This is a genomic window from Dissulfurirhabdus thermomarina, assembly GCF_012979235.1.
Classification (GTDB): Bacteria; Desulfobacterota; Dissulfuribacteria; order Dissulfuribacterales; family Dissulfurirhabdaceae; genus Dissulfurirhabdus; species Dissulfurirhabdus thermomarina.
Genome location: NZ_JAATWC010000007.1, coordinates 1 through 55,734, shown reverse-complemented (window position 1 = coordinate 55,734; position 55,734 = coordinate 1). Strand labels below are relative to the sequence as shown.

The 55,734-nt window shown below is 70.7% G+C and carries 51 protein-coding genes and 2 tRNA genes (1 of these 53 only partly in view); 17 read left to right on the top strand and 36 right to left on the bottom strand.

What is annotated here, in order from left to right; all coding sequences use genetic code 11:
* The 6 genes from dsrP to HCU62_RS08590 form a co-directional block, all read right to left on the bottom strand.
* Window positions 1-912, bottom strand: the 5' portion of a protein-coding gene (gene dsrP / locus HCU62_RS08615; RefSeq protein WP_163299252.1) for a sulfate reduction electron transfer complex DsrMKJOP subunit DsrP. Its footprint begins 249 nt before the window's first position; 912 of the gene's 1,161 nt are visible here — the first part of the coding sequence; it begins with the start codon at window positions 910-912; its stop codon lies beyond the left edge, outside the window.
* 9 nt (window positions 913-921) lie between these two features.
* The gene (gene dsrO, locus HCU62_RS08610; protein WP_163299253.1) at window positions 922-1,707 is read right to left on the bottom strand and encodes a sulfate reduction electron transfer complex DsrMKJOP subunit DsrO; all 786 of its coding nucleotides are present in this window, start codon (window positions 1,705-1,707) and stop codon (window positions 922-924) included.
* A complete protein-coding gene (dsrJ, locus tag HCU62_RS08605; RefSeq protein WP_163299254.1) occupies window positions 1,707-2,084 on the bottom strand; it encodes a sulfate reduction electron transfer complex DsrMKJOP subunit DsrJ in 378 nt (125 codons plus the stop codon). The genes dsrO and dsrJ overlap by 1 nt, the downstream gene beginning before the upstream one ends.
* Window positions 2,077-3,693, bottom strand: a complete 1,617-nt coding sequence (gene dsrK, locus HCU62_RS08600) for a sulfate reduction electron transfer complex DsrMKJOP subunit DsrK (protein WP_163299255.1) — start codon at window positions 3,691-3,693, stop codon at window positions 2,077-2,079. Before dsrK ends, dsrJ begins: the two co-directional genes overlap by 8 nt.
* Window positions 3,694-3,696: 3 nt before the next feature.
* A complete protein-coding gene (gene dsrM / locus HCU62_RS08595; RefSeq protein WP_163299256.1) occupies window positions 3,697-4,683 on the bottom strand; it encodes a sulfate reduction electron transfer complex DsrMKJOP subunit DsrM in 987 nt (328 codons plus the stop codon).
* Window positions 4,684-4,750: 67 nt separating this feature from the next.
* Complete coding sequence (locus HCU62_RS08590; RefSeq protein WP_309474829.1) at window positions 4,751-5,287, bottom strand: RsbRD N-terminal domain-containing protein; 537 nt, start codon at window positions 5,285-5,287, stop codon at window positions 4,751-4,753.
* Between the two features lie 214 nt (window positions 5,288-5,501).
* Between HCU62_RS08590 and HCU62_RS08585 the strand changes: the two genes are divergently transcribed.
* From HCU62_RS08585 to HCU62_RS08570, 4 genes are read left to right on the top strand one after another with little or no spacing between them, the layout of a single operon-like run.
* The gene (locus tag HCU62_RS08585) at window positions 5,502-6,122 is read left to right on the top strand and encodes a VOC family protein (protein WP_163299258.1); all 621 of its coding nucleotides are present in this window, start codon (window positions 5,502-5,504) and stop codon (window positions 6,120-6,122) included.
* A gap of 57 nt (window positions 6,123-6,179) precedes the next feature.
* Window positions 6,180-6,806, top strand: coding sequence for a tetratricopeptide repeat protein (locus HCU62_RS08580; protein ID WP_163299259.1), 627 nt, complete (start codon window positions 6,180-6,182; stop codon window positions 6,804-6,806).
* A gap of 26 nt (window positions 6,807-6,832) precedes the next feature.
* A complete protein-coding gene (locus tag HCU62_RS08575; RefSeq protein ID WP_169755569.1) occupies window positions 6,833-8,545 on the top strand; it encodes a DVU0298 family protein in 1,713 nt (570 codons plus the stop codon).
* Window positions 8,542-9,207 carry a YkgJ family cysteine cluster protein gene (locus HCU62_RS08570; protein WP_169755568.1) on the top strand — a complete coding sequence of 222 codons (666 nt, stop codon included), beginning with the start codon at window positions 8,542-8,544 and terminating at the stop codon, window positions 9,205-9,207. Before HCU62_RS08575 ends, HCU62_RS08570 begins: the two co-directional genes overlap by 4 nt.
* A 103-nt stretch (window positions 9,208-9,310) precedes the next feature.
* Here HCU62_RS08570 and HCU62_RS08565 read toward each other — a convergent pair whose 3' ends face one another.
* The 4 genes from HCU62_RS08565 to HCU62_RS08550 all read right to left on the bottom strand — a co-directional run bounded on the left by HCU62_RS08565 (window position 9,311) and on the right by HCU62_RS08550 (window position 12,815).
* Window positions 9,311-9,559 carry a dissimilatory sulfite reductase D family protein gene (locus tag HCU62_RS08565; protein WP_163297929.1) on the bottom strand — a complete coding sequence of 83 codons (249 nt, stop codon included), beginning with the start codon at window positions 9,557-9,559 and terminating at the stop codon, window positions 9,311-9,313.
* A 15-nt stretch (window positions 9,560-9,574) separates the two neighbouring features.
* Window positions 9,575-10,699: a dissimilatory-type sulfite reductase subunit beta gene (gene dsrB, locus HCU62_RS08560; RefSeq protein WP_246325408.1), complete on the bottom strand. Its 1,125-nt coding sequence runs from the start codon at window positions 10,697-10,699 to the stop codon at window positions 9,575-9,577.
* A gap of 123 nt (window positions 10,700-10,822) precedes the next feature.
* Entirely contained in the window at window positions 10,823-12,109 is a 1,287-nt protein-coding gene (dsrA, locus tag HCU62_RS08555; protein WP_163297931.1) for a dissimilatory-type sulfite reductase subunit alpha, read from the bottom strand.
* Between the two features lie 517 nt (window positions 12,110-12,626).
* Complete coding sequence (locus HCU62_RS08550; protein ID WP_163297932.1) at window positions 12,627-12,815, bottom strand: hypothetical protein; 189 nt, start codon at window positions 12,813-12,815, stop codon at window positions 12,627-12,629.
* 146 nt (window positions 12,816-12,961) lie between these two features.
* On the opposite strand from HCU62_RS08550, the gene HCU62_RS08545 reads away from it, so the two are divergent.
* Window positions 12,962-13,375 carry a universal stress protein gene (locus tag HCU62_RS08545; RefSeq protein WP_163297933.1) on the top strand — a complete coding sequence of 138 codons (414 nt, stop codon included), beginning with the start codon at window positions 12,962-12,964 and terminating at the stop codon, window positions 13,373-13,375.
* A gap of 47 nt (window positions 13,376-13,422) precedes the next feature.
* Here HCU62_RS08545 and HCU62_RS08540 read toward each other — a convergent pair whose 3' ends face one another.
* The 7 genes from HCU62_RS08540 to HCU62_RS08510 form a co-directional block, all read right to left on the bottom strand.
* Window positions 13,423-16,206: a chemotaxis protein CheA gene (locus HCU62_RS08540; protein ID WP_163297934.1), complete on the bottom strand. Its 2,784-nt coding sequence runs from the start codon at window positions 16,204-16,206 to the stop codon at window positions 13,423-13,425.
* Entirely contained in the window at window positions 16,203-16,808 is a 606-nt protein-coding gene (locus HCU62_RS08535) for a hypothetical protein (RefSeq protein WP_169755567.1), read from the bottom strand. Before HCU62_RS08535 ends, HCU62_RS08540 begins: the two co-directional genes overlap by 4 nt.
* Window positions 16,809-16,886: 78 nt before the next feature.
* Window positions 16,887-17,240 (bottom strand): response regulator, encoded by a 354-nt coding sequence (locus HCU62_RS08530; RefSeq protein WP_163297936.1) that lies wholly within the window; start codon window positions 17,238-17,240, stop codon window positions 16,887-16,889.
* Window positions 17,241-17,301: 61 nt separating this feature from the next.
* Entirely contained in the window at window positions 17,302-18,714 is a 1,413-nt protein-coding gene (locus HCU62_RS08525; protein ID WP_163297937.1) for a response regulator, read from the bottom strand.
* Window positions 18,711-19,802, bottom strand: a complete 1,092-nt coding sequence (locus HCU62_RS08520; RefSeq protein WP_163297938.1) for a chemotaxis protein CheB — start codon at window positions 19,800-19,802, stop codon at window positions 18,711-18,713. The genes HCU62_RS08525 and HCU62_RS08520 overlap by 4 nt, the downstream gene beginning before the upstream one ends.
* Window positions 19,803-19,811: 9 nt before the next feature.
* The gene (locus tag HCU62_RS08515; RefSeq protein WP_163297939.1) at window positions 19,812-20,915 is read right to left on the bottom strand and encodes a chemotaxis protein CheB; all 1,104 of its coding nucleotides are present in this window, start codon (window positions 20,913-20,915) and stop codon (window positions 19,812-19,814) included.
* A 14-nt stretch (window positions 20,916-20,929) separates the two neighbouring features.
* Window positions 20,930-21,781, bottom strand: coding sequence for an HDOD domain-containing protein (locus HCU62_RS08510; protein WP_163297940.1), 852 nt, complete (start codon window positions 21,779-21,781; stop codon window positions 20,930-20,932).
* Window positions 21,782-22,072: 291 nt separating this feature from the next.
* Between HCU62_RS08510 and HCU62_RS08505 the strand changes: the two genes are divergently transcribed.
* Genes HCU62_RS08505 through HCU62_RS08490 form a run of 4 tightly spaced genes read left to right on the top strand, consistent with a single transcriptional unit; the run spans window position 22,073 to window position 27,255 of the window.
* Window positions 22,073-22,471 (top strand): roadblock/LC7 domain-containing protein, encoded by a 399-nt coding sequence (locus tag HCU62_RS08505; RefSeq protein WP_163297941.1) that lies wholly within the window; start codon window positions 22,073-22,075, stop codon window positions 22,469-22,471.
* Window positions 22,472-22,475: 4 nt separating this feature from the next.
* Window positions 22,476-23,108, top strand: coding sequence for a GTP-binding protein (locus HCU62_RS08500; protein ID WP_163297942.1), 633 nt, complete (start codon window positions 22,476-22,478; stop codon window positions 23,106-23,108).
* Between the two features lie 29 nt (window positions 23,109-23,137).
* Window positions 23,138-24,871 (top strand): hypothetical protein, encoded by a 1,734-nt coding sequence (locus HCU62_RS08495; protein ID WP_163297943.1) that lies wholly within the window; start codon window positions 23,138-23,140, stop codon window positions 24,869-24,871.
* 50 nt (window positions 24,872-24,921) lie between these two features.
* A complete protein-coding gene (locus HCU62_RS08490) occupies window positions 24,922-27,255 on the top strand; it encodes a GspE/PulE family protein (RefSeq protein WP_167522301.1) in 2,334 nt (777 codons plus the stop codon).
* 96 nt (window positions 27,256-27,351) lie between these two features.
* Here the strand turns inward: HCU62_RS08490 and HCU62_RS08485 are convergent, their stop codons facing one another.
* From HCU62_RS08485 to HCU62_RS12685, 15 genes are all read right to left on the bottom strand, one after another.
* Window positions 27,352-29,775: a methyl-accepting chemotaxis protein gene (locus HCU62_RS08485; RefSeq protein ID WP_163297944.1), complete on the bottom strand. Its 2,424-nt coding sequence runs from the start codon at window positions 29,773-29,775 to the stop codon at window positions 27,352-27,354.
* A 13-nt stretch (window positions 29,776-29,788) separates the two neighbouring features.
* Window positions 29,789-30,307: a chemotaxis protein CheW gene (locus HCU62_RS08480; RefSeq protein WP_163297945.1), complete on the bottom strand. Its 519-nt coding sequence runs from the start codon at window positions 30,305-30,307 to the stop codon at window positions 29,789-29,791.
* Between the two features lie 148 nt (window positions 30,308-30,455).
* Window positions 30,456-31,016, bottom strand: a complete 561-nt coding sequence (thpR, locus tag HCU62_RS08475) for an RNA 2',3'-cyclic phosphodiesterase (protein ID WP_163297946.1) — start codon at window positions 31,014-31,016, stop codon at window positions 30,456-30,458.
* Window positions 30,961-32,238 (bottom strand): CinA family nicotinamide mononucleotide deamidase-related protein, encoded by a 1,278-nt coding sequence (locus HCU62_RS08470; protein ID WP_163297947.1) that lies wholly within the window; start codon window positions 32,236-32,238, stop codon window positions 30,961-30,963. Before HCU62_RS08470 ends, thpR begins: the two co-directional genes overlap by 56 nt.
* Window positions 32,228-32,746, bottom strand: coding sequence for a phosphatidylglycerophosphatase A family protein (locus HCU62_RS08465; protein ID WP_163297948.1), 519 nt, complete (start codon window positions 32,744-32,746; stop codon window positions 32,228-32,230). Before HCU62_RS08465 ends, HCU62_RS08470 begins: the two co-directional genes overlap by 11 nt.
* Window positions 32,724-33,938 carry a nickel pincer cofactor biosynthesis protein LarC gene (gene larC / locus HCU62_RS08460; RefSeq protein WP_169755565.1) on the bottom strand — a complete coding sequence of 405 codons (1,215 nt, stop codon included), beginning with the start codon at window positions 33,936-33,938 and terminating at the stop codon, window positions 32,724-32,726. The genes HCU62_RS08465 and larC overlap by 23 nt, the downstream gene beginning before the upstream one ends.
* A 22-nt stretch (window positions 33,939-33,960) precedes the next feature.
* On the bottom strand, window positions 33,961-34,719 hold the full coding sequence (locus HCU62_RS08455) for a VTT domain-containing protein (RefSeq protein ID WP_169755564.1): 759 nt from the start codon (window positions 34,717-34,719) through the stop codon (window positions 33,961-33,963).
* A complete protein-coding gene (gene nadB, locus HCU62_RS08450) occupies window positions 34,716-36,332 on the bottom strand; it encodes an L-aspartate oxidase (RefSeq protein ID WP_163299624.1) in 1,617 nt (538 codons plus the stop codon). Before nadB ends, HCU62_RS08455 begins: the two co-directional genes overlap by 4 nt.
* Before the next feature lie 7 nt (window positions 36,333-36,339).
* Window positions 36,340-37,305, bottom strand: a complete 966-nt coding sequence (locus tag HCU62_RS08445) for an FAD-dependent thymidylate synthase (RefSeq protein WP_163299627.1) — start codon at window positions 37,303-37,305, stop codon at window positions 36,340-36,342.
* Window positions 37,302-38,735, bottom strand: coding sequence for an aminopeptidase (locus HCU62_RS08440; RefSeq protein ID WP_163299630.1), 1,434 nt, complete (start codon window positions 38,733-38,735; stop codon window positions 37,302-37,304). Before HCU62_RS08440 ends, HCU62_RS08445 begins: the two co-directional genes overlap by 4 nt.
* 64 nt (window positions 38,736-38,799) lie before the next feature.
* A complete protein-coding gene (locus HCU62_RS08435; protein ID WP_169755563.1) occupies window positions 38,800-41,145 on the bottom strand; it encodes a tetratricopeptide repeat protein in 2,346 nt (781 codons plus the stop codon).
* Entirely contained in the window at window positions 41,142-42,017 is an 876-nt protein-coding gene (opp4C, locus tag HCU62_RS08430) for an oligopeptide ABC transporter permease (protein ID WP_169755562.1), read from the bottom strand. The genes HCU62_RS08435 and opp4C overlap by 4 nt, the downstream gene beginning before the upstream one ends.
* Entirely contained in the window at window positions 42,014-43,000 is a 987-nt protein-coding gene (locus HCU62_RS08425) for an ABC transporter permease (RefSeq protein WP_163299603.1), read from the bottom strand. The genes opp4C and HCU62_RS08425 overlap by 4 nt, the downstream gene beginning before the upstream one ends.
* 86 nt (window positions 43,001-43,086) lie before the next feature.
* Complete coding sequence (locus tag HCU62_RS08420) at window positions 43,087-44,691, bottom strand: peptide-binding protein (RefSeq protein WP_163299598.1); 1,605 nt, start codon at window positions 44,689-44,691, stop codon at window positions 43,087-43,089.
* On the bottom strand, window positions 44,688-45,557 hold the full coding sequence (locus HCU62_RS12685) for a PHP domain-containing protein (RefSeq protein WP_163299600.1): 870 nt from the start codon (window positions 45,555-45,557) through the stop codon (window positions 44,688-44,690). Before HCU62_RS12685 ends, HCU62_RS08420 begins: the two co-directional genes overlap by 4 nt.
* 233 nt (window positions 45,558-45,790) lie before the next feature.
* Here HCU62_RS12685 and HCU62_RS08410 point away from each other — a divergent pair, with 233 nt between their 5' ends.
* From HCU62_RS08410 to HCU62_RS08395, 4 genes are read left to right on the top strand one after another with little or no spacing between them, the layout of a single operon-like run.
* Window positions 45,791-47,638, top strand: coding sequence for an AAA family ATPase (locus HCU62_RS08410; protein ID WP_169755561.1), 1,848 nt, complete (start codon window positions 45,791-45,793; stop codon window positions 47,636-47,638).
* A complete protein-coding gene (locus HCU62_RS08405) occupies window positions 47,635-48,006 on the top strand; it encodes a response regulator (protein ID WP_163299094.1) in 372 nt (123 codons plus the stop codon). Before HCU62_RS08410 ends, HCU62_RS08405 begins: the two co-directional genes overlap by 4 nt.
* The gene (gene hemB / locus HCU62_RS08400; protein ID WP_163299095.1) at window positions 48,003-48,974 is read left to right on the top strand and encodes a porphobilinogen synthase; all 972 of its coding nucleotides are present in this window, start codon (window positions 48,003-48,005) and stop codon (window positions 48,972-48,974) included. Before HCU62_RS08405 ends, hemB begins: the two co-directional genes overlap by 4 nt.
* A complete protein-coding gene (locus HCU62_RS08395; protein WP_163299096.1) occupies window positions 48,967-50,232 on the top strand; it encodes an MFS transporter in 1,266 nt (421 codons plus the stop codon). Before hemB ends, HCU62_RS08395 begins: the two co-directional genes overlap by 8 nt.
* Here the strand turns inward: HCU62_RS08395 and HCU62_RS08390 are convergent.
* The 4 genes from HCU62_RS08390 to HCU62_RS08375 form a co-directional block, all read right to left on the bottom strand.
* Entirely contained in the window at window positions 50,177-51,331 is a 1,155-nt protein-coding gene (locus tag HCU62_RS08390; RefSeq protein ID WP_163299097.1) for a sensor histidine kinase, read from the bottom strand. The two genes, HCU62_RS08395 and HCU62_RS08390, sit on opposite strands and share 56 nt — an antisense overlap.
* A gap of 100 nt (window positions 51,332-51,431) precedes the next feature.
* Window positions 51,432-52,202: an ElyC/SanA/YdcF family protein gene (locus HCU62_RS08385; protein WP_163299098.1), complete on the bottom strand. Its 771-nt coding sequence runs from the start codon at window positions 52,200-52,202 to the stop codon at window positions 51,432-51,434.
* Window positions 52,203-52,380: 178 nt separating this feature from the next.
* A tRNA-Asp gene (locus tag HCU62_RS08380) sits at window positions 52,381-52,457 on the bottom strand.
* Between the two features lie 24 nt (window positions 52,458-52,481).
* Window positions 52,482-52,557: transfer RNA gene (locus tag HCU62_RS08375), tRNA-Val, on the bottom strand.
* A 179-nt stretch (window positions 52,558-52,736) separates the two neighbouring features.
* Between HCU62_RS08375 and cutA the strand changes: the two genes are divergently transcribed.
* The 4 genes from cutA (at window position 52,737) to yihA (ending at window position 55,269) form a co-directional block, all read left to right on the top strand.
* Entirely contained in the window at window positions 52,737-53,078 is a 342-nt protein-coding gene (cutA, locus tag HCU62_RS08370; protein WP_163299099.1) for a divalent-cation tolerance protein CutA, read from the top strand.
* A 331-nt stretch (window positions 53,079-53,409) separates the two neighbouring features.
* Window positions 53,410-53,808, top strand: coding sequence for a phosphoribosyl-AMP cyclohydrolase (gene hisI, locus HCU62_RS08365; protein WP_169755560.1), 399 nt, complete (start codon window positions 53,410-53,412; stop codon window positions 53,806-53,808).
* Window positions 53,805-54,677 (top strand): ATP phosphoribosyltransferase, encoded by an 873-nt coding sequence (gene hisG, locus HCU62_RS08360; RefSeq protein WP_163299100.1) that lies wholly within the window; start codon window positions 53,805-53,807, stop codon window positions 54,675-54,677. The genes hisI and hisG overlap by 4 nt, the downstream gene beginning before the upstream one ends.
* Before the next feature lies 1 nt (window position 54,678).
* Window positions 54,679-55,269, top strand: coding sequence for a ribosome biogenesis GTP-binding protein YihA/YsxC (yihA, locus tag HCU62_RS08355; RefSeq protein WP_309474823.1), 591 nt, complete (start codon window positions 54,679-54,681; stop codon window positions 55,267-55,269).
* The last annotated feature ends 465 nt before the right edge of the window (window positions 55,270-55,734 follow it).

Below are 55,734 nucleotides of genomic sequence, written 5' to 3'. Positions count from 1 at the left end.
CGGGATGAGCAGGATCAGGATCCCAGCCAAGCCCAGGATCACCGCGGTCCACATCCAGGGCACCAGCTCGCCCTTGCCGTCGAGGCCGAAGAAGAGGTAGTCGAGGGAGTGGTGATGCCCGGGGATCCCGCTGTAGTAAGCGGTGAAGAACTCCATGGCCAGGAAGAACATGTTGGTGATCATGGCGTAGACCACGATCTTCGAAAGGGTCTGGATGGCCTCCTTGCCGGGGTCGAACTTGGTGAGCCTGCGCACCAGGAGGCAGAGGAGGATCAGGAGCGAGGGCCCGGAGGCGAAGGCCGAGGCCAAGAACCGCGGGGCCATGATGGCGGTCAGCCACATGTGCCGCCCCGGAAGGCCCGCGTACAGGAAGGCCGTCACCGTGTGGATGCTGACGGCCCACGGGATGGAGAGATAGACGAAGGGCTTGATCCAGGCCGGGGGCGGCACGTCGTTGCGCTCCGCGCCGAGAGTCGTCCACCCCACCAGGATGTTGATGAAGAGGTACCCGTTCAGGACGATCATGTCCCAGAAGAGGATGGAGTTCGGCGTAGGATGCAGCAGGACGTTGAACACCCGGGCGGGCTGGCCGATGTCCACGATGATGAAGAGCAGGCACATGGTGACCGCCGCGATGGCGAGAAACTCGCCGAGGATCACCACGGGGCCGAACGTCTTGTAGTCGTGGAGATACTTCGGAATGACCAGCATGACCGCCGAGGCCGCCACCCCGACCAGGAAGGTGAACTGGGCGATGTAGACCCCCCAGGAGATGTCGCGGCTCATGCCGGTGATGCCCAGGCCGTGCTCCAACTGGTAGAGGTAACAGACGAACCCGGCGCCGATGATCACCAGCAGGAAGGCGATCCAGGTCCAGTACTTGGGACTCCCTTTCAAGGCTCGTTCAAGCATGGCTCCCTCTCACACGATGTAGAAGACCGACGGCCGGGTCCCGAGCTCGGGCTTGCGCCGGATGGTGTGGTTCTCGCGTAACGCCCTGCGGATCTCGGAGTTGGGGTCGTGGAGGTTGCCGAAGACGAGCGCCTTCTCCGGGCAGGCCTCCACGCAGGCGGGCAGCTTGTTCTGCGCCAGCCGCTCGGTGCAGAAGGTGCACTTCTCCACCACGCCCCGGGTCCGTGTGGGGTAGGCCGGGTTGACCTTGTTCATGTCGAGCCCGAGCCGCGGATCCTTCCAGTTGAAGCTCCGAGCCCCAAACGGGCAGGCGGCCATGCAGAAGCGGCAGCCGATACACCGGTGCATGTCCATCATGACGATGCCGTCGGGCCGCTTGAAGGTGGCCTTGGTGGGGCAGACCCGGACGCACGGGGGATGTTCGCAGTGGTTGCAGAGGACGATGAACGGGTGCTCCTTGGACACGTCCGGGTACTCGTGGTGCTGCCCGGGGAAGGCCGCCTCGAAGGGCTCCTTCCAGATCCACTTCACCTCGTCCTTGCGGTTGCCGTGGTCGGGGACGTTATGGGTGGTGTGGCAGGCCGTGATGCACTTCTTGCAGCCCTCTTCCTTGGCACACCGCCGCATGTCCACCACCATGCCGTAGCGGATGCCCGACGCCGCCCCCTTGGCCGGGAACTCGCCGGATGCCTCGAGAGAACCGGGAGCCAGCAGCTCGATGCTGCCCATGCCTCCAAGGCCCAGCATGGTGGACACACCAGCTATCTTGAGAAATTCTCTCCTGTTGAGGCCCATCACAGTTTCTCCTTCGGTACGAAGTGACAGTCCCAGCAGTACGGCTTGACCGTGGCGTACTGGTGACACTTGTCGCAGAACTCCGACTTCTTGGCGTGGCACTTCATGCAGGTGTTCTGGAGGCTCATGTTGTACTTCTTCCCCCTGGTGCCCACGTAGACGCGGTTGCCCTCGCGGACCACCGTGTCCCGCCACTCGTTGAGGAGCTGCATGTGGCTGGTCCGCATGAACTCCTTGGATTCCACACACTGCTTCTCCGTCTCCGGGAGCTTCGGCTTGGGCGCCGGCGCGGCCACGCCGTGGTTGTACCATATGGGGAAGCCCACGAAGGCCACGAAAACCACCAGTCCAGTCAGGATCTTGCCCGCATCATACATCGGATTCGCCCTCCGTCCCGGCGAGCGGTTCGCCGCGCAGGTTGGTCTCCCGTTTCTTTTCGCCTTCCATCACCAGGGCGTTGCCGACGAGCTCGGAGACGCCGCTGACGGTCACCTCGGGGACCCAGTAATCCATGAGGGTGGACAGCGTCGCCCGGTCGATGGCACAGACACAGGCGAGGCGGTTCACCCCGTACTTGTCGTGGACGTACCTCACCGCGTTGGCACGCGGGAGCCCGCCGCGCATCCGCATCTCCATGAACTCGTCGGTGTTGAGGCCGGTGCCCGAGCCGCAGCAGAAGGTCTGCTCCCGGATGGTGTTCTCCGGCATCTCGTGGAATTCCGGCACCACGTTCTTCAGGATGTAGCGGGGTTCTTCCAGGAGGCCCATGGCCCGGGAGGGATTGCAGGAGTCGTGGAAGGTGGCCACGATCCCGGCGTTCCGGCTCGGATCGAGGCGGAGCTTTCCGTGCTTGATGAGGTCCGCGGTGAACTCGCTGATGTGGACCATCTTCGTGGAGGCGGCGTTCTCGAAGGTGGTCCCCGTGACGGGCGAGACCGGCACCTCGAGGAAGTCCGCCGGGCCGTTCAGGGTGTCCATGTACTGGTGGATCACCCGCCACATGTGGCCGCACTCGCCGCCCAGGATCCACTTGACCCCGAGCCGCTTCGCCTCGAGGTAGATCTTGGCGTTGAGCTTCTTCATCTGCTCGTGGGAGGTGAAGAGCCCGAAGTTGCCGCCCTCCGAGTTGTAGGTGCTCCAGGTGTAGTCGAGCCCGATGTGCTCGAAGAGCAGGAGGTAGCCCATGCAGGTGTAGATGCCGGGCTCGGCGAAGACGTCGGCCGACGGCGTCACGAAGAGGACCTCGGCACCCTTCCGGTTGAAGCTCGGCGTGATGCGGATGCCCGTGTATTCCTCGATGTCGTCGCAGAGGTACTCGATGTTCTCCTTGAAGGTGTGGGGCTGGAGCCCCATGTGGTTCCCGGTGCGGGTGCAGTTGGCCACCGGGGTCATGATCCAGTTGATGTTGATGCCGAGGAGGTGGAGGAGCTCCCGGGCCATCATGGTGATCTCGGCGGTGTCGATGCCGTAGGGGCAGAACACCGAGCACCGGCGGCACTCCGTGCACTGGTAGAAGTAGTAGAACCACTCCTTGATGACGTCGGTGGTGAGCTCCCGCGCCCCCGCGAGCCGGCCGAGGAGCTTTCCGGCCTTGGTGAACTCCCGCCGGTAGATGGAACGCAAGAGCTCGGCCCGGAGCACCGGCATGTTCTTCGGGTCTCCGGAACCCAGGAAGAAGTGGCACTTGTCGGCGCAGGCCCCGCACCGCACGCAGATGTCCATGAAGACCTTGAAGGAGCGGTACTTGTCGAGCCGGTCGGCCATCCCCTCGAGGATGATCTCCTTCCAGTTCTCGGGGAGCTTCCAGTCCTCGTCCGTGGGCATCCAGTCCCGGATGTTGGGGTAGCCGAGGTACTCCAGCGCGTCCTTCGAACCCGGGTAGCACCAGGTGCCGGGCTTGAAACGGACGGGGGTGTCCATCCAGCCCGTCTTCGGCGGCCTGTGGTCGATCCTCAGAATCTCTTTCGGCGTAGGTGTCTTGGCCATGGCTTATTCCTTCTCCACCGGAATTCCGGCCTGCTTCATGAGTTCACGGAACTCGTCCTCGTAGGCCTCGTAGCTGTGGACCTTGACCGGGTAGTTCCACGGGTTGATGTGCCGCTTCATGCGGCTGTTGTTGGCGAGGTTCCGGGTGGGGCTCAGGAAGACGCCGCCCATGTGCATGAGCTTGCTGAAGGGGAAGTAGGCCACCAGCACGCTCACCAGGAACAGATGCACGAAGAAGAGGGACTGGAGCCCCTGCGGCACCGTGGGATGGAGGCTCGCCAGCCCCACCGCCAGCTCCTTGATGCCGACCACGTCCACCCGGCTGAAGTAGCGCATGAGGACGCCCGTCACAGCCACCCCCAGCAGGAGGAAGAGGGGGAAGTAGTCGTTGGCCAGGGAGATGTAGCGGACCTGCGGGATGAAGAACCGGCGAAGAAGCAGGAAGGTGAGCCCCGTCAAGATGAGGACGTCGGTGATGTAGAGCTGGGGCGCCCCGATCTGGAACATGCCGTCCAGGGCGTCGAGAAACTGGACGAAGCCCGGGACCGGCTGGGTGAGCAGCCGGAAGTGGCGGACGAAGATCACCAGGAAGGAGACGTGGAACATGAGGCCGAAGAGCCACAGCCACCGCGTCCAGCGGTAGACCAGGTTCCCGTCCTGGAGCCGCGCCTTGGTGTTCCGGAAAAGGGACCGGAACAGGAAGGCCTCGAGGAGCATCCGGACGATCACCCCGCCCGTAGTGCTCGGGTTGTCGAACTTGTTCTGCTTGATCCAGGGCAGGGACTTCTCCTGCCCGCAGGTGGTCGGGATCCGGAAGGGCACCGGGGACTTGCCCCACCGAACCACCCGCCAGATGAAGCCGCCCACGAACAGCAGGAAGGCTGCGTAGGGGATCACCACCCCGAAGAGGGTGTGCAGGCCGGCCTCTGCCCCCAGGTAGGCGACCAGTGCGAGCACCAGGACTGCCAGAAGGGAATACAATGCCGTCATTTGCCTTACCTCGCTTCGTCCAAAAGGGTAACCGCTAACTTGCCTTCACCCGCGCGGCCGCCGGGCCTCAATGCGGGCTCTCCCCTCCCTCTCGTTCCCTGAACACGGCCGAGGGGCACTTGGCCCGCCCCAGCAAGGCCGCCGTGCCGCTGCGGATCTCCTTCACCTTCAGCTCGAAGAGGCGCTCGCGGCAGGACATGTAGATGTCGAAGGCCAGGAGGGCCAGGCCGTCCAGGCGGTCTTCGAACTCGCGGAGTTCCCCCGCCAGGGCCTCGGACTCCGCCCGCGAGAGACCTTCGCGAACCACCGCCTTCAGGAGAAAGACAAACCCCGTCGCCTGCGACGGGGTGAAATCCTGGACCGCCCGGGTGCGGACGATGCGGTCGAGGGCCGTGCGGACGTCGTCGTCGCCGCGCTCGCCGAGCAGCCCGTCGTAGAGGCCTTCCAGCGACTCCACGACGATGTGGCGGACCGGGTTGGCGAAGGGATCCTTCTGGCCCTTGAGAAACCGCGCGGCCTCGTCGGGATACGTCTCCAGGACCCTGGAGACCCACTCCCTGAGCAGCCCGGCCTTCTTCTGGCTCAAGAGCTGAACGAGGCTCACCGTGTTCCCTCCCTTGCCCGCCGCCGCCCGGTCCCTGCCGGGGCCCAGGCGGCCAGCCGCGGCACGACCGGCCCAAAACCTGAATCGCCATTCACCGTGAATGATGTCTATAGACAATAACCGCCAGGCTGTCAAGGCCGCCTCCCGGGTGTCCCGTCGGCGCGGCGTGGTATAGAATGCTAAAGACGAATCCATTTTTCGATGGACACCGACCATGCCGACCCCTCCCGTCACCGTCCGCTACACCGGCATCAACCACGTGGCCATGGCCACCCGCGACATGGACGCCACGATCCGCTTCTGGCGGGATCTGTTGGGCATGCGCCTCATCGCCGGCATGGGCCGCCCCGGCCAGCGGCAGTATTTCCTGGCCGTCTCCGGCCGGGACATGGTGACCTTCTTCGAGTGGGACGGCGTGGAGCCCCTCCCCGAGAAGGACCACGGGTATCCCGTCCGGGGCCCCTTCGGCTTCGATCATGTCTCCTTCGGCGTGGAATCCGCCGAGGATCTCTGCCGGCTCAAGGCCCGAATCGACGCCGCGGGCTTCTGGGTCTCGGAGATCATCGACCACGGCTTCCTCCACTCCATCTACGCCTTCGACCCCAACGGGATCCCCATCGAGTTCTCCTGGGAGGTCCCCGAGGTGGACCTGCGCCGTGCCCCGGCCCTGAAGGACCGCAGGCCCGGGACCGTGGCCCTCGAGGGCCCCGACCCCGTTCCCGGCCATTGGCCCGAGCCGGGGAAGCCTCCACCCGACGACTGCTTCGCCTACCCCGGCGACGGCGCGGACGAGTTCGGCCCCGGCACCCCGCCGGCAGGGTCCCGCCGCGGGTGATGACGGGGCCGCCCCACCTGTGGTATTTTCCCGGAAAATTCCTGCAAGGAGATCACCATGCCACCGCGCACGGACAACCCGACCGGGGCCTCCACCCCCCTCGCCGACCTCGAGAAGGAAGCCCGGGAAAATCCCCACTCCGTCATCGCCCACCACCGGCTGGCGCTGGCCTACTGGAAGGAGGGCCGGCTCGAGGACGCCCTGGCCGCCTTCCGAAAGGGCCTCGAGATCGACCCCGCCGGCTACGAGCTGCGCATCAACCTCGGAACGGTCCTCTTCCAGCTCGGCCGCTTCGAGGAGGGGATACGGGAGAACGAGGCGGCGCTGAAGCTTCGCCCCGACTCCGCCGAGGCCCACGCCAACATCGGCTCCGCCTGCATCCAGATGCAGGAATGGGAGAAGGCCGCCGAGCACTTCGAGCGGGCCCTCGAGATCAAGCCCGAGATGGTACCGGCCCTCACGAACCTCACCACGGTCCTCGTGGAACTCGGCCGCACCGAGCAGGCGGTGGCCGTGGCGGAGAAGGCCGTCTCCCTCGCCCCCACCTTCGGCCTGGCCCACAACAACCTGGCCGTCGCCTGCTACTACGCCGGTGACACCGGCCGGGCCCGGGAGGCGGCCGAAAAGGCCCGGCAGCTCGGCTATCCCGTCCACCCGGACTTCCTCGCGAAGTTGTCCGGGTGACTCCCGCCCCGGGCAGGACCCCCGACATGGGCCGCGGCCTCGCCTCCCACGAACCCCGGTGTCCCTTCTGCGGCGGCGCCTTTGCGCCGCCCCGGGAGATGGAACCCCGGCATCTGGGCGACTTCTCCTACGGCGCCTGCGCCTGCGGCGCCGTCTACGTCTGCGACGTCACCGGCCGCAACCTGGGCGCCGCCTACTCGGAGGCCCTGGGCCTCGCCTGCGACTACGACTGGGACCTCGCCTGGAACCTGCTCCCTGAGACGGACTACCTCGAGGCCCAGGTCGATCACTACGATCCCCGGGGGCACCTCGTGCATCCCGCCGGGCGCAGCGAGGACGGGCGCACCGTCCGGGGGGTCCTGTTCTTCCTCAAGCTGCGGGCGGACATCGCCGAGGTCGCCCAGGACGGGGTCCGGCGGCGGCTCCGGGCCCAGCCCCCACCGCCGCCGCCCCGACCCGCCCGCCGCCTCGGGAAACGAGAGGTGGAAAGCCTGGTGGCCCGCGGCGACCACCCGGCCCTCGAGGCGGCCGCCGAGGCGGACCCCCTGGTCCTCCGGCGCATCCAGCGGCTCCTCTACAGCCCCGACCCCGAGCGGCGCTGGGGCGCGGTGATCGCCCTCGGGCGGGCCGCGGCGGCGGCCGCCCGCCGGCACCCCTCCGCCGTGGGGGACCTCCTCCGCCAGCTCATCTACGCCGCCGCCGACTCCGCCGCCGCCGGCTGGGGCACCCTGGAGGCCGCCGGCGAGATCATCCGGCATGCCCCGGATCCCTATGGGTCCTTCGTCCGGAACCTCCTGGCCTTCCTCCGGGACCCGCCCGCCCGGGCCGCCGTTCTCTGGGCCGTGGGCCGGATCGGGGAGGTCCACCCCGACATCGTCAAACGGCACCCCTACTTCCCCATCCTCGACCTGCTCGCCGACCCGGCCCCGGAGATCCGGGGCCATGCCGCCTGGGCCCTCGGCCGGCTCCGGGCCCGGGAGGCCGGCGGCCCCCTGGGCCGCCTGGCCGGCGACGAGGCCGCCTTCTCCCTCTTCGACGGCCACCGGCTCCGCCGGGTGAGTGTCGGGGAGGTGGCCCGGGCGGCACTCCGGCGCATCCAGCATCCAGCAAAAACCGCGGAGGCACACATGAAACCGGAAGAAACCGCCCCCTTGAGCCCCGAAGACGAGGCGGCCCTCGCCGAGGCCCTCCGGCTCTACCGGGAGGCCGACATCGAGCGCAACCAGGGGGGGTCCCTCGACGCCATGGAGAAGTACCGGCAGGCCCTCGAGGTCTTCGAACGCCTCGGCCGCGCCGCCGAGGCCGCCAACGCCTGCGAAAAACTCGGCGACCTCCACATCCAGCGCGGCGACTTCAACGGCGCCCTCCCCCTGTACCAGCGGGCCCTGGCCGTGTGCGAGAAAAAGGGCGATCCCCTGAGCTTCTATCTGCTCGCCGAGAAGATCGTGGACGTCTACCGCCACCGACAGCAGATGGAAAAGGCCCTCCCCTATCTCTTCCGCATGCTCGAGATCGCCGAGTCCGCCGGCGACGCGGGCCGGGCCGGGCTCTGCCTGACCGGCATCGGCGACGTCTACCAACGCCAGGACGAGCCGGAGAAGGCCCTCGAGGCCTATCGGCTGGCGAGCCGGATCTACCGCGAGATGGGTTCCAAGAAGCAGGCCGCCATCCTCGACGAGGGCATCGTCCGCCTGGAGCGCTTGTGCTCCGGGGCCGCGGATCCCGGATCGCAACCTTGACGCGCCGGCACCCCGGCCCCGCCGACCCCCCGGCCGGGTGCCGCCGATGCGGGGCCTGCTGCACCGCCGGCGGCCCCACGCTGCATCTTTCCGACCGGGACCTCGTCACCGGGGGCCACCTGCGCCCCGAGGACCTCGTGACCCTCCGGGCCGGGGAGATCGCCCGGGACCCCCGGGACGGGCGCCTGCTCCACCTCCCCGCCGAGATGATCAAGGTCCGGGGCCGGGCGCCCGGCACCTGGGCCTGCAGGTTCTATGCGCCCCGGCACCGCTCCTGCCGCATCTACGCCCGGCGGCCCCTGGAGTGCCGGGTACTGGACTGCCGCCGGCCCGCGGCGGCGGCCGGCCTCTTCCTCCAGGACCTCCTCTCCCGCCGGGATCTCCTCGCGGAGGCACCCGCCGTCCTCGAGCTCGTCGAGGCCCACGACCGGGCCTTCCCACCGAAACACCTCTACGCCTGGGCCGCCGCCCCCGGCGCCGCCGGGCGGCTCGCCCAGGCCCAGGAAACCGAGGCGCGCTTCCGCGCACGGGCCGCCCGGCGCCTCGGCCTCTCCGCCGAGGCGCTGGACTTCGTCCTCGGCCGGCCCCTGGACCGGCTCCTCGAAGCGGCCGGCATCCTCCCCGGCCGCCAGGCCCCGTCCCCCCGCCCTCGGGAGGCCTGAACCCCCGCCGCCGGCGCCGCGGGGCCGAACGCGCGCAAAAAGGCGCCCCCTCCCGGCTGGAAGGGGGCGCCTGTATCTTTGGGGTTGCCGATCCCGGCCGGGCCTATTCGCCCTCGCCCTCCTCGAGCGGCTTCCCGAAGCCGGGGACCCCGTACATAACGGTGCTCCCGGAGGAGAAGAACTCGAGTTTCCCCTCCCGCACCAGCTCGTTGGCGGCGTTCTTGACCGCCCGCGGCGAGGCGTCGGGGTCGGCCTTGTACAAGTCCTTGATGTACATCTTGGACTTGTGCTTGGCCTTCTTGGTGGCGAATTCCAGGATCTTCTGCTTCAGTTCTTCCTTGTCTGCGGCCATGACGTCCCCCTCTGCTCAAAGGTTGTCGGTGTGGACGCTCCACTTGAACTGCGTGGTGGTGTGATACGTGGTGTAGGCCAAGCGGTAGTCGTCGATGGACTTTTCGGTGAACGGGATGTCGCACTTCTCGAAGAAGCGCTCCCAGCCGATGCGCTCCGCCCACTCGCCGAGCCGCTCGTACTTGTCGGCATTGGCGGCGTAGGTCTCGAGGATCCGGCGGACCGTCTTCACGGCCGTGGGCCACCGCGGCGGCTCGTTGGGGATGTAGGGGATGACCAGCTTCGAGAACTTGGGGGCGCTCACGCGGTTGGAGATCTTGCCGCCCACCAGGATGGCGATCCCGTCGCCCTCGCCGTCGGCCAGGGGCATGGCCGGGCACATGGTGTAGCAGTTGCCGCAGAACATGCACCGGTCCTGGTTGACGCGGACCGTCTTCTTCTGCTCGCCGCCCACCTCCACGGTGGCGGGCTTGATGGCGCCCAGCGGACAGGCCGCGACCGCCAGCGGGATCTCGCAGACACCGGTGATCCGCTCGTCCTCGACCAGGGGGGGCTTGCGGTGGATGCCCAGGATGGCGATGTCGGAGCAATGCACCGCGCCGCACATGTTGAGGCAGCAGGCCAGGGCGATGCGCACCTGGGCCGGCAGCTTGTGGCTGCCGAAGTAGTCGAAGAGGTCGTCCATGACGGCCTTCACCACGCCCGAGGCGTCGATGGCCGGGGTGTGGCAGTGGACCCAGCCCTGGGTGTGGACGATGTTGGTGACCGAGGCGCCGGTGCCGCCCACGGGGAACTTGTAGGAGCCGCCGGGGAACTTGCGGCCCTTCAGGTCGTCCAGGAGGGCCCGGAGGGTGGCCTCGTCGGTCACGTGGAACTCCACGTTGTTCCGGGTGGTCCAGCGACAGTAGCCTTCACAGTACTTGTCGGCGATCTCGGCGATCTCGCGGATGAGGTCCGTGGTGATGAGGCGGGCCGAGCCCACGCGGACCGCGTAGCAGACGTCGCCCGTCTCGCTGGTGTACTTGATGACGCCCGGCTGGACGATCTCGTGGCTCTTCCACTTGCCGTAGTTCTTCTTGATGACCGGCGGGAAGAACTGCTCGTAGTGCGGGGGCCCGATGTCGGTGATCCGGTTGGCCATGGGCTTGGCCGGGTCGAAGAGCTGCTCGGCCAGGTTCGGGTCGTAGGGCTTCTTTATCAGATCGGTGATGATGCGTTCTTCACTCATTTTTCGCTTCCTCCTGGAATGTGCTGTCCACCCCGGTTATGCCGCGTGCCGCGCGCGGAAGGCCTTCACGTCGCGCTCCCAGCCGCCTTCCACCTCGTCGGCGCTCCAGAAGACGTAGGGGTTGGAGCGGGGCTCCTTGACCATCTGCGGAATGGGCTTCAGGCCGGTCCGGCGGAGGAACTCCTGGATGCTCTGCCGCTGGATGAGCTCGCCGAAGCGCTCCCGGTTCTTGCCCTCTTCCATCCACCAGTCCCAGACCTTCTCGACGAAGTCCTTGAGCTCGTCGTAGGGGGACTCCATCCGGATGAAGGGGATGGCCAGGGTGGCCAGCTGGGCCCCCTCGAGGATCGGGGCCTTGGCGCCCACGAGGATGGTGGCGCCGGTCTCGACGCCCGGCCGCAGGGCCGCGGGCATGACGTTGATGCAGTGCATGCAGCGGGTGCACTCGCGGTTGTCGATCTTGAGCTCCTTGCCCTCCATCCACATGCAGTTGGTGGGGCAGAGGTCGATGACCTCCTTCTGGATGTCGAAGGGACCCCAGTCGCGGTCGCTGTGGGCGCCGGCGTTGGGCTTGAGCTCCCCGCCGATGTAGGCCTGGACGGCCGCCTGGTCGATGCGGATGTCATCCTTCCATGTGCCGATTATGGCGCAGTCGGAACGGGCGATGGCCGCCACGCAGTCGTTGGGGCACCCGGAGACCTTGAACTTGAACTTGTAGGGGAAGGCCGGCCGGTGCAGCTCGTCCTGGTAGGTCTGGGTGAGGTCGTTGCAGATGTCCTGGGTGTCCAGGCAGGAGTACTCGCAGCGGGCCTTGCCCACGCAGCAGGAAGGCGTCCGCAGGTTCGAGCCGGAACCGCCGAGATCCGCCCCGAGCTGGTGGGTGCAGTCGTAGAAGATGGGCTCGAGCTCGTCCGTCTTGGTGCCCAGCAGCACGATGTCGCCGGTGGAACCGTGGAGGTTGGTCATGCCGCTGCCGCGGTGGTCCCACATGTCGCACATCTTGCGGAGGAAGTCGGAGTTGTAGAACTTGCTGGAGGGCTGGTTCAGGCGGATGGTGTGGAAGTGGGCGATGCTGGGGAACTTCTCCGGCACATCGGAGTACCGGCCGATGACGCCGCCGCCGTAACCGAAGACGCCCACGATGCCGCCGTGCTTCCAGTGGGTCTCCTTGTGCTCGTAGGACAGCTCCAGCTGGCCGAGAAGGTCGAGGCACTCCTGCTTGCCCTTCAGCCCCTTCTGCTCGATGTCATCGACGAAGCTGGGCCAGGAGCCGCCCTTGAGCTCGTCGACCATGGGGGTATTGTGTTTCTTCACGTCTGCCATTGAACTCCTCCTTGCGAAATGTTGGTTGTGCTGAGTTCCGAAACCCCGCCCGCCGTCCGCGAGGACGGCGACCTTTCGCGCCCCGGCGTCACCCCGCGAACGGGGCGCGGCCGCCGCCCGAGGAAAAATGAATCCTCATTCGGCAAAACCACACCCTACTCCATGGGGTGAAATCGTTTATAATATCCGCGTCACCGGCTTGTCAAGAGCAAATCTCCCCGCGTTCCGGCCGGCGCTCGCGGCCAAAACGGCGCCGGGGATGGGCGCCGGGAAGAAAAGAGGGCGGCGGGGTTGGGCGGCGGCTTCCCCCACGGGGAGGGCGGGCGCTCACCGAATGACGGTTCAGTGACTGCCTCCGGAGCCGGGGACCCGTGCGAGGGCTCGGAAAACGGAACGGCCGGGGCGGCGCACCACCGGCCGTTCGGGAAAGGAGGAGAAAGGGACGACGCGGGAAACGCGCGGCGCCGCGGGAAAAACCCGGCGGCGGGAGACGGCCCCCGGCTCTCCGGCGGCGCCGTCAGGTCTTGCGCTTGACCCAGATCTTGAGGCCGTTCAGCTCGTTCTTGACGCCCAGGAGGTGGTAGCGAGCGTTACGCTTGATGACGGCGAGGATCTCGCGACAGGTCCTCCCGTCCCGGCAGGGCAGGCCCAGCTTTTCGCCCACCTTCAGGCGGCGCAGGAGTTTCTTGGCTTCGGGAATGGTCATGGCACGGCCACTTCCTTACTGTGGAAAATAGGGCGGCATTGGGCCGCACGAAAGTTGCAACTATATTTATATATGGAACCTAAAAAGTCCAGAGGAATCCCCCCCCGGGCCGCCGCGCCGTCCCGTGCCCTGGAGGTCCAGGTACCATGAAGATCCTCGTCCCCTTCGACGGCTCGCCCGCCGCCCTCAAGGCCGCGGCCCAGGCCCTCGACCTCGCCGCGGACGGCGGCGAGGTGACCCTCCTCACGGCCATCCCGGACCTCCTCCTGCCCGAGCTGGACGAAGAACTTCGCGGCGAGATGAGCACCCACCTGGTGACCGAGGCCAGGCGCCAGATGGACCCCGTGGCCCGGGAGGCCGAGGCCCGGGGCATCGCGGTCCGGGCCCGGACCGCCTTCGGTCACCCCCCCGACGTGATCCTCGACGCCACCCGCTCGGAGGCCTACGACCTCGTGGTGATGGGGTGCCGGGGGCGGCACGGCATCGCCAAGGTGCTCCTCGGCAGCGTCTCCTACCAGGTCTCCCGGCTGGCGCCGTGCAGTGTGCTGATCGTCCGGTGAGGGAACAGGGAGGAACGCCCCCCGGCGGAGACCGGAGGGCGTTCAGCTCAGTGGAGGAGGTTCCCGGCCTCCCCGAGCCCCAGGGCGGCCTGCTCGAGGATCTGCTGTTGCCGGTGGATGAAGCTCTTGGCCCGATCCAGCACCACCGGGATGTCCAGGATCAAGGCGATGGAGCCGTCGCCGAGCAGCGTCGCCCCGGCGAACCCCGGCTGGTCGGTGAGATAGTCCGGAAGCGGCTTGATGACCACCTCCTGCTGGCCCACGAGGCCGTCCACGGCCAGCGCCGCCTCGATCTCCCCCTGGCGCACCACCACCACGAAGAACCGGTCGGGGTCGAGGTCGGAGCCCGTCCCGCGGAAGACCTTGTTCAGCCGGATGAGCGGCAGGGTCTTCTGCCGCAGCGCCATGATCTCGAACCCCTCCAGGGTGCTGGTCTCCGTGGCCTTGAGGCGGAGGGTCTCCTGGACGGAGGCCAGCGGCACCGCCAGCTTCTGGTGGCCCACCCGGACGAGCAGCACGTGGATGATGGCCAAGGTGAGGGGGATCCGCAGCTCGAACTCGGTGCCGTAGCCGGGGACGGAGTTCACCTGGATGGTGCCGCCGAGCTTCTCCACGTTGCGCCGGACCACGTCCATGCCCACGCCGCGGCCGGAGGTCTCGGAAACCCCCGCCGCCGTGGAGAACCCCGGCAGGAAGATGATGTCCCACACCTGCTCGTCGCTCATGCCCTGGACCTCCTCCTGCCGGACGAGCCCCTTGGCCACGGCCTTTTCCAGGAGGATGTCGCGGTTGAGGCCCTTGCCGTCGTCGGCCACCCGGATCACCACGTGGTTGCCCTCCTGGGCGGCCGCGAGCCGCAACCGCCCGACCTCGGGCTTGCCGGCCTTCTTCCGCTCCTCGGGGGACTCGATGCCGTGGTCCAGGGCGTTGCGGATGATGTGGAGCATAGGATCGGCCATCTGCTCGATGACCTGCTTGTCGAGGGCCGTCTCGGCGCCCGCCACGATGAGTTCCACCTTCTTGCCCAGCTTCCGGGCCAGGTCCCTGACCAGGCGCGGATAGCGGCTGAAGAGGTGATTGACCGGCAGCATCCGAAGCCGCATCACGCTGTCCTGCACCTGGCGCACCACCCGGTCGAGGGAACCGGTCTGCTCGCTCACCCGGAACATGATGTCCTTGTAGGGGCGAAGCTCCTCGGCCCGCCACTTCCGGGTCTCCAGCCACTGGTGATAGAGGCCCTTCATCTCGTCGGCCAGCTGGTTCAGGCTGGAACGCAGAACCACGAGCCCCCCCACCTCGTTGAGCAGCTGCTCCACCTTGTCGAGGTCGATGCGGACCGTCTGGGTGACCACCTTGCCGAGGGCGCTGCCCGCCCCGGTGTCCGCCACCACCTTGACCTCGTCTCCGGCCCCCAGATCGCCCAGCGGGGGCTTCGGACCGGCGGCACCCGCCGGGGGCGGCTTCGGGGCGCCCCCCTCGGCCGCCGGGGGCTTCGGGCCCGGGGGAGGCGGCGGGGCCTCGCCGGCGCCCGCGCCCTCTTCCAGCGCCCCGCCGAGGTCGAGTTCCATGCCCCCGCCGGCCGCGGCCGCTTCCCCGTTCCCGAGCAGGCCCTCCTGCTCGAAGAGCTGGTCCAGGGCCGCCTCCAGGACGTCCGCCGGGTTCTCTTCGGCGGCGGGGGCCTCGGCCGGTTCCGGGGCCGGCGCGGCCGCGGCCGGCCCCGGCGCAACGCCGATGTCGAGACCGGGCAGGAGATCGACGAACCGCGCCCAGAGCTCCCGGAGATACCCTGCATCGAAGGGGGCGTGCTCGCTGACCCGGGAAAGGGCCTCGGCCATCCTTTCCTCCCACTCGTCCAGCAGGGCCACGACCTCCCGGTAGTCCATGTAGTGGGCGGACGAGCGCAGCCGCCCGATCACGTCCTTGCAGGTGGTGAGCCATTCCTCGTCGGGCTCGTCGGGGACGTTGGCCAGCGGGGGGGCCAGTTCCTTGACGAACTCGAGGAAGATCTCGTAGAGCTCCCGGTCCTCCTCGGCCACCGGGAGTTCCGGCTTCTCCTCGGGGGCCCCGGCCGCCTGGAGGAATTCGGCCACCGGGGCCAGGGCCGCCTGGACCTCCTCGCGGACCGACGCCCAGGCGGCGGCGTCGCCGCCCTCGCCGAGCTCGGCCACGCGGCCGGCCGCCTTCTCGAGCCCCTCCAGCACCTCCTCGAGGCCGACGTAGTGGGTGGCCCGCTGCATCTCCTCGATGGCGCTGGCCGCCAGCTTGGCGTCCACGGGATCCTGGCCGAGGGCCCCGTCGAACCGCTTGAGCTGGCTCTGGATCTCCTCGGCGTAGATGGCCAGGAGCTCCTGGTCGTCCCCTTCCTCTTCTTCGAAGTCCGGGGCCGGGCCGGCCCCGCCGGCCGCCTCCGGCGCGGGGCCGCCCGCCGGCGGCGCCGGGGCCGCCGCCGCTTCCATGGCGGCGTCCAGGAGGGCCAGCATGTCCTCGATCTCCCCCGTCTCCTGCTGCTGCTCGGCCACCTCGGAGACGAGGCTCCGGAGGCGGTCCACCCCCTGGAAGACCGCCCCCATGGCCTGCTCGCCCAAACTCATCTCGCCCTGCCGCACCCGGTCGAAGAGGTTCTCCATACGGTGCGCCAGGGTCGATATCTTCTGGAAGCCCATGTAGCCGGCGGCCCCCTTGACGCTGTGCATGTTCCGGAAACACGCGTTCAGGAGGTCCATGTTGCCGGGATCTTGTTCCAGCTGGAGCAGGTTGGGCTCGATTTCGCCGAGGTTCTCCTCCGCCTCGATGACGAAATCCTGCAACATTTCCTGGTCGACTTCGCTCATGCTTCCTCCCGGTCCCGGCCGGCGGCCACCGCGGCCGCGTCGAGGACGCCGGCGAGCCCCTGCCGCAGCTCCCGCCAGACCTTGGACTTGGCGGCCCGGGCCTTGGCGCCCTTCTTCCCGAGCACCTCGCGCGCGCGGCCGATCTCCGCCACCACGGCATCGAGGCCGACGTAGCGGCTGGCCCGCTCCATTTCATTCAATACGCGTGCCACTTCCTCGACATCCACCGGGTCCCGCCCGAGGACCTGGTCGAGGCGGCCCCAGAGCTCCCGCATCTCCTCGGCGTAGATGGCCGCCAGCTCGCCGTCGTCGTCGGCCACCGCGGCACCGCCGACGAGCCGCTCCATCCGGGAGAGGGCCAGTTCCACCGCCTCCAGGGCCTCGGCCTTCAGGGCCAAGCGCCCCTCGGCCGCCCGGCGCAAGACCCCCTCCATGTGCCGGGCCAGCATCTCCACGTGCCCGCCGCCCGCCGAGGCGGCCGCCTCCCTGAGGGCCGCCAGGGGCTCGAGGCACGCCCGCTGGGCGCCCAGGTCGCCGGGGTGGGCCTTGACCGCCCGAAAGGCCTCCTTGACGGCGGCCAGCTGCGGCAGGATCCCTGCCATCGCCGGGGTCGAGGTTTGCTTGGCTGTCACCATGACGTCACCTTCCCGTCTGGAACGCGCGGACCGCCCGGGGGCGGGTCATCCCGAACCGCCGAGGATCTCCAGCAGCCGGTCGTACTCGTCCTTTCCCAGAAAGGCCTCCGCCCCGAGGGACAGGGCCTCGCCCACTACGTTGTCGTCCTTGAGGAGGCTCATGAAGACGATCCGGGCACCCCGGTCCTCCTCGCGGATGATCCGGGCGGCACTGAGCCCGTCCATCCCTTGCATGGTGACGTCCATCACCACGCAATCCGGCCTCAGGCGGCGGTAGAGATCCACGCCTTCCTGCCCGTCCCGGGCCAGGCCCACCACCTCGTGCCCCGCCCGTTCCACGGCCTGTCCAATCCGCTTTCGCATGAAGCTGGAATCGTCCACGATGAGTATCCGGGCCACGTCCTTCTCCCCCTGTCTCGATGCGTGGGCCCTTCCGGCCCCGCCGTCCGTCCCGCCCCCGTCAGCCGCCGCGATCCCACTCCGCCAGGGTCTCGGGCACCTTCTCCGGCTCGATGACGCCGTCCTCGAGCTCCAGCTCCCGCAGGTTCTCCACCGGCCCCGGCATGAGGCAGCCGGCGGGATCCTGGAGGAGGATCCGCCCCCCCTTCTTGACCACCGACTGGAGGCCGTCCTCGAGGTCGAGGTCGGTGCCGCTGAGCACCACAACGAGGAGGCTGGCGCCGAAGGCCTCCGCCGCCGACCGCAGCAGCCGCCCGGCGTCCAGTCCTTCCCCGCCGTCCTCCTCCCGCCGGATGGCCGCCCCGTCGGCGTCGGCCACCACCTCCCAGGCCGCGTCCCAGTTGGCCAGCCAACACTGGGACGACAGGAGCGGGGCCCCCGACTGGAGGGGCGAGACCGCCAGGGCGCTGAACTTGTCGATGTAGGCCGACATGTGGGGCACCAGGTCGGCGATCATGTCTTGGACCACCAGCACCGACGTGGACTGGAGCGCCGGGAGGGCCGGCAGGATCTTCTGCGCCTCGAGGAGCCCCCCGATGCCGCCGATGACCACGGCCAGGCGCCGGGCCGGCATCCCGGGCCGGGCCTTCTCGGTGACCTTCTTCGGGCTCCGGGCCCGCCGCACGCAGTGCACGGAGAACTGCTTGGCGTAGTTCAGGCTCCGGTTGAGCCGGCCCGCCACCCGCTGCCACTCGGAGGCCTGCTCGGGCTTCGGGACGAAGTCCACGGCCCCGAGCCGGAGAAACTCCATGACCCGGGCGGCCCCCCGGGCGTCGAGGCCGCTCACCAGGACCACCGGTGCCGGGGAGCGGATCATGATGTGCATGAGGGCCACGTCGCCCCCCATCACCGGCATGTTGACGTCGAGGGTCAAGAGGTCCGGCCGGTGCTGCTCGATCATCTCGAGGGCGGCCCGGCCGTTGTTGGCCTCCGCCACCACCTCCACGTTGAGTCCCTCCTCGAGGATCTTCCGCATGGCCTTGCACACCAGGGGGGAGTCGTCCACGACGAGGACCTTGAGGTGGTCGTCCCCCGCCATGGCGGCCTTGCGCCGCCGCTCGTCCGCGAGCCGAAGCGCCTCGATGAGCATGAAGTTCCAAGGGGCGTCTATGCTCCTTTCGGGCGCCACCCCCGGCCGGAACCAGAAAGAGCCGGACGGCCAGCTCAGGATGTCGAAGAAGGCGTCCTGGCCCGTCCCGCCGGAATAGGCGGCGTGGACGATCTCGCCGCCGGCGAAGTAGATCTCGCCCTCCTGGTCCCCGTGCCGGACGATGAGCACCCGTTCGCCGCCCTCGAGGCACGCCAGCTGCACGACGTCCGCCAGCGACAGCTCCTGGAGCCAGCCGCTGAAACCCTGGACGGGCTCCTCCTCGAGCAGGAGATCCAGGGTGGCCCAGTTCGGCGCCGTGCTCATTCACCCCCCTCCGGGCCGCACCAGTTCTCGAGTCGGTGGGCGATCTCGCCGGTGGCGAGGGTCTCCCCGTCCACCTCGTCGAGGACCTTCCGGGGCAGCTCGGGACAAAGGCACGTCTCCGGGCGCTGGACCTGGATGCGCCCGCCGGTCCGCTTGACCTCCTTGGCCCCGCTGAGCCCCTCCGTTCCGTCCCCCGAGAGGAAGACGGCCAGGACCTTGTCCCCGAAGTGCTCGCTGGCGGAAAAGAGGAGGAGGTCCACGCCGCCCTCGTCGCCCATGTCCTTGGTACGCTCGCCGAGGAGAAGGTAGTAGCCGTCCCCCCGCTGCTCGATGGCCGGCGCCTCGTCGCTGCCGAGCACGTAGGCATGCCCGGGCCTGAGGAGGCTCTCGTGCCCCGCCCGTTCCACCGGGAAGGGCACGAAGGGGTTCACGTAGTCCACGAAGGCCCCGAGGAAGGCCGCCGGGGTCCCCATGGAGATGAGGAGCGGCCCCTTCGGCGGCCGGCACATCTGGGGCAGCACCGAGAGCAGGGAGGCATAGCCCCCCGTGGATGTGGCCATGACGGCGACGCCGCCCAGCCCCTCGGCCTCGGCCTCGGCGCACTCGACCTCCGCCACCCGCTGGAGCCGGAGGTAGCGGGCCGCCCCCACCTGGACCCGGGAGGCCCGAAGGATGCGCGAACGGAGCACGTCGGCCTGGGCCTCGAGGTCGCCGCCGCCCTCCTGGGAGGGCTTCTGGAAGAAGTCCACGGCCCCGTACCGGAGGGCGTCGAAGGTCACCTTGGCCCCCTCGGCGGTGAAGGCGCTCACCATGAGGGTGGGCTTCGGCTGCTTGATCATGATGTGCTTGAGCGCCGTGAGACCGTTCATCTCGGGCATCTCGACGTCGAGGGTGATGACGTCGCAGTCGGTCTCGGAGAGCATCCGGAGTGCCTCCTTGCCGCTCAGGGCCTGCCCCACCACCTCGAACCGGGGATCCCCGGACAGGATCTTCTCCAGGATCCGGCACATCAGCTGGGAATCGTCCACCACGAGGACCTTCACCTTGTCCCCGGATGCCTGAGCGGCCTTACCCGTCTTCTTGGACATCAGAACACCTCACTCGTCGATCTGTACCGCCTCGTTCGGCCGGTTGCGCCGCTTCCGCGCGGCCATCTCGAGCCAGAGCTGCCGGCCGAAGGCCTCGATCCGCTCCGGAAGCTCGTGTTCCATCACCGCCTCGTCCACGACCCCTTGCCGGATGGCCGCCTCCGAGGCCTCGCCGTGGACGCACTCCTCTGGCTTCAGGACCAGGGTGCGTCCTCCGGCCTCGTGAACGGCCCGAAGCCCCTCCACGCCGTCCATGCCCGCGCCGCCGAGGAGGATGGCGAGGCACTTGTCCTTGTAGATACCCGCCGCCTGGGAAAAGAGCCCGTCCAGCGCCCCTTCCTGGTCCGTGAGGGTCACCACCCGGACGGCCTGGGCCTCTCCCTCGGGCTCGAGGGCCAGGGGCCGGTCGTAACTGGAGACATAGCAGGCGCCCTTCTCCACGGGCCCTTCTTCCCCCACCCGGAGCCGCCACGGGATGACCCGCTGGAGTTCGCCGGCGTAGGACTTGAGCACCGGGGGGGACAGCTCCTGGACCACCAACAAGCCGATGGGGAACCGGGGGGTCACGGTATCGAGGATGCGGATGAGGCTCCCGGCCGATCCCTGCTGGGCGCCGATCACCACGGCCCCCGGGACGGAGGCCCCCCGGCCGTCCACCTCGAAGTCTCGAATCTCGGCGAGCCGGACCCGGCGGATGGCGGCGGAGTTGACCCGGGCCGCCTGCTTGACCACCTGGAGCAGCTGGTCGGCCTGCTCGTGGATGTCCAGGGAGATGGTCCCGGAGGGCTTCGGGAAGAAGTCCACGGCCCCGAGCCGAAGGGCCTCCAGCGTGACGCCGCCGTGCCCCCCGAGGCCGCTCAGCATGACCACCGGCAGGGGATGGCGCACCATGATGTGCTTCACCGCGGTGAGGCCGTCCATGACGGGCATGTCCACGTCCATGGTCACGACGTCGGGCCGGAGCTGCTCGATGGCCTCCAGGGCCTCCTGGCCGTGCCGGGCCACCCCCACCACCTCGATGCCTTCGTCCCGGGAGAGGATCTCCACCAGGGCCTTTCGCATGAAGGCCGTGTCGTCCACCACCAGCACCCGGATCTTCCGCTCCTGCTCCACGTGTCCCCCTGCCTTCAGGCTGCGATGACCTGGCCCCAGCTCTCGAGGAGGTGGGCCTTTTCACTCTTGAGCCTGAGGGCGATCTTCTTGATGTCCTCGCCCCCGATCCCCAGGGCCTTGGGGACCAACAACTTCTGGTCGGGGTCTTCCCCGATGGAGGCGCCGAGCCCCACCTTTCGGCACAACCCGTCGGCCAGGAACACGGCGGAGGCCGCCTTCGCGTGCGGACCCGCCCCCTGGGGGTTGTGATGGTAGCGGACCACCGTGGAGAGAAAGTCTCCGAAGCCCCAGCGCGTGGTGAGGTAGGCCCCCACCTCCCCGTGGGAGAGGCCGAATTCCGCCTCGGCCTGGTTCAGGGAGACGCCGCGCTGGATCTGGAGCGCCATGATCTCTTTCATCTCGTCCTTGAAGTACATGCACATGAGCAGCCGCCCGATGTCATGCAAGAGCCCTGCCGTGAAGAGCTCGTCCGCATCCAGGCCGACCCGCTCTGCCAGCATGCTCGCCGCCCGGCCCGTGCCCACCGAGTGCATCCAGAGGTCGGCGGCGTCCACGCCGGGGATCCCGAGGTCACCGGAAAAGGCGCCGCCCAGGGCCAGGGCGACCACCAGGTTCCGGACCTCCTCGAAGCCCAGGACCATCACCGCCCGGGCGATGCTGTTCACCTCCCCCGCCAGGCCGTAATACGGCGAATTGGCCATGCGGAGGATCTTGGCCGTGAGCATCGGGTCGTCCCGGATGACCTTTTCCAGGGAGGCCGCGGTGGAGGTGGCACTGTCCACCTCGTGCAGCACCCTGTTGAGGATCTGCGGAATGGTCGGCAGTTCCTCGAGATCGTCGAAGCGTTGCGCGATCGAAATGGCCATGGATGTGCCGTCTCCTCCCGAAATCCCCGGCGGAGAAGCCTTCCGGCCCCGCGCGGCGCGCGGGCCCCCCTCGCCTTTTTGCTATATCGACGTCTTGAATACAAGACTTGAGGCCCGCCTGCAGCCCGGGACGCCGCCGCCGCCCGCGCCCGGACGGCGTCTCCGAGACCCGCTTAACCTCCCGCCCCCTCCGGACGATAAGAGACTTGGAATTCCGAGCCGAGTTGCCATACTAAGGGCCGTGTTCGGATCCCGGGCACGCAACCCATTCCTACGAGAGGAACAAGCCCCATGGCAGATTTCGTCCTGACCGCCGCCACCCTCGACAAGGCCCGGCAAGAGATCGACGACGCCCTCATCAAGGCCGGGGTGAAGACCGTCCTGCTCATCGACGACTCGGGCAACGTCCTCGCCTCGTGCGGGGAAGAGACCCAGAAGATCGACACCACCTCGCTCGCCGCCCTGGCCGCCGCCAACTTCGGGGCCACTTCGCAGATCGCCCGGCTCATCGGCGAGGAAGACTTCTCCCTGCTCTTCCACAAGGGCAAGCGGGACAGCATCCACTTCGCCCGCATCGGCGAGGCCTTCATCCTGATCACCATCTTCGGCGAAGACGTCTCCCTGGGCCTCGTGCGCCTCCGGGTCTCCCAGCTCTCCGACACCATCGAGAACATCTTCGAAAACGCCTAAGCCCATGGCCCTCATCGACCTCAGCAAGAAAGAGATCCACTGCAAGATCGTCTACTACGGCCCGGGGCGTTGCGGGAAGACGACCAACCTCCTCTACATCTATAACACGATGAACGAGAACTCCCGCGGCAAGATGCTGACCATCGAAACCAAGGGGGACCGGACCCTCTTCTTCGACCTCCTGCCGCTCAACCTCGGCAAGGTCAGCGGTTTCGACATCCGCATCCAGCTCTACACCGTCCCGGGCCAGACCATGTACGCCGCCACCCGGAAGCTGGTCCTCAAGGGCGTGGACGGCCTCGTCTTCGTGGCGGATTCCCTGAAGGTCCGAAAGGCGAAGAACATCGAGAGCCTCGAAGACCTCCGCCAAAACCTCCAGGACTACAAGATCGACATCCACGAGATCCCCCTGGTGATCCAATTCAACAAGCGGGACCTCGCCGCCACGCCGATCCCCATCCTGAGCGTGGAGGAGATGGAGCAGGACCTCAACTCCGAACTCAAGACCGCCACCTTCGAGGCCTCCGCGGTGAAGGGCGCCGGGGTCTTCGAGACCCTGAAGGAGATCAGCAAGCGCACCGTGCGGTACGTGGCCACCAAGCACCTGATCGGCCCCAGGGGCGCCAAGAAGGCCTGACCACGCGGACGAACCAGGAGAAGACCACGATGTCCGATGAAAACATCAATCCAGAGGAGTTGACGAGGGAGATCGAGGGCACCATCGACGACCTCTTCAACCCGGAAAAGACCGTCGAGATCGACCCCTTGACCAACAAGGTCAAGGAAGAAGGGCCCCCGGCCGAGGAACCCGGCGCCGAACCGGCGGCGCCGGCCGAAGACGCCGGCGGCGCCGGGGCGGTACCGGAGCCCGAACCGGCCCCGGCGGCGGAAGCAGGGACGGGCGGGCTGGAACTCGACCTCGAGCTCGAGCTCGACCTCGACCTGGAAGAACCCGCCGCGCCCGCCGCGGAAGCGGCCCCGGCGGGTCCCGCGCCCGCAGCGGAGGAGCCCCCCCGAAACGCCCTGCTGGACGCCCTCGGCGCCATGGAGCAGAGCTTCCTGAGCCTCGACTGGGAGATCTCCGATGCGAACCTCTCGGCGGCCCGCGAGAACGTGGCCCGGCTGCAAGAGGCCCTGTCGACCGCCGGGGATGCGGATGCCATCGCCATCACCCGGGCCATGGACGCGATGCTGGATGTGCTGCAATCCGCCCCCGAGAAGGCGCCCCCGGGTGCCCCCAAGGCCCTCAACGGGGCGACGGCCACGCTGCGCACCCTCATCGCCTCGCGCCCGGAATCCCAAGAGACCCGGCGCCAGCTCATCGAGGGCGCCATCACCCAGTTGAAGGCCGCCGGCGGCGAGCCGGCGCAGCCGGCCCCGGAGGCCCCGGTGGCCGACCCGGGCCTGGCCGCCTTCTTCGAGGAGGAATCCCGTCCCCCGGAGCCCGCCGCCCCTTCCGTGGAGCCCTCGCCCGGACCCGCGGAGGCCGGCCTGGAGCTGGAACTGGAGCCGGAGCCGGGCTCCGCCCCCCCGGGCCCGCCGCCCGAACCGGAGCGCCCGGAGGCGCCTTCCCCGGAACCCGCCGCTTCGCCGGCGCCGCCTCCGCCCGCCATGGACCGGGAAGAGGCCGCGTCCGAGGTCCAGAAGATCCTCCAGGAAGAGATCAAGGCCCTCGACCGCTGGGCCCGCCGCCTCCGCCCCATCGAGGCCCTGCTCGCCAAGACCCCCGGCCTCGAAAAGCTCCACCGGTTCCAGGCCGAGCTGCGTGCCGACCTCGAGGCCAGGAGCACCCGCCTGAAGGGGGTCTTTTCGGCGGCGGCCATGGTCGCCGTGGACGATATCGACCTCGGCGCCCTGGCCGCAACGGCGGCCGCCGAGGCGGCAACCCCGTGCCCCTGGGACCGCCTGGTGTACTGCCACTGGCAGGGCATCGCCGCCTGCTTCCCGGAGGCCGAGGTCGCCTACGCCGGCCCGCCACCCAAGCGCGCCCGGCGAGCCCTGAAAAAGGCCGAGATGCTCCCCTTGGAAAAGATGAGAAAGGGCCGCTTCTCCAGCTTCAAGGGGATCTTCGCCGGCCCCATCAACGAGCTCTCTCCCGATCAGATGAAGAAGCTCAGCCTCCCCATCTTCGACAACCCCCTCGTGCCCGAAGACGTCGAGCTGCCGGAGGACACCGAGGATCACCTCCTGGTCCTCTATTCCCCGGAACACGGGGGCGCCGCCGTGGTGGTGGACGGCCCGCCCCGGCCGGTGGAGGACACGTCGGGCCTCGGGTGGACCCCGGCCCGGGAAGGGGAGCGGGGGCCGGCGGGCCGGATCGAGCTGCAGGGCCAGGTCTGCCCGGTCTTCTCCGTGGCGGCGCTCCTCGAGGCGGACCTGGCGGAAACGGAGGCCGCCTAGGCCGGCCCCCGGCCGGAACCGGCCGGAAGAGCTGAAAAGGTGACCACGGGATGAACGCCGAGCTCCAGAGCAGGGTCCAGGAAGCCGACCTCTACGCGGAACAGGGCCTCGTGGGCGAGGCCACCGCCATCTACCAAGAGGTGCTCGCCGCGCTGGGAGAGAGCGACGCGGCCCTCCGGGCCGAGATCGAGCAGCGCATCCAGAACCTGCCGGACGTGGAAGACTCCACCCCGGCCGCCCCGGCGGCGGACGCGGCGGACGCGGCGGACGACGAGGAGGCGGAGTTCCAGCGCCGCTTCGCCACCGGTATCGGCCTCATCGAGGCGGGCTTCCACGCGGAGGCCATCGAGGAGCTCAAGGGCCTCCTCGGGGCGGGCCACCGCGAAGGCGAGGTCCACGCCAAGATCGGCGAGACCTACCTCCACATGGACATGCCCTTCGAGGCCCTCGAGCACCTTGCCGCAGCCGTGGAAGACACCTCGTTGCCCAAGGAGCGGCGCCTCGACATCCTCTACCGCCTGGCCCTCACCCACGAGAAGACCGGCGGGGTGGCCAAGGCCCTCCAGGCCCTCGAGACCATCGCCAAGATCGACCCGGACTACCGGAACGTCAACGAGCGCATCGAGGCCCTGTCGCAGACCGCCCAGAAGTTCGGCCGCTTCTTCGGCCTGGTCCGGCGGCAGCTCCTCACCGAGGAACAGTACGAAAGGGCCTGCGAGCTGGCCCGCCAGGGCAAGAAGAGCATCGAGACCGTCCTGGTCAACCAGTTCGGCATCGACAAGAAGGCCGTGGGGGAATCCCTCAGCGAGTACTACCACTGCCCCTTCGTCGAGTTCAACGAGCTGGAGGTCGGCGCGACCCCCACCTGCATTCAGGGCGTCAAGGAGCACTTCTTCCGCTCCAACAGCTGCGTCCCCGTCCGGGAGCAGGGCGGCACGCTCCTCGTCGCCCTGGACAACCCCCACGACATCTCCAAGGTCGACAACATCCGCCGCGTCCTCAAGGCCAGCAACTTCGAGTTCGCCGTGGCCCTGAAGGACGACATCAACAAGTTCATCGACTACTTCTACGGCAAGTACAACATCGCCGGGGAGGAGCAGGAAGACGTCTTCGAGCAGCTCGAGCTCGAGGACGAGGAGGCCTACGGTGAAGAAGAGGAGGAGACCGGGGTCTTCGCCGAGGCCGACGGCGTCGTCGTCCAGATGGCGAACAAGATCATCGAGGACGCCTTTGCCCGAAACGCCTCCGACATCCACGTGGAATCCCTCACCGGCAAGCGCGGGGCCCTCATCCGCTTCCGCATCGACGGCGACTGCCTGAACTACCAGACCATCCCCTACAACTACAAGAAGGGCCTGGTCTCCCGCCTCAAGATCATGGCCAACCTGGACATCGCCGAAAAGCGCCTACCCCAGGACGGCAAGATCAAGTTCAAGAGCCGGACGAAGCGCACCATCGAACTCCGCGTGGCCACGGTGCCCACAACGGAGGGCAACGAGGACGTGGTGCTCCGGATCCTGGCCGCCTCCGACGCCATGCCCATCGACCGGCTGGGCCTCTTGCCGGAGAACCTCGAAAATCTCAAAAAGATCATCGAGATGCCCTACGGGCTCATCTTCGTGGTCGGGCCCACGGGCTCCGGTAAGACCACCACCCTCCACGCCGCCCTGGGCTACATCAACCGCCCGGAGAAGAAGATCTGGACGGCGGAGGACCCGGTGGAGATCGTGCAGGAAGGCCTCCGGCAGGTCCAGGTCCGGCCCAACATCGACCTCACCTTCGCCCGGGTCCTCCGGGCCTTCCTCCGGGCCGACCCGGACGTCATCATGGTGGGTGAGACCCGCGACGAGGAAACCGCCGAGATCGTCATCGAGGCCTCCCTCACCGGTCACCTCGTCTTCTCCACCCTGCACACCAACTCCGCCCCCGAGACCGTCACCCGGCTCCTCGGAATGGGGATGGATCCCTTCAACTTCGCCGACGCCCTCCTCGGCGTCCTGGCCCAGCGGCTGGTCAAGCGGCTCTGCCCCTTCTGCCGGGAGGAATACAAGCCGGACGAGAAGGAGGTGGAGAACTTCCTGGCCGAGTACGGGGAACACCCCTCGCGGCCCCTGGACCCGGACGAGGTCCGTTCCGCCACCCTCTACCGCCCGAAGGGGTGCGACCGGTGCAACAACACCGGGTACAAGGGACGGCTGGCGGTGCACGAGCTGCTCCTGTCGAGCGACGAGATGCGCTCCCTCATCCAGCACAAGGCCCCGGTGGCCGAGATCCGGGACCTGGCCATGAAAAACGGCATGCGCACCCTCAAGCAGGACGGCATCCTCAAGGTCCTCCAGGGCCACACCGACATCAAGAGCGTCCGGGCGGCCTGCGTCCGGTAGGGGGCGGCCCGGCGCCCGGCGGCGCCCCACCCGCACAAAAAAAGGGCACCGGCCGAACGGCCGGTGCCCTTTCCGCGTCGGATGGGCCGACGTGGCTCAGGAGAAGGCGGAGACCCGGAAGCGCCGCATCCGCTTCTCCGTCTCCTGCGCCTGCCGCATGAGGTCCTCCATGGCCTTGAGGGCGGTCTGGGCGCCTTCCACGTTCTGGTTGGCGCCGTTGGCCATCTCCTCGATGGCCTGCTGGAGGAGCGCGCTCCGCTCCCGCTGCAGGGAGGTCCGGGAGGTGATCTCGGAGGAGTTGGCGGTCACCCGCCGGATGGTGTCCACGGCGGCGTTGGTGGTGAGGGTGGTGGAGTTGGCGACGGCGGTGATCTGGTCGCTCAGGCCGCGCAGCCGCTCGATGGCCTCCTCGGCCTGCTTCCGCTGGACGGTCTGCTCCTCGGTCATCCGAACGATGCTGTCGGCGTGGGCCCGCAGCTCGTCCATGGCCTGGAGGAGGGTGGTGGTCCCCCGCTCCTGCTCCGTGGAGACCTCGGAGATCCGCCGGGTGATCCGGCTGCTGTTCTCGACGGTCCGCACGATGCGGTCCAGCACCTCGGCGCTCTCCCGGGTCAGCTTCACACCCTCCTTCACCCGCTCCTCGCTCTCGCCGATGAGGGCGGCGATCTCCTGGGTGGACTCGCTGGTCCGCTCGGCCAGCTTCCGGATTTCCTCGGCCACCACCGCGAAGCCCCGGCCGTGCTCGCCGGCCCGGGCGGCCTCGATGGCGGCGTTCAGGGCGAGCAGGTTGGTCTGCTCGGCGATGTCGGAGATGAGGTCCACGATCTCGGTGACCTGGCTGGAGCTGGTGGCGATGGCCTCCATACCCTGCACCGTCTTGGCCATGGCCTCGCCGCCCTCCCGGGCGCTCAACATGCTCTGCTCCGCCTCCTGGGCCGCCTTCTGGGCCTCCTCGGCCATGTGGTGCAGCTGCTCCACCATGCCCTTCAGGGCCGTGGCGGTCTGAGCGGAGGCCTCGGCCTGGGCCTTGGCCTTGGCCTGCACCTGGCGGGCGCCCTCGCCCATGGCCCCGATGACCTGGATGGTGCTCTCGGCGCCCTGCTTGGTCTGGTTGGAGGTGTCCACGATCCGGGTGCTGGTCTGGGCCATCTCGTCGATGATCCGGGCCGCCTCCTGGGCCAGCTTGGCCGAGGACTCGGCGAAGGAGGCCACCTCGGCGGCGGTCCCGCCCATCTGGTGGACCCGGTTCATGACCTCCTGGGACTTCTGGGCCTGGAGGCTCGCGTTGTGCGCGATCCGCTCGGCGATGGAGTGGACCGATTGGCTCGACTCGGCCACCCGGGCGGTGGCCTCGATGAGGTCGCGGAAGGTGGTCTGAAGGGCCTCCAGGAAGTTGTTCAGGGCCACCGCCATGCGGCCCACCTCGTCGTTGGAGCGGACGTCGAGCCGCTCGCTGAGGTCCAGGTTTTCCGCCGTCCGCCGGAGGAAGGTGGAGGCCTTCACCATGGGTCGGGTGACGCTCCGGTCGAGGAAGAGGGCGAAGAAGAAGAGGATGACGAGGAGGACGGCACTGGCGGCGACCTGGTCACGGGCCAGGCGGAAGAGCACCGCGAAGAGGCTGCGCTCCGGCAGCTCCACGACGGCCGCCCACCGAACGGGGGCGGCGCCCTCCGGGGTCGCGATCCGGGCCTTGGCGGCCAGGAAGCGTTGCGCGGTCAACCCGGAGCCCACACGGAAGGCCGCCAGGGAGGCACCGGCCCCCGTGGCCGCCGAGGCCACGGTCCCACGGCCGAACTTGGCGGCCGGCTGCCCGGCAAGCTTGTCGTCGATGTGGAAGATGAACTTGCCGGAGCCGTCCAGGACGTAGACACTGCCCTTCTTGGCGGCCAGCGCCTGGCCGGCATCGGCGAGCAACCGGTGGAAGGACTCCCAGTTGAGGAGGCTCACCACCGCGCCGATGGTGCGGCCGCCCTTCTCCACCGGGGCGATCATGGCCACGGTCCATGGTCCGAGCGGGTCCTTGGACCCGATCACCCGGCCGAGGAGCAGGCTGCGGAACGGACCGCAGATCGACACCCGGCCCTTGCCCGCCAGGGTGAACCAGCGCCCCGCCCCCAGGGCCTCCCCCCGGGCGGCCGGGTGGCTGGCCGCGAGCACCCGGCCCTTGGCGTCCGTCACGGCGAGCAACTGGTAGTGCTCGTAGTTGCTGGCCATGTCGTTCAGGAACTGGTTGGTGCCGCCCTGCCCGCCGCCCATCTCCACCGCCAACTTGATGACGGCCAGCTGGCTCACGGTGCGCAGGTCGTTGACGCGGTCGGCCAGGAAGCCATGGAGGCGGCTGGCGAGCCCTGCGGCCTCGGCGGAGAGGGTCCGTTCCCCCTCGGCGCGGAGCAGGCGCTGGGAAGTGACGTACTGGTACCCGAGCGCCCCCACCTGGGTGGCCACGATGAGGGCCACCAGGGCCATGCCCTTGGCCCGGAGGCTCGCACCCCTCTTGGTCTGTGATCGCTTTCTGCTCATCCACACCCTCCTGTCAGGCGACACCCTGCGCGTGTGGCGGTGTTCGAGAATCGACTTCCTGGGTTCGCTCGCTCTGCACGACTTCGATGATGCGGCCGATGTCGAGGATCGGAACCGGGTCCGCGTCCTCTCGCCGGACGAGCCCCTGCACAAAACGGGCCGAACGCCCGTCCGCCGGGGCCTCCTCGGGGGCGGCCACGGCGTCGGCCGGAAGGTGCTCGATCCGGTGGACGGCGTCCACCAGGATGCCGGACACCCACTCGGGCCCTTGGAGCACCAGGATCTTGCGCCGGGGATGCGCCGGCCCCGCCTCCACCTCGAGCAGCTCCTCGATGGCCAGGACCGGGATGATCTCTCCCCGGAGGTTGATCATGCCCGCGATCCGCGGGGCGGCGTTGGGCATGGGCTCGATGCGCTGCGAGGCCACCACCTCCCGGACCCAGTCCAGATCCACGGCCCAAGCGGCGGGGCCGAGATCGAAGTAGAGAAAGTCTCTCCGGTTGGCTTCGCCTGCGCTGGAAGCTTGGTTCATGGCATCCCCGTGCGGGGGCCCGCAGCGCCCCGAAATGGCAAGGAATTCCGGCTGCCCCCAAAAATCCTCTCTTCTTATCGACGGCCTCCCCCGGAGACTTTAGGCCCTTTGGCCCGCCGGGACGGCCGGACCGGTCCCGCTCCCATGCCTATCCCGGAAGGGGGAAATCCCCCAGGGGCCGGTAGGCGGCCCCGCGCGGCCCGATCCGGCTCTCGTAGGCCACCACCCGCTCTACGGTAAAGGGCCCGGTGGCGAGCCGGGAGGCCGCCATGGCGTCGCGCACGCCCGCCCATCCCCGCAGGGACCGCACCCGCCCGAGTGTGAGGTGGGGCCGGAAGGGCCGCTCCTCCGCCGGGAACCCGGCCGCCGCCAGCTCCGACTCGATGGCGGCGTGCAGGGCGGCCAGGGCCGGGATATCCCCTCCCACCCCGGCCCAGAGGACCCGGGGCCGGTGCCAGCCGGGGAAGACCCCGAGGCCCTCCACGCTCAGGCGAAAGGGCGCCCGTCCCCGGCAGGCGGCGGCCGCAGCCTCGAGGACCCGCGGGAGGCCCCCCGCTGGGACTCCGCCCAGGAACTTCAGCGTGAGGTGCACGTTGGCCGCGGGCACCCAGCGCACGTCCCCCCCCGCCCGCTCGAGCGACCGGCGGGCGGCCTCAAGCGCCTTCCGCTGGGCCGGCGGCAAATCGATGGCCAGGAACGTACGAACCATGCTCCAAATGGCGTCGGAGCCAGTCGAGGGCGGCCTCGGCGGCCAGCGCCTGGATCTCGCCCCGCGTGCCCGGAAAGGCGAACCGGTGGGCCGCCGTCTTCTCCGGGGTGGACAACGAGATGTAGACCGTCCCCACGGGCTTGTGGCGGGAACCGCCCGTGGGGCCCGCAATACCCGTGATACCCAGGCCGTAGCCCGTCCCGGCCGCCCGGCGCACCCCCTCGGCCATCTCCCCGGCCACCGGGGCGCTCACCGCGCCGAAGCGTTCCAGGGTGGCGGGGGCGACCCCGAGGTGGGCCACCTTGGCCGCGTTGCTGTAGGCCACGATGCCCCGGTCGAACCAGCCGGAACTCCCCGGCACCCGGGTGATCCGGCTCGCCAGGAGTCCGCCGGTGCAGGACTCGGCCACCGCCACCCGCCCCCCGCGCTCCGACAGGAGCCGCCCCACGCGGGCCTCGAGGGTCTCTTCGTCGATCCCCACGATGAACTCCCCGAAGAGCGAGGTGACGGCGTCGCAGAGGTCCCCGAAGCGCCGCGCCACATCGGCGGCGTCGTGGCCCTGCGCGGTGACCACCACGAAGACCTCCGGGAAGTTCGGGTAATACCCGATGGAGAGATGGGGGTCTTCCCGCTCCCGGTCCCGGAGTCGGCCGTTGACCTCGGTCTCGGACAGGCCGAAGAGCCGGAAGGTCCGGGACCGGACGTGGAGCCGCCGGTGATCCAGGCGGGCCAGACGCGGCAGCACCCGGTGGACGAGGTGATCCTCGAGCTGGTCCGGGACCCCGGGCAGGAAGAAGATGGGCACGCCGGCGTGCTCCAGGACGTAGCCGGCCGCCCGCCCCTCGGGGTTCAGGACCTCGGCGCCCTCGGGCAGCCAGGCCATCTTCTCCCCGATGGGGCCGCCGCCCTCGGCCTCGCTCTCGCGGATCCGGTCCAGGACGTCGGGGTAGCACACCAGCGGGCGTCCGAGCGCCTGCGCCACCACCTCGTTGGTGATGTCGTCGGAGGTGGGGCCGAGCCCCCCGGAGACGAGGAGGAACTCCGCCCGGCGCAAGGCCCCCCGGAGGCACTCGGTGATGGCCGCCGGGTCGTCCCCCACAGTGGTGATGCGGGTCACCGTGTGGCCGGAGGCCAGGAGCCGTTCCGCCGCGAGGCTGCTGGTGGTGTTCACCACCCGCCCGGCCAGCAGCTCGTCCCCGATGGCCAGGATCTCACCCCGCATGCCAGGCCCCCCAGGCCCAGAGGCCGAGCCGCCACGCCCCGTTGGCCAGGAGCCCGGCGGCGAGGTCGTCCAGCATGACGCCGGCCCCGCCGGGCACGGTCCGCTCCAGCCAGCGAACGGGCGGCGGTTTCACGATGTCGAAGAACCGGAAGAGGCAGAAGGCCGCCGCCAGGAAGACCGGCGTCGCCGGGGCCCCGGCGAGGGCGACCAGCATCCCCGTCACCTCGTCCACCACGATGGCGGGATGATCCGTGACCCCCAGAGCCCGGCCGGCCACGTGGGCCGTCCAGGTCCCGAGGGCCGCCACCCCCAGGACCAGGAACCAGAAGGGCCCGGCGGCCCACCCGGCGACCGCCGCGTAGAGGGCCACCCCCAGCCCGCTCCCCAGGGTCCCCGGGGCATAGGGGGCAAAACCCACCAGGCCCCCGCTGGCCACCGCCACCGCCAGGCGCTCGGCCGGCGCCAGCGCCAGCGCCCGCCGCAGTTCAGTTCCCGGCCCCGCTTCCATCGGGTCCTTCCTCCCCGTCGTCGGCGAACCGCGCCACCGGCACGGACGCCACCGCCTGCGCCACCTCCCGGACGGAGACGCCCGCCGCCTCCGCCACCTTTTTACATGCCTCGAACTCCGGCGCAAGTTCGGCCCCCCGGCCGGGCCGTTCCACCAGCTTGGCCCCCACCGGCCCCCAGGGAGTCGGCACCCGCCCGGTCCGCCGGGGGAGCAGCCGGCGGCGGCATTCCCGGATACGGACCCCGGCCGTGGTGGTGTCCCGGAAGAGGCGGGCGCACACCCGCGCCTCCAGCCCGGGCGGCGCCACCACCGTGACCGCCGTCCCCGGGCGGTTCTTCTTCATGTGGACGGGGACGAGGCTCACGTCGAGGGCCCCTTCCGCGAGCAGCGCCTCCACCAGCGGCGGGTAGAACTCCGGGTTCATGTCGTCGATCCAGGTCTCGATCTCCAGCACCCGGTCGGCCGTCCAGCCGCCCTCCGGCTCCCCCAGCCAGAGCCGCAGCAGGTTCGGCCCGGAGGCCCGGGGGTGATCCCCCGCGCCGTAGCCCACGCCGGAGACCCGGAGGGGGGGCATATCGCCGAACCCGTCGGCGAGCCGCCGGACCAGGGCGGCCCCGGTGGGTGTGACCAGCTCGAAGGACTCGGGGACCCCGTAGACCGGGACCCCCTCCAGGAGCCGCGCCGTGGCGGGCGCGGGCAGCGGCAGGCGCCCGTGGGCGCCCTCCGTCCAGCCGCGGCCCACCGGCAGGGGAGAGGCCACCAGCCGCGCCACCCCGAGCTCGTGGAGCCCCAGGATCGTGCCCGCCACGTCCACCAGGGTGTCCACCGTCCCCACCTCGTGGAGGTGGACCTCCGCCGTGGTGCACCCGTGGACCTCGGCCTCGGCACGGGCGAGGTCCTCGACGACCGCCGCGGCCCGCTCCTGCACGGGGCCGGGAAGGTCCGCCGCCCGGAGGACGCCGAGGAGGGCCTCGAGGTCCCGGAGGGCCGGGGCGTCCCCCGCCCGGACGGCCACGTGCCAGGCGGCCAGCCCCGCCACCCGGCGCCGCCGCACCTCCACGCGGGCCCCGGGGAGCCCAAGCCGGCGGGGAAGCCCCTCGATGGGGGCCGCCCCCCACCCGGCCCCCGCCAGGGCCCCGAGCAGCATGTTGCCGCTGACGCCGGAGAAACAGTCGAGGTAGGCCGTCTTCACGGCACGCCTCCCCGCGGCCCCATCACTCGTGACCCTCGTGCCGTTCCACCCACCGGTAGATGGACTCGCGCCAGATCCAAGCCGGCAGGGAGAGGGCCAGGGTGATCCCCAGCACCACCGCCAGCCCCTTCCAGTCGCCCTCGTAGATCTTGGCGCCCTGGAGGGTGAGCATCAGGGTCCCGGGGATCCGCCCCACCGTGGCCACCACCACGAAGACCTGCCAGGGCATCCGGCTGAGCCCCAGGAGGTAGCAGAGAAAGTCTTTGGGAAAACCGGGCAGCAGGTAGAAGACCCAGATCACGAAGAGGCCCTGGTGGTCCAGGAGGTAGGCGAGGCGGCGGTAGAGCTCGGACCGGACAAGCCACGGCCGGATGAGCCGGCGGAACTGGCGGGAGAGGAAGAAGGCGGCGGCGGACCCCAGGCCCAGCCCCACCGTGGAGTAGGCGAGCCCCGGCAGCACGCCGAAGAGGGCCCCGCCCAAGAGGCCCGTCAGCTCCCCGGGCAGGGGCGAGACCACGATCTGGACCACCTGGAGGGCCATGAAGGCGAGGGGGGCCAGGGGGCCGAAGTCCTTCACCGCGGCCCGGAGCCGCACCTGGTGGGCCTGCATGGCCGCGTGGTCGGAAAGGAGCGCGAGCAGCTCCCGGCCCCGGGCGAGCAGGGCGCCGTTCCAGTGCCAGGCCGCCAGGGCCAAGGCCAAGAGCGCGAGCACCCCCACGGCCACCGCCGCCGCCCGGACGCGGCGGGACCGCCCCCCTCCCCCGGCTGCCCCGCCCTTCACACATCCCCCCGGTGGAGGATGGTGTCCCGGCGCCACCCCCAGTCGTCGCGGTGCGGGTGGTCCTTGTTGAAGTGCCCGCCGCGGCTCTCCCGCCGCCGGCCGGCGGCCCGGACGATGAGGTCGGCCACGTGGGCCAGGTTCCGCAGCTCCACGAAGTCGCTGGTCAGCTTGTAGGCCCAGTAGTGCTGGTCGATCTCCGCCAGGATGGGCGCCAGCCGCTTGCGCGCCAGGGCCAGCCGCCGGTCGCTCCGGACGATCCCCACGTAGCTCCACATGAGGCGGCGGATGACGTCCCAGTTGTACGAGACGAGGACGGCCTCGTCGAGGTCCACCGCGTCACCCGCCTCCCACTCCGGCGGGACCGGCGCCGGCCGGTCCCGGAGCCCGGGGAAGACCCGGTCCAGGCGAAGCGCCGCCTGGTGGGCCATGACCAGCCCCTCGAGGAGCGAGTTGCTCGCCAGGCGGTTGGCACCGTGGAGCCCGGTGCACGCCGTCTCGCCCACGGCGAAGAGACCCTCGATGTCGGTCTCGCCGTGGGAATCGGTCACCACGCCGCCCGACATGTAGTGGGCGGCGGGCACCACGGGGATGGGTTCGCGGGTGATGTCGATCCCGAGCCGAAGGCAGAAGGCGTGGATGTTCGGGAAGCGCTCCCGGATGAAGTCGGCCGGCCGGTGGGAGATGTCCAGGAACACGCACTCCTTGCCGCTCTTCTTGAGTTCCAGGTCGATGGCCCGGGCCACCACGTCCCGGCTGGCAAGCTCGCCCCGCTCGGCGTCGTAGGCTTCCATGAAGGCCCGCCCCTCGTGGTTGAGCAGCACGGCCCCCTCGCCGCGGAGGGCCTCGGAGATCAAGAAGTTCTTGGCCTTGGGGTGGTAGAGGCAGGTGGGGTGGAACTGGACGAACTCGGGGTTGGCCACCCGGGCCCCGGCCCGGTAGGCCATGGCGATGCCGTCGCCCGTGGCCACGTCCGGGTTGCTGGTATAGAGGTAGACCTTGCCCGCGCCCCCGGTGCAGAGCACCGTCACCGGGGCCCGGACGACGTGGATCTCCCCCGTCCGGGCATCCAGCACGTAGGCCCCGAGGCACCGGTCGCGCGGCCCGCTCCGCCGCCCCGTGACCTTGCTCTCCACCACGAGGTCCACCGCCACCCGGTAGGGCTCGAAGCGGATCTCGGGCGCCTCGGCGGCCCGCTCCAGCAAGGCCTCCTGGATGGCCCGGCCGGTGAAGTCGTTCTGGTGGACGATGCGGCGGCGGGAGTGTCCGCCCTCCATGCCCAGGTCGAACCGCTCCGGGTCGGCGGGGTCCCGGGTGAAGCGGACCCCCAGGGTCTCGAGCTCCCGGATGCGCTCCGGGGCCTGGCGGACCACCAGCCGCACCACGTCCTCGTGGCAGAGGCCGTCCCCGGCCCGGAGCGTGTCCTGCTCGTGGAGCTCGAAGGCGTCGTCCGGACCCATGACGCAGGCGATACCGCCCTGGGCGAGGTTGGTGGCGGTGTCCGCGCCGCCCTTCTTGGCGATCACCAGGACCCGTCCGAGCCGGCGCACCTTGAGGGCGAGGCTCAGGCCGGCGATCCCGCCGCCGATGATCAGGAAGTCGGTCTCGACCTGCATGGCCGGCTCAGGCGTCCCGGAGGGCGTCGGCCAGGGGCTCGAAGACCGCCGGGAACCGCCGGGCGAGCTCCGGGAAGAGGAGCCGCATGATCTCCCTCATGCTGGGGTCGGCGGCCTTGGAGGCCCTGAGGCGCACGATGTGGAACCACTCCGCCAGGGTGGCGTGCACCATGATCTCCGTCTTGCACGAGTTGGGGAGGACGGTCCGGGCGGCCTGGGGCGAGTGGCGCTTGAGCAGCTCGAGGTAGATCCGTTCCGTGGTCTCCATGGCCTCGGCCCAGAGCTCGAACCCCGCCGTCCCCTCCTCGAAGAAGCACGGCCGGATGAAGGCCACCTCGCCGCCGAACCGGTCCTCCCCGTAACGGCAGTAGCGCTGGGACTCCTGGAGGTAGGAGGCCACCCTGTGGCGGACCAGCTCGTGGGTGACGGCCCGGTTGACCACGAGGTGCACGAGGAGGGTCCGGTGCCGGACGAGGAGTTCCACCGGGAGGGCGTCGACCTCCGGGGCGGCGAGAGACCGGACCCGGACGCCGTCCTGGGGGACCCAGCCGTGGCGGGGGGCGAGGTCCTCGAAGAGGGCGGGGTGGACCTCCACGAGATGCCGGAGCACCGCCTTGACGATCTTGAGATCCTTGTGCTCCCGGGCCGCGTCCCGGAAGGCCCGGGGGTTGCCGGAGAGGAGGAAGCGGCCCTTGCCCAGCCGGTCCGCCTGGAAAAACCGCGGGATCCGCTCGAAGAACTTCTGGACGGTGGACTCCCCGTCCACCTCCACCTCCAGGACCAGCTGGGCCATCTCGAGCACCGACTCGTGGCCCCGCTGGATGATCCCCCGGATGAAGGGGACGGCGGAGGCGGGGGAGATCCGGTCCTCGCTCTTGTAGCAGACCCGCCCGCAGCGCTCGATCTGCTCCAGGACGCGTCCCTGCCGGAAATAATCGTCCAGGACCTCGAAACCCGGTGACACGATCTTCATGACGCCCCCTCGAAAAAGGCCCGGTAGGCCCGGTGCAGCATGTAGAGATCCCCCTTGTGCACCACCTCGAAGGGGGCGTGCATGCTCAGGACGGGCGGACCGGCGTCCACGATGTCCATGCCGTGATGGGCCAGGTACTTGGCCACGGTGCCCCCGCCGCCCTCGTCCACCCGGCCGAGTTCGCCGGCCTGCCACACCACCTTGGCGCGGTTCCAGGTGCGGCGGATCCAGTTCACATACTCGGCGTGGGCGTCGTTGGCACCGTACTTGCCGCGGGACCCCGTGTACTTTGTCAGACAGGGGCCGTAGCCCACCAGGGCGTCGTTGCGCTTCTCGTGGACCTCCTGGTAGTCGGGGTCCACGCCGGCGGTCACGTCGCCGGAGATGGCCCGGGAGGCGAGGCAGGCCCGGAGCGGAGCGTCCGGCGCCACCTCCCCCCCCACGTGGCGGAGGAGGTCGAACAGCACCACCTCGAGCAGCCGGGACTTGGCGCCGGTGTTCCCGTCGCTGCCGATCTCCTCCTTGTCCAGGAGGAAGACCAGGCAGGTGTACTCCGGGTCGTCCACGTCGAAGAGGGCCCGGACCGCGGCGTAGCTGCAGGAGCGGTCGTCCTGCCCGTAGCCGCCCACGAAGGCCCGGTCGAGGCCGACGTCGCGGGCGTTGTCCGCCGGGACCAGCTCCAGCTCCGCGCTGACGAGGTCTTCCTCCACCAGCCCGTACTCCCGGTGGAGGAGGCGGAGGACCCCCAGCCGCACCGCCTCCTTGGCCCCCTTGGGCCCCTCCAGGGGGAGCCCCCCCACCAGGACGTTGAGCTTCTCCGCCGGGATGGCCTCGCGGATTTTCTTCTCGGCCTGGACCTTGCCGGCCAGGTGGGGCAGGAGATCGTTGATCACGAGGACCGGCTCCTCCGGCCGGTCCCCCAGGCGGAGGTCCACGGCCGTCCCGTCGGCCTTGAGGACGCGCCCGTGGAGGGCCAGCGGCCGGGTCACCCAGTGGAACTTCTTGATGCCCCCGTAGTAGTGGGTCTTCAAGAAGGCCATGTCGAGTTCCTGGTAGAGGGGGTTCTGCTTGAGGTCCAGACGGGGGGCGTCGATGTGCGAGGCGATGATGCGCAGCCCCTCCGCCGCCGGCCGCCGCCCCGTGACGGCCAGGGCCGCCACCTTGCCGTGGAAGGTCCAGAGCAGGCGGCGGTCGCGCCCGGCGGCCCGCCCGGCGGGCACGAAGCCCCTCCCGGCGGCCTCGCCCGCCACCCAGGCCACGGCCTCGCGCTCGGTCTTCGCCGCGTCGAGGAAGACCTTGTAGGCCTCGGCCCAGGCCAGGGCCGCCTCCTTCTCGCGGGCGGAGAGCCGGGCCCAGACGTGATCCCGGGCCCGGCAGAGGTCCTTTTCGAGCTTCTCCCACTGGGTCTTGGTCAAGGCCTTCTTCGCCATCGCTCGCACTCCCGATCCGGTTGTGGTTCGTGGGTCTCCGGCGCCGGAACACCCCCGGCGCCCGTCATCCCTCCGCCAGCCGCCGACGCCAGGCCCGCCGGGCCCGGTGCCGGAGCTCGGCATCGACCGCCTCCCCGGGCAGCCACCCCGCCCGGAGCGCGCCCGGCGCCCCCCCTTCGAAGACCCGGTCCAGGACCCGGGCGGGGAGACCGTCGGGCTCGACGGGGGCGGGGGCGCGGAGGGCGGCGCCCAGGGCGGCCAGCACCCGCCGCCGCTGCGCCGCGCGTTCCCGCCCCCGGCCCTCGGCCCCGAGGAGGGCGAGGAGCCGCCGCCAGGCCGGCCACAGCCCGGGGTGGCGGCGCACCAGGCCGCGGTAGGTCGCGGCCGCCTCGGCCCGGGCGCCCGCCTGCTCCTGGGAAAGCCCCAGGAGGAAGAGCAGCCCCTCAGAGATACCATCCTGCCGGATCGCCGAAAAGAGGGCGTCCGGCGAAGGCGCCCCGGCGCCCCCGCGCAACACCTCGCCGGGCGCGGCGAAGACCTGCCCCCCGGCCCGGACGGGAATGGGCGTCGGGGGGGGCTCCGGGCGCCCGGCGAGGAGGGAGAGCCACGCGGTCTCGGCCCGCGCCCCGAGGTCGTCCCCCATGGAGGCCAGGACCCGGGCCCTGAGCCGCCGGGCCGCCACGTGGCGCGGCGCGCCCGCGAGCACCTCGCCGAGGGCCTCCATCGCGGCCTCATACCGGCCCGCCGCCGCGAGGCACTCGGCCCGGGCCAGGGCCGCACGCTCCCGGAACCAGCCCCCGAGGCGGCCGACCTCCGCGAGTTCCGCCGCGGCGCCCGCCCGGCACCGCGCGGCGGCCAGCTCGAGGCGCATCCGCGGCGCCCCCGGGCCGAGGTCGAGGGGGGGCTCGCCCGCCGCCGGGGCGGCCCGCCCCCAGGCCGAAAGGAGCCAGGCGGCCCCCCGCGCCCGGAGGCCTGTCTCCAGGAGGCTCGCCAGGCGCCGGGGCGCCAGCCGGCGGCCCGACCGCTCGGCCGCTGCCGAAAGCAAGAGGCGCCACCCGCCGCGCTCGGCGGCCAGGCGGGCGAAGGCGGCGGCCGCCGCCTCCGGGGCCTCCGGGTCGCGGTCGAACCGTTCGAGCGCCAGGGCCAGCACCGTGGCCGCGGCCGCCGGGTCGGCCGCGGCCTCCGCCTCGAAGGCCCGCCGGGCCGAGCGCCAGGCGGCGTCGCCGTCCCCCGCCGCCCGGTCGTACGCCACGAGCCAGCGCCGGGCCTCCGGGTCGGCCTCCAGGGCCGCGCGGACCTCGTCGTCCATCACCTCCCGGGCCGCCCGAAACCGCTCCGCCCGGAGGAGCACCCGCGCCAGCGCCACCCGGTCCGCCGGCCGCCCGCCCCGGTCCACGACCCGGCGCCAGGCACGCGCCGCCCTGGAGAACCACTGGAGGGACTCGCAGCCGGCCCCGTAGAGCCGGAGGGCCTCGGCGTCGTCCGGCGCCGCGGCGAGCCGGGTCTCGAGGAGATCCAGGGCGGCCAGGGGTTCACCCCCTTCCAGGAAGAGCCGGGCGACCTGGAGGACGAGATCCCGAGAGGCCGATCCCTTCCATGCCTCGTCCCGGCGCAGGGCGGCGATCAGCGGGCGGGCCTCCTCCCAGCGCCCGGCGGCGAGGAGGGCCTTCAGGTAGAGGCGCTGGAACTCCGGGTCGTCCCGGGCCACGGGCACCAATGGCCGGAGCAGGGCCACGGCCTCGGCGCCCCGGCCCATCCGGGCCAGCAGGAACCCCACGGCCTTTCGCAGCTCCGGGTCCTCCGGCCGGGCCGCCAGGGCGGCCCGCCAGTGGTCGAGGGCCTCCTCGCGCCGCCCCAGGTGCTCGAGGCACCGGGCCACCCGCGGCTCGATGTCCACCGCCCCGGCCGGCGGCGCCGCCGCCCCGCCGGGACCCTCGGCCGGGGCCAGGGCCCGGAGGTAGTGTTCCAGCGCCTTCCGGCACTGGCCCATGTCCGCGAGGAGGTCGCCCAGGAGGAGGCGCGCCTTGGCCGCGCCCGGCCGATCCTCCACGTAGCGCAGGAGCTCCTGGATCGCCGCCTCCCGGCGCCCGGCCTGGGCATAGAGCTGCGCCAGCTCCCACCGGGCCTCGACCAGGCCCGGCCGCTTCTCGAGGAGCTCCACGTAGAGGGCGATGGCCCCCTCCCGCTTGCCGCCGCGGGCCATCTGGCGGGCCCGCTCCCAGACGAGCCGCCAGGCCGGCGCCACGGCGCCGGGGGCCACGGAGACCTCCGGGGCGGGGATCCCGGCGGCCGGGGTCCCGTTGCCGGCCTCGGCCTGGGGCCCCGCCAGACCCGGGGCCGCCCACCAGAAGAGCAGCACGCCGGCCAGGCACCCCGGGAGGAAGCGGCGCCCGCGGGCCCCGCCTCTCATGTGCCCTCCCGGCGGCCGCCGGCGCGGGTCCTGGGGTCCAAGGCGTCCCGGAGCCCCTCCCCGAGGAGGTTGTAGCCCAGCACGGTCACCAGGATGGCGAGCCCCGGGAAGACCGACAGCCACCACGCGATCTCCAGATTGTCCTTCCCTTCGGTGAGCATGTTCCCCCAGCTCGGATCCGGCGGCTGCACCCCGATGCCGAGAAAGCTCAAGGCGCTCTCCGTGAGCACCGCCACCCCCACCCCGAGGGTGGCGGAGACCAGGATGGGGGCCATGGCGTTGGGGAGGATGTGGGAGAAGATGATTCGGGCGTCCGAGGCCCCCAGCAGCCGGGCGGCCAGGACGAAGTCCCGCTGGCGCAGGCTCAGGAACTCGGCCCGGACCAGGCGCGCCACCCCCATCCACCCGGTGAGCCCGATCACCGCCATGATATTCCAGATGGAGGGCTCGAGGAAGGCGATGACGGCCATGACGAGGAAGATGGACGGGAAGCAGAGCATCACGTCCACGAAGCGCATGAGGAGCCCGTCGAGCCACCCCCCGTAGTAGCCCCCCAGGGCCCCCAGCACCACGCCGATGGCCGTGGAGATCCCCACGGCCACGAAGCCCACGAGCAGCGAGACCCGGGCCCCGTAGAGGAGGCGCGAGAGACAGTCCCGCCCCAGCGCGTCCGTGCCGCACCAGTGGGCGGCCGAGGGCGGCGCCAGGATGTGCCAGGTGTCCACCGCGTAGGGATCGTAGGGCGCGATCCAGGGCGCCAGGAGCGCCGCCGCCCCCAGCACGGCCACCACCCCGGCCCCGGCCACGGCCAGGGGGTTGCGCCGGAAGCGCGCCCACCAGGCCGGGCCCTCCGGCGGCGCCCCCGGGCTCACCTGCCGCCCCCCGTCCGGATGCGCGGGTCGGCCAGGGCGTAGCCGATGTCCGCCAGGAGGTTCCCCAGAAGCGTCAGCACCGAGACGATGACCAGGTTCCCCATGAGCACCGGGTAGTCCCGGGCGAGCACGCTGGTCCACATGAGCTGGCCGATCCCCTGTATGGCGAAGATGGACTCGAAGATCACGCTGCCGCCGATGAGGGTGGGCAGCGAGAGCCCCAGGATGGTCACCAGGGGGAGGAGGGCGTTACGGAGGGCGTGGACGTAGACCACCCGCCGTTCCGGAAGCCCCTTGGCCCGGGCGGTGGTGATGAAGTCCTGCCGGAGCACCTCCAGCATGGAGGAGCGGGCGTAGCGGGAGAGCCCCGCCAGCCCCCCCACGGCGCTCACGAAGACGGGCAGGATGAGGTGGCGCGCCCAGTCGAGGAGTTTCTCCACGGCCCCCATCTGCTCGTAGCCCATGAGGGAGTGGACGCCGGAAATGGGCAGCCAGCCGAGCTTCACCCCGAACAGCAGCATGAGCAGAAGCGCCACCCAGAAGGTGGGCGCCGCGTAGCCCAGGAACACGATCACCGTGGTGACCTGGTCGAAGAGGGAGTTGTGCCGGACCGCCGCCGCCACCCCGAGGGGCACGGCGACCCCCAGGATGAGGAGCAGGGAGAGGCCGTTGATGAGGAGGGTGACGGGGAGCCGCTCGCGGATCTTGTCCCACACCGGGCGCCGGTCGGGGGCGAAGGAGCGGCCGAGGTCCAGCTTCGCCAGCCCCTCGAGCCACCGCGTGTACTGGACGTAGAGGGGCTTGTCGAGCCCGTACTGGGCCCGGAGCCGCGCCCGCATCTCCGGTGTCATCTTCGGGTTGAAGTCCGCCTGGAGGCTCATGGGTTCCCCCGGGGCCAGGTGCATCACCGTGAAGGAGATGAGGGTGATGCCCAGGAAGGTGGGAACGAGGCCCGCCAGCCGGCGCAGGAAGTAGAACAGCAAGGCCATGTCGGCTCGATCCGTCACGCGGCCGCGCCAAGGCAGCCGGATTCGTGCCCCCGCCCGAGGCGAGACGCCCGGGGGAGGCATCAGGGCATTATATACTTTTGTTCGTCCCGGGGGACCCACCACCGGATGAAGTTGTAGGAGATCCCGGCGGGCGCGGGCCGGATGCCCCGGAACCGCGCGTGGACGATGGGCAGCGCCATGGGCACGTAGAGAAAGGTGTAGGGCTGGTCCTCGGCCAGGATCTCCTGGATCCGGGCGTAGATCCGGCGGCGGGCCTCCCGGTCGAAGGTCCGGCGGCCCGCCTCGAGCAGCCGGTCCACCTCCGGGTTCCGGTAACCGATGAAGTTGAGCTCCTTCTCCCCGGTCTTCGAGGAGTGCCAGATGTCGTAGAGGTCCGGGTCCTGGCCCATGGTCCAGCCCAGGATCACCGCCTCGAACCGCCGCTTGTCGATGAAGTCGTTGATGAAGGCGGTCCATTCCAGGGTCCGGATCCGCATGTCGATACCCACCTGGCGCAGGCGGTACTGGATGATCTGGGCGGTCAGCGCCCGGGAGGTGTTGCCCTGGTTGGTGAGCACGGTGAAGCGGAAGGGGCGGCCGTCCTTGTCGAGGAGGCCGTCGCCGTCGCGGTCGATCCAGCCCGCCTCGGCCAGGAGCCGCCGGGCCCGGGCCGGGTCGTGGGGATACCGGCGCACCCGGCCGTTGTAGAACCAGGCGTCGGGCTTGTAGGGCCCGGTGGCCACGGCCCCGTGGCCCTGGAGCACCCCCCGCACCACCTCCTCCTTGTCGATGGCGTACGAGATGGCCTGGCGCACGCGCCGGTCGCGGAACAGGGGGGAGCGCAGGTTGTAGCCGAGGTAGGTGTAGGAGAAGGAGAGGTAGCGGTACTTGCGGAAGTTTTCCCGGAAGAAGGGGGTCGCCGTCTGCCGCTCGAACTGCATGGGGGAGAGGTTCATCCAGTCGAGCCCCCCGCTCTTGAGCTCCAGGAACATGGTGGCGGGGTCCGGGATGACCCGCATGATGTAGCGGTCGAGGTAGGGCCGCCCCTCGAAGTAGGTGGGGTTGGCCACGAGCTCGATCCGGTCCTGGGTGCGCCACCGGGCGAGGCGGAAGGGGCCGAGCCCCACGGGGTGCCGGGCATAGGGCGCCCGGGTGATGTCCTGCCCCTCGAGAAGGTGCCGGGGCAGCACCACCAGATTCGACCACGAGCTCAAGGCCGGGGCGAAGGGCCGCTTGTAGGTCACCCGGAAGGTGTAGGGATCCGGGGCCGAGGCCTCCCGGACCTCGAGGAAGTCCCCGGCGTAGGCCGTGGGGGTCTTGGGGTCGGTGATGGTCCGGAACCCGAAGAGGACGTCGGCCGAGGTGAAGGGGGCCCCGTCCTCCCAGCGGACGCCGTGGCGGAGGTGGAAGGTGATGGTGAGCCCGTCCGGGGAGACCTCCCACGACTCGGCGAGGTCGCCGACGAGGTTGAGGTCCGCGTCGTACTTCACGAGGCCGTTCAGGATGAGCCCGGCGATCTCGTGGGAGGTGGCGTCCGAGGCCAGCATGGGGATCAGGGTGGTGGCGTCGCCGATGGAGCCCACCACGATGGCGTCACCGTAGTCGGGCCCGGCGTCGGCGGACCCCGGCGCCGGAACGGCCCAGAGGAGGAGGGTCGCCAGGGCCGTCGCCAGGAAGGGCCTCATGCCCGCTCCTCCCGCCGGCGGCGGAGGGCCTCGAGGCAGGCGTAGGGGACCCGGAGGTCCCCCCGCCCGCGCCCGATCCGGATGTCGGGCTTGGCCCGGCCGTGGTAGTCGCTCCCTCCCGTGGCCGCCAGCCCGTGGCGCCGGCAGAGCGCCGCGAGCGCCGCGCGGACCCCGGGGGCGTAGTCGCCGTAGTGGCACTCCATGCCGTCGAGGCCCAGGGCGGCCCATTCGCCGAGGCGGCGTTCCAGGGCCTCGAGGCCCTCGATGCCGAGGCTCAGCGGGTGGGCCAGGACGGCCAGGCCGCCGGCCGCGTGGATGGCGGCGATCCCCTCGGCGAGGGAGAGCACCGACTTCGGGACGTAGGCCGGCCCGCCCTTGCCGAGGTAGCGCGCGAAGGCCTCCCCCACGCTCCGGACGTAGCCCCGGGCCACCATGGCCCGGGCGAAGTGGGGCCGCCCCACCTGGCCGCCGGCGGCCAGGTGCTCGACGTCCCCCCGCGCCAGGGGGAGGCGCAGGGCCTCGAGGCGTTCCAGGAGGCGCTCGTTCCGGCGGGAGCGGGCCGCCTGGACCCGGGCCAGGAGTTTTTGAAGTTCCGGGGAGGCCGGGTCGATCAGGTAACCCAGGAGGTGGAAGTTCCCCCGGGGGTCCTTGATGCTGAGCTCCACCCCCGGCACCACCTCGCACCCGGTCTCCCGGCCCGCCGCCGCCGCCTCGTCGAGGCCCGCCACCGTGTCATGGTCGGTCACGGCCACGGCGGCGAGCCCCGCCGCCGCGGCCAGGCGGACGAGCGCCGACGGGGCGTCCGAGCCGTCGGAGGCCAGGGTGTGGGTGTGCAGGTCGCAGATCCGGTCGGGAGGAGCCATCATGGGCCGCCGGCGCCGCCTGGAGGGAACCGGTCCGCGGCGCCTGGATGCAGGGTAGCGGGCCGGGGCCCGCCTGGCAATCGGGCGGGGTCCGGTTTGAGGTCCGCCGCCCGCTCTGGTATTTTTGAAAAGGGGTGGGCGCGCGGAGATGCCGCGGCGGCGGTGTCCCCCGGGTGGCCGTCGCCGGCGGGGTCCACGCCCCATCCTCCTGCGAGGCCATGAGCGAGCCGACTGGCATGAAGAGACGGGACAACGGCCCTCACACCGGCCCAGACGCCCCGAGCGGGCACGAGGGGCTTCCCGCGCCCCGCCGCGCCGGCCCCCCGGAGCTCCCCTCGCAGCAGGACCTGGAGCGGGAGATCAGCGACTACCTCGCCAAGAAGTACGGCGGGCGGGTGCGGGTGGTCTCCCAGATGGTGCTCCCCGAGGCCCCCGGCGTGGACCAGGGGGGCGGGGGCCCCGCCGCGGCGGGGGAGCGGGGTGGTCCCATCGACTTCTCCCTCAAGCCCGAGGAGCTCGAGGCCTGGCTCGACCGCTACGTGGTGGGCCAGCGGGAGGCCAAGGCCGTCCTCGCCACCAAGATCTGCACCCACTTCCGCCGGGTCCGGCTGGCCCAGGAACGGGGCGGGGCCACGAGCCCGGCGGGCCACATCAAGAACAACATCATCCTCATCGGGCCCACGGGCGTGGGCAAGACCTTCCTCCTCAAGCTCATCGCCGCCAAGATCGGCGTCCCCTTCGTCAAGGCCGACGCCACCAAGTTCAGCGAGACCGGCTACGTCGGCGGCGACGTCGAGGACCTGGTGCGGGAGCTGGTGGACGCGGCCGGCGGCGACATCGAGCGGGCCCAGTACGGGATCGTCTACATCGACGAGATCGACAAGATCGCCGCCCCCTACACGAGCCACGGGCCGGACGTCTCCCGCTCCGGCGTCCAGCGGGCCCTGCTCAAGCTCCTCGAGGAGACCCAGGTGGACCTCCGGGTGCCCCACGACCCGGTGGCCCAGCTCGAGGCCATCGAGCGGTACCGCCGGAGCGGGCGCCGCGAGCGGCAGGTGGTGAACACCCGGGACATCCTCTTCATCGTGAGCGGGGCCTTCGCGGGCCTTTCGGAGATCGTCAAGCGCCGCCTCAGCCGGAGCGGCATCGGCTTCGGCGCCGAGCTCCGTGCCGACGACGACCAGGAGTGGCTGCGGCACGTCATCCCGCAAGACCTGGTGGAATACGGGTTCGAGTCGGAGTTCGTGGGGCGCCTGCCGGTGGTGGCGTGCCTCCACCCCCTGGACGTGGACGACCTCCACGCCATCCTGCAAAACCCCGACGGGGCCGTCACCGCGACCAAGCGGCAGGACTTCCGCGCCTACGGCATCGACCTCCGCTTCGAGGACGAGGCCCTCCGGCTCCTGGCCGCCGAGGCCCACCGCCAGGGCACCGGGGCCCGGGCCCTGGTGAGCGTGGTGGAGCGGGCCCTGCTCCCCTTCGAAAAGCGCCTCCCGTCGCTGGGGGCGGACTTCCTCGTGGTCACCCCGGAACTCGTCCGAGACCCCGAGGCCGAACTGGAGCGGATCGCCGCCGACCCCGGGGCCCCCGACCGCCGCGCCGCCTACGAGGCCCTCGTCGCCCGGCAACGCTCGACGCTGGTGGAACGGCTCCGGGCCGGCGGGGAGGTGCCCGGGTGGGAAGACGCGGATCTCCCCCTCACCGAGACCCGCCTCCGGCTCATCGCCCGGCTCGCCATGGACGAGGATCTTCCCCTCGAGGAGGCCGGCCGGCGGATCCGGCGCTGGATAGAGCAGATCCGGCGCTACGAGGCGGCCTTCGAGCACAAGTGCGGCATCCGGATCACCTTCGACGAGGCCGCCGCCGACGCCCTCCTCGAGGCCGGCGGCGGGCGGGAGGTCCCCCTCTACACCCAGTGCGAGCGGCTTTGCAATATCCTCGAATATGGGTTACCCCTAATCCATGAACGTTGCGGGCGGAAGGCCTTCCGCATCCCCGCCGAGGCCGTGGAAAACCCGGAGCTCTACATCAACCGCCTGATCCGGGAATGCTACCCGCCGGATCCCGAGGACACGCCCAGGTGAAAGCCGGACAGACCCTCCTCCTGGTGGACGCCCAGCCCTCGGTGCGGAAGGTGACCCGGACCGTGGCCGCCCGGGAGGGGCTCCGACTGCTGGAGGCCGACGACGGCCAGGAAGGGCTGGACCTCGCCCGCGCCGAGGTCCCCGACCTCGTCCTCATCCGCCGCGACAGCCCGGTGCTCGACGCCCTCTCCGTCACGGTCCTCCTCAAGCAGGCCGAGGCCACCCGGTCCATCCCGGTGGTGGTCCTGTGCGCCGAGGCCACCGCCCTCGACGTGGAGCACTACCACGACGCCGGGGTGGACGACTACATCCTCCTCCCCCTCACCGAGCACAACCTGCTGGAAAAACTGGAGACCTGGCTGCCATGATGTTCCCCGACTACCGCCCCCGCCGACTTCGCCGCACCGAGGCCCTTCGCGGCCTCGTCCGGGAGACGCGCCTCCACCCCGGCCACCTGGTCTATCCCCTCTTCGTGGCGCCCGGCAAGGGCCTCAAGGCGCCCATCGACGCCATGCCCGGGTGCCACCGCTGGTCCGTGGACACCGTGGTGGACGAGGCCAAGGAGGTGGCCGACCTCGGCGTGCCGGCGGTGATCCTCTTCGGCCTCCCCGAGAAGAAGGACCCGCAAGGTTCCGAGGCCTGGGCGAAGAACGGCGTGGTCCAGAAGGCCATCCGGGCCATCAAGAAGGCGGTCCCCGGGCTCGTGGTCATCACCGACGTCTGCCTCTGCGAGTACACGAGCCACGGCCACTGCGGCGTCCTTGCCAAGGACCGGGTGGACAACGACGCCACCCTGGAGCTCCTGGCCAAGATCGCCCTCTCCCACGCCCAGGCCGGCGCCGACATGGTGGCCCCCTCCGACATGATGGACGGCCGCGTGGGCGCCATCCGGAGTCGGCTCGACGACGAGGGTTTCGACGACGTCCCCATCATGTCCTACGCCGTCAAGTACGCCTCGGCCTTCTACGGGCCCTTCCGGGAGGCGGCGGACTGCGCCCCCCAGTTCGGCGACCGCCGCTCCTACCAGATGGACCCGGCCAACGCGGTGGAGGCCCTGCGGGAGGCCTCCCTCGACATGGAAGAGGGCGCCGACATCCTCATGGTGAAGCCCGCCATGCCCTACCTCGACATCATCCGCCTCCTCCGGCAGGAGTTCACCCTGCCGGTGGCCGCCTACCACGTCAGCGGCGAATACGCCATGATCAAGGCCGCCGCCGCCCGGGGCTGGATCGACGAAACCCGGGTGATGCTGGAATCCCTCCTCTCCATCCGGCGGGCCGGCGCCGACATCATCCTCACGTACTTCGCCAAGGACGCGGCCCGGGCCCTTGCCTGAGCCCGGCGGCGCCCCCCGGCCCCCCCTTCGCCCGCAGGCCCTGGCCGCCCTCCGGCAGGGCGGTTTCGCCCTGCTCCTGCTGGGGCAGGCCCTCTCGCTCCAGGGCAACTGGATCCAGAGCACCGCGCAGCGGTGGATCATCCTCGAGATCTCCGACGCCCCGTGGATCCTGGGGCTCATGGGCGCGGTGGCGGGGCTCCCCGTGCTCCTCTTCTCCTTCCTGGGCGGGTGGATGTCGGACCGGCTCTCCCGGCTCCCGGTCCTCTTGGCGGCGCACGCCCTGATCGCCCTCCAGGCGCTCCTCTTCGGCTGGCGTGTCCAGACCGGGGCGCTCACCGTGCCCGAGGCCCTCTGCTTCGTCTTCCTCCTCGGCTGCGGCATGGCCTTCGAGGTGCCGGCCCGCCAGTCCCTGGTCTTCGAGATGGTGGGGCGCGAGCGCATCGCCAACGCCCTGGCCCTCCACTCCACCGCCTTCAACCTGGCCCGCTTCGCCGGGCCCGCCGCGGCGGGGCTCCTCATGGCGGCCGGCCACGCGGCGGCCTGCTTCTACCTGAAGGCCGCGACCTCGGCGGCGGTGGCGGCCGTGCTGCTCGTGCTGGGAGCCAGGGGCTACGGCCGGCGCCGGGCGGAGCCCGCGGGGGGCGGGCCCGTGGAGGCCCTTCGATCCACCCTCTCCTTCGCCTGGCGGCGCCGCGAGCTCCGGACGGTGCTCCTCGGGGTGGCGGCCTTCAGCGTCCTCCTCCTCCCCTACAGCATCCTGCTGCCGGTCTTCGGGCGGGACGTCTTCGGCCTCGGGGCGCGGGAATACGGCTTCCTCGCCGCCGCCAACGGGCTCGGGGCCCTGGCCGGGGCGGTGGCCGTGGCCGCCTGGGGCCACCTCGGCCGAAGCCGCACCTGGTGGTGGACCGGGGCCCTCGCCTTCCCGGCGACGCTCTTCGCCTTCGCCCTGGCCCCGGGCTACGGCACCGCCATGGGGCTCCTCTTCCTGGCGGGCGCCGCCATGGTGGTGCTCGCCACCAACGCCGTCCGCCGGCTGCAGCTGGCCGCCCCCGATGCCATCCGGGGGCGCCTCATGGGTCTCTTCACCTCGAGCTTCATGGGGATCTTCCCGGCGGGGAGCCTCCTCCAGGGCGCCCTCGCCCAGTGGCTGGGGGCCCGCCTCACCCTGGCCTCGGCCGCCCTCGTGGCCCTGGCCCTCTCGGTCAGCCTGGCCTGGGGGGAGCTCCGGCCCCGTCCGGGCGCGAGCGGGGCACGGTGAGGAGGAAGGAGGCCCCGGGACCGGCCGCCTCCAGGGCGAGCTCGCCCCCCAGCCGCTCGGCCAGGTCCCGGGCGAGGAAGAGCCCGAGGCCGAGGCCGTCGTCCCGGGTGCCGCTGAAGGGTTCGAAGAGCCGCTCCCGGACCTCCGGAGCCACGCCCCGGCCGTCGTCCCGCACCCGGATGCCCACCCGGCCGCCGGGCTGGTCCACCGCCCGGATCTCCACGCGGGTCGCCCCGACCTCCTCGGCCACGGCGTTCTGGCCCAGGAGGAAGAGGAGGTTCTCCAGGAGGACCGGGTCGGTCTCCACCTCCGGGTCGGTCTCGCACCGCGCCTCCACCGCCACGGCCCCGGCCACGGGGGCCAGCCGCTCCGCCACGGCCCCGAGGACCTCCTCCAGCGACACCCGGTGCCAGCCCGGCTCCCGGTGCCGGTAGAAGTCCACGATCTCGTTGATCCGCCGGGCCAGGGCCGCCGCCTCCCGGTAGATCTCCTCGGCCTGGTCCTGGAGGGCGGGAAGCTTCTCGAGCCGGGCGGAGAGGAGCTGGGCCCGGCCGGCCAGCACCGCCAGCGGGGTCTTGAGCTGGTGCGCCACCTGGCCGCTCATCTGCCCGAGGAGCGCCAGGCGCTCGCTCCGCCGCAGCTGCTCGGCCAGCCGGAAGGTCTCCGTGACGTCCTCCAGCAGAACGGCCTCGGCGGCCCCGGCCAGGGTCCGGCGCCGGGCCTGGAGGGTGCGGCCGCCCTCGCGGAGGATCCGGGACCCTTCCGGGCCGAGGGCCGCGACCAGGCGGCGGGCCCCCTCCGGTCCCCGGTACTCCACGGGGCAGAGCCGTTCCGCCAGGGCGTTCGAGGCCGCCGGCCGGCCCTCCTCGGCCAGGATGAGGCCGAAGCCCAGGGAATCGGCCACCTCGAAGAGCCGGGCCGCGGCCGTCCGGGCCTCCTCCCGCTGGCGCGCGGCGATCTGCGCGAGCAGATCCACCGGCGGGCACCCTTCAATGCCGGAACGGCGCCGGAGCCGCCGCCAGCACAGGACGAGCCCCGCCCCGGTGAGAAGCCACAGGAGGAAAAGTACGGTGACGGCGAAGAAGGTCTCGGGTCCCATGGCGGGCCTCCGGGGGTGCGCTGGGGGAGCCGCGGCCGGCCCCCTCCCAGATTCTTTTCGGCAGGAGTCCGCCGGGGTGAAGTCCGTGTCGGCCCCGGTCTCACCCGGGCGGCCGGAGCCGGTGCCAAAGGGCGCGCGCGAGGCGCCGGAGCCGGGCCGCCTCGTACCGGCACAGCTCGCGGCAGGCCAGATCCGAACAGAGCAGGCCCTCCGGGGTGGGCCAGAGGCTCCGAAGCCCCCGAGACGCCCCGCCGGAGAGCCGGCCGCTGGGCGCGGGGACCGGGTGCCCCCCGAGGTCCCGGGCCGCCAGGAGGGCCCTCGGCATCCGGTAGGCGGCGGCCACGAGGAGGAAGGAGGTATGGTCCAGGATCGGCGCCAAGCGGCGGAAGCCCTCCACCGGCCCCGAGCAGCCGGGCAAGAGGTGGATGTCCACGGCCTCCCCGGCGAGGAGACGCCGGAGGAGGCCGGCGGCGGCCTCCAGCTCCAGGTCCCGTTCCGGGGAGGCCGGCCCGTCGGCGGGGACGAGGTAGACGGAGCGGAGGCCGGGGTGGCGGCGGATGGCCTCCACCGCCGCCAGGATCCCCAGACGCGCGTCGTCGGCCCGGGCCGGCCCCCCGGAGACGCCGAGGAGGACCACGGCGGCGGCGGGCGGGGCCGGCGGCGCGGGTAGCGCCGGATCCCGCTCCAGGCGGGCCAGGACGAGACCGCCCAATATCCCGCTGCCGGCCAGGAGGAAGAGGGCGAAGGCCGCGGCCAGGAGGAGCCGGGCCGTCCGCCGCCGGTACTTCAAGGGCCAAAGGAAAAGCCCGAGAAACAGCAGCAGGCTGATGACCCTCGAGGGAGTGGCGAAAAAGAGGAGGATGTCGGCCACGGCGTCGGCTGAGGAGGCGCCCCTGGGAGGGACAAGGGATCGCGGGCTCGTGACAACCCCGGGATGCGGTGCATCACGCCGGCCGCGAAGGCGGCCGGGCATGGGGCCCCGGGGGCGCCGCCCGAAAAAAGCCCATCACCGGGGAAGGCGGCGATGGGCGTCACCAAAAGGTTATGTGTGGCGGGGCCGACGAGACTCGAACTCGCGACCTCTGGCGTGACAGGCCAGCGTTCTAACCAGCTGAACTACGACCCCGCGCGTTGCGTGCTCCTCCATGCGTGGTAGGCGGAACAGGATTCGAACCTGTGACCCCCGGCTTGTAAGGCCGATGCTCTCCCAGCTGAGCTATCCGCCCGGCGGCAGACAGCCTTCTCTAACACCTGCCGGCCGCCCTGTCAAGCGGCCCGAAGACGGGCAATCCCCCGGTCTCACGCGGCTTTTGGCGGGTCGGCCGGGCCGCCGCCCCCCGTGGAAACCCGCCGGGGTTTCCGCTACACTCATGCGGGCGGGACGCCGCCGCCGAAGGAGGCCGCCATGTCCAACGACACCGCTTACCTCGTGGTCACCACCACCGCCGCCGATCGGGCCGACGCCGACCGCCTGGCCCGGTCCCTCGTGGACCGGCGCCTTGCGGCCTGCGTCCAGGTCACCGGCCCCGTCACCAGCCGATACCGCTGGCAGGGGCGGGTGGAAACGGCCGAGGAGTGGCTGATCACCGCGAAGACCCGGGCCGACCGCTACCCGGCCCTCGAGGCCGAGCTGAGCCGGGCCCACCCCTACGAGGTCCCGGAGATCCTCGCCGTACCGGTCTCGGCCGGGCTGCCCGCCTACCTCGCCTGGATCGACGAGTCGCTGGCCGAGCCCCCCGGCGGGTGAGGGGCCGCCCGGCACGACTCGGCGCCCTCCCGCCGCATCGGCGGGAGGCCTGAGCGGAAATCGACGGCGGCGGCATGAAAGGGCCTCTTGCTTGACAGGTTCGGGCCCCGTTTGTAAAGATTGATGGCCTCGTAAAGAGGCTTCCGAGTGGATGGCCCAGCAAAATCGCCACTTACGCGGCGCGAGGATGTCGAGGAATGAGGCGTGCTTGGGTACGCCGCAATGACGAGGGCATCCGAAGAACGCCGCAGCCCGCGCATTTTTGCGCCGCCATCAAGATTCGCGCACCGGGGCGGGGCACGACAGCACCCGCCCATCACCAGGACGACCCATGCCATCCCTCCGTGACCCCATCGACGCCCCGGACTTTGCCAAAGGCGGCGGCCTCCTCCCCGCCATCGCCCAGGATGCGGCCACCGGCGAAGTCTTGATGCTGGCCTACATGAACCGCGAGGCCTGGACGAAGACCCTCGAGACCGGGAAGGTCCACTACTGGAGCCGGTCCCGGAATCGGCTGTGGCTCAAGGGAGAGACCTCCGGGCACGTCCAGATGCTCCGGGAAGCGCGCCTCGACTGTGACGGGGACACCCTGCTGCTCAAGGTGGAGCAGCTGGGCGGCGCCGCCTGCCACACCGGGCGCCGCTCCTGCTTCCACCGCCGGGTCACCCCCGAAGGGCTCGTCACCGAGGGGGAGCCCGTCTTCGACCCCCGGGAGGTCTACGGCACGTGAACAAGCTCAAGCTCGGCATCCCCAAGGGCAGCCTCGAGAAGGCCACCATCGATCTCTTCGCCAAGTCCGGCTGGCGTATCGACGTGCACCACCGGAGCTACTTCCCGGACATCGACGACCCGGAGATCGCCTGCAGCATCTGCCGCGCGCAGGAGATGTCGCGCTACGTGGAGCAGGGGACCCTGGACGTGGGCATCACCGGCCGGGACTGGATCCTCGAGAACGAGTCGGACGTGGTCTTCGTCACCGAGCTGGTCTATTCCAAGGTGAGCCGACGCCCGGCGCGGTGGGTGCTGGCCGTTCCCGGGGACTCCCCCTACCGGAAGGCGGAGGACCTGGCCGGCAAGAAGATCGCCACGGAGATGGTGAACTTCACCCGCCGCTACTTCGCCGAGCGCAACGTGGACGTCCAGGTGGAATTCTCGTGGGGCGCCACCGAGGCCAAGGTGGTCTCGGGCCTGGCCGACGCCGTGGTGGAGGTGACCGAGACCGGGAGTACCATCCGGGCCCACGGGCTGGTCATCATCGAGGAGCTCATGGAGAGCACGCCCCAGCTCATCGCCAACCACGCGGCCTGGGCGGATCCCTGGAAGCGGAAGAAGATCGAGCAGATCGCGCTCCTACTCAAGGGGGCGCTGCGGGCCCACCGCCTGGTGGGGCTCAAGATGAACGTCCCCAAGGAGCGCCTGGCATCGGTGGTGGACCTCCTGCCCAGCCTGAACGCCCCCACCGTCTCGCCCCTCTACGACGCCGGCTGGTGCTCCGTGGAGACGGTCATCGCCGAGAACGTGGTCCGGGAGCTGATCCCCCGGCTCACCGAGGCCGGGGCCCAGGGCATCATCGAATACAACCTGAACAAAGTCCTCTAGGGTGGAGCCCCGCGTCCGGAAGGCGGAGCTGGCGGCGAGCGTCCACGACCTCTCCCGCCTGCCCCCGGCCGATCGGCCGGAGATCGCCGTGGCCGGCCGGTCCAACGTGGGCAAGTCCGCCCTCCTGAACCGCCTCCTCGGCCGGCGGAAGCTGGCGCGGGTCAGCCAGCGGCCCGGCCATACCCGGGGCCTCAACTTCTACGGCGTCAACGACGCCTTCTACCTGGTGGACCTGCCGGGCTACGGATTCGCCCGGGTCCCGGCCGCCGTGCGGCGGCAATGGCAGGCCCTGGTGGAGGGCTACCTCTCCGGCCGCGCGACCCTGCGGGGAGTCGTCTGCATCGTGGACGCCCGGCGCCTCCCCGACCAGGCGGACGTGGACCTCGTCCGCTACGTCCGGGGTCTCGGGCGGCAGGCCTGGGTGGTGGTCAACAAGATCGACAAGATCCCGCAACCGCGCCGGGCGGCGCAGATGAAGCGAATCCGGGCGGCACTCGGCGACCTGGCCGCGGCACCGCTGCCGTGCTCCGCAAGAACCGGGGAAGGGGTCGAGGCGCTCCTCGGCCTCCTGTGGAACGCGGCCGCGCCCTAGCGACCGCCCTCCCCCCTGCCGTCATCTTCGGTCGCCCGCGGGAAGGCGGCCTCTTCGGGAGATCGGGACCCGACCTCGCACGACGGCACCGCTCAGGTCGGGATGCCCAGCCGGGGGAGGATCCACCGGTTGAGGACGATCCAGAAGACCAGGATGACGAGAAAGACCCATATATTTTCCATTGTTCGACGTCCTTTTTCGATGGCGCCGCAAGGCGGTGCGCCCCGTTCCTCGGCCTCTCGCCCTGCATCTTTGACGATTCCAGCCCGGCCATCCACTCGGAGGCCGTCTGACGAGGCCATCTTTCCCATGACGAGGATCTCGACTCTCGGAGGGCGGCCCCCGGAAAGGGCCGGGGGGCGGCTATGCCGCCGCTATAACGATAAAATAACACGCCCCGGGCCGGCTGCAAACCCGGCCCGGGGCGGAGGGCCCACGCCGCCCTTCCCGGCGGCGGTCTAGTCG

Excerpts from the sequence above, each read along its gene's own strand:
- hemB (WP_163299095.1), top strand. The coding sequence starts at position 48,003 with ATGATGTTCCCCGACTACCGCCCCCGCCGACTTCGCCGCACCGAGGCC.
- HCU62_RS08480 (WP_163297945.1), bottom strand. The coding sequence starts at position 30,307 with ATGAACCAAGCTTCCAGCGCAGGCGAAGCCAACCGGAGAGACTTTCTC.
- HCU62_RS08580 (WP_163299259.1), top strand. The coding sequence starts at position 6,180 with ATGCCACCGCGCACGGACAACCCGACCGGGGCCTCCACCCCCCTCGCC.
- dsrB (WP_246325408.1), bottom strand. The coding sequence starts at position 10,699 with ATGGCCAACCGGATCACCGACATCGGGCCCCCGCACTACGAGCAGTTC.
- HCU62_RS08390 (WP_163299097.1), bottom strand. The coding sequence starts at position 51,331 with ATGGGACCCGAGACCTTCTTCGCCGTCACCGTACTTTTCCTCCTGTGG.
- HCU62_RS08585 (WP_163299258.1), top strand. The coding sequence starts at position 5,502 with ATGCCGACCCCTCCCGTCACCGTCCGCTACACCGGCATCAACCACGTG.
- HCU62_RS08540 (WP_163297934.1), bottom strand. The coding sequence starts at position 16,206 with ATGAGCGAAGTCGACCAGGAAATGTTGCAGGATTTCGTCATCGAGGCG.
- HCU62_RS08410 (WP_169755561.1), top strand. The coding sequence starts at position 45,791 with ATGAAGAGACGGGACAACGGCCCTCACACCGGCCCAGACGCCCCGAGC.
- HCU62_RS08465 (WP_163297948.1), bottom strand. The coding sequence starts at position 32,746 with ATGGAAGCGGGGCCGGGAACTGAACTGCGGCGGGCGCTGGCGCTGGCG.
- HCU62_RS08535 (WP_169755567.1), bottom strand. The coding sequence starts at position 16,808 with ATGGCAGGGATCCTGCCGCAGCTGGCCGCCGTCAAGGAGGCCTTTCGG.
- HCU62_RS08510 (WP_163297940.1), bottom strand. The coding sequence starts at position 21,781 with ATGGCCATTTCGATCGCGCAACGCTTCGACGATCTCGAGGAACTGCCG.
- dsrK (WP_163299255.1), bottom strand. The coding sequence starts at position 3,693 with ATGGCCAAGACACCTACGCCGAAAGAGATTCTGAGGATCGACCACAGG.
- HCU62_RS08470 (WP_163297947.1), bottom strand. The coding sequence starts at position 32,238 with ATGCGGGGTGAGATCCTGGCCATCGGGGACGAGCTGCTGGCCGGGCGG.
- HCU62_RS08490 (WP_167522301.1), top strand. The coding sequence starts at position 24,922 with ATGAACGCCGAGCTCCAGAGCAGGGTCCAGGAAGCCGACCTCTACGCG.
- dsrA (WP_163297931.1), bottom strand. The coding sequence starts at position 12,109 with ATGGCAGACGTGAAGAAACACAATACCCCCATGGTCGACGAGCTCAAG.
- HCU62_RS08520 (WP_163297938.1), bottom strand. The coding sequence starts at position 19,802 with ATGTCCAAGAAGACGGGTAAGGCCGCTCAGGCATCCGGGGACAAGGTG.
- HCU62_RS08500 (WP_163297942.1), top strand. The coding sequence starts at position 22,476 with ATGGCCCTCATCGACCTCAGCAAGAAAGAGATCCACTGCAAGATCGTC.
- HCU62_RS08440 (WP_163299630.1), bottom strand. The coding sequence starts at position 38,735 with ATGGCGAAGAAGGCCTTGACCAAGACCCAGTGGGAGAAGCTCGAAAAG.
- HCU62_RS08565 (WP_163297929.1), bottom strand. The coding sequence starts at position 9,559 with ATGGCCGCAGACAAGGAAGAACTGAAGCAGAAGATCCTGGAATTCGCC.
- HCU62_RS08545 (WP_163297933.1), top strand. The coding sequence starts at position 12,962 with ATGAAGATCCTCGTCCCCTTCGACGGCTCGCCCGCCGCCCTCAAGGCC.
- dsrM (WP_163299256.1), bottom strand. The coding sequence starts at position 4,683 with ATGACGGCATTGTATTCCCTTCTGGCAGTCCTGGTGCTCGCACTGGTC.
- dsrJ (WP_163299254.1), bottom strand. The coding sequence starts at position 2,084 with ATGTATGATGCGGGCAAGATCCTGACTGGACTGGTGGTTTTCGTGGCC.
- HCU62_RS08420 (WP_163299598.1), bottom strand. The coding sequence starts at position 44,691 with ATGAGGCCCTTCCTGGCGACGGCCCTGGCGACCCTCCTCCTCTGGGCC.
- thpR (WP_163297946.1), bottom strand. The coding sequence starts at position 31,016 with ATGGTTCGTACGTTCCTGGCCATCGATTTGCCGCCGGCCCAGCGGAAG.
- HCU62_RS08495 (WP_163297943.1), top strand. The coding sequence starts at position 23,138 with ATGTCCGATGAAAACATCAATCCAGAGGAGTTGACGAGGGAGATCGAG.
- hisI (WP_169755560.1), top strand. The coding sequence starts at position 53,410 with ATGCCATCCCTCCGTGACCCCATCGACGCCCCGGACTTTGCCAAAGGC.
- nadB (WP_163299624.1), bottom strand. The coding sequence starts at position 36,332 with ATGCAGGTCGAGACCGACTTCCTGATCATCGGCGGCGGGATCGCCGGC.
- HCU62_RS08575 (WP_169755569.1), top strand. The coding sequence starts at position 6,833 with ATGGGCCGCGGCCTCGCCTCCCACGAACCCCGGTGTCCCTTCTGCGGC.
- HCU62_RS08485 (WP_163297944.1), bottom strand. The coding sequence starts at position 29,775 with ATGAGCAGAAAGCGATCACAGACCAAGAGGGGTGCGAGCCTCCGGGCC.
- HCU62_RS08435 (WP_169755563.1), bottom strand. The coding sequence starts at position 41,145 with ATGAGAGGCGGGGCCCGCGGGCGCCGCTTCCTCCCGGGGTGCCTGGCC.
- HCU62_RS12685 (WP_163299600.1), bottom strand. The coding sequence starts at position 45,557 with ATGATGGCTCCTCCCGACCGGATCTGCGACCTGCACACCCACACCCTG.
- dsrO (WP_163299253.1), bottom strand. The coding sequence starts at position 1,707 with ATGGGCCTCAACAGGAGAGAATTTCTCAAGATAGCTGGTGTGTCCACC.
- HCU62_RS08445 (WP_163299627.1), bottom strand. The coding sequence starts at position 37,305 with ATGAAGATCGTGTCACCGGGTTTCGAGGTCCTGGACGATTATTTCCGG.
- cutA (WP_163299099.1), top strand. The coding sequence starts at position 52,737 with ATGTCCAACGACACCGCTTACCTCGTGGTCACCACCACCGCCGCCGAT.
- HCU62_RS08505 (WP_163297941.1), top strand. The coding sequence starts at position 22,073 with ATGGCAGATTTCGTCCTGACCGCCGCCACCCTCGACAAGGCCCGGCAA.
- HCU62_RS08550 (WP_163297932.1), bottom strand. The coding sequence starts at position 12,815 with ATGACCATTCCCGAAGCCAAGAAACTCCTGCGCCGCCTGAAGGTGGGC.
- HCU62_RS08525 (WP_163297937.1), bottom strand. The coding sequence starts at position 18,714 with ATGAGCACGGCGCCGAACTGGGCCACCCTGGATCTCCTGCTCGAGGAG.